Below are 43,274 nucleotides of genomic sequence, written 5' to 3' on the forward strand. Positions count from 1 at the left end.
ATAGCGTGGGTTTTTAACGCACTAAAAGGTAGAGTATAAAATAAATAACCAAATACAATACATGATAAAGCTTCCATATGTTGGAAGCTTTTTTTTGTTTTAAAAATGAAAATGTAAATGAAAAATTGTAGATTTAACTCTCTAAATATAAAGGCAACTCTTTCTATTTAAAAAGCAATATAATTTCATGGAGTTAGAGATACTCATTGAACAATTTCAAAATAAAGACGCCAAAGCTTTTGAATCGTTATATGAAATGTATAACGAAAGTATTTTTGGTGTGATAAATACGATTGTCAAAAATGATGATATTGCTGCAGAAGTACTACAAGATGTTTTTATAAAAGCATGGAATAAATCGGATGCGTATACCGCAAAGAAAGGTCGTTTTTTTACATGGTTGCTCAATATTGCCCGAAACGCTGCTATTGACAAAGTCCGTTCAAAATCATTTAAAAACGCACAACAAAACCAAGACATTGATTTCTTCGTACATAGTATTGAAAGCAATGATAATTTAGAGCAAAAAATCAACGCAATTGGCATTAAAAAATACATTGGGAAGCTTGCTGAAAAATGCAAGCAGCTCATTGATTTGATATATTTTAAAGGATTCACACAAAAGGAAACCGCAGAAACACTCGAAATCCCGTTAGGAACTGTTAAAACTAGAAATAGAAATTGCATAAGTGAACTTAGAAAAGCACTAGAAGTATAATGGATAGCAAGGAATACATAGCATCTGGAATATTAGAACTGTATGTAGCAGGCGCGCTTTCTGAACAAGAAAACGAGCAAGTGCATGCTATGATGCAACAGTATCCGGAAGTGAAGCAAGAAGTGCTTTCTATTGAAGCTGCTATTGTAGGTTTGACTGCGGCAACGGACCACAGAAAAACAACGATTCCTTTTAGTTCAATTCAAGAGAAATTACAACTTTCGGAGAATGATACGAAGGAAACACCTGTAATTCCAATCAAACCGAAACCATCGCTATTTAGTTATGTTGGTTGGGCAGCAGCGATTGTATTTGCGGCAGGCTTGGTATTTACTATGATGTTGAAAAACGATGTAGAATCGCAAATAGAAATTGTACGAGCTGAAAGAGAAGCTTTAAAAGAACAAATATATCAAGCAAATAGCGATTTAACAGCGGCAAACGAGTTGTTGAATGTATTACGAACCAAAGACATCATTTCGGTGCCACTTGGCGGACAAGCCGTTTCTCCAGATTCATACGCCAAAGTATATTGGGATAAAAGTGCGAACAATGTCTACTTAGATTTACAAGGATTGCCAGTACCACCGCCAGGAAAAGTATATCAAGTTTGGTCTTTAAAGTTAGATCCGCTAACGCCAACGAGTTTAGGTGTCATCGAAGATTTTACTACAGATACAGACAAAGTGTTTGATTTACAAAATGTGAACGAATCTGAAGCTTTCGGAATTACCCTTGAACCAGCAGGTGGAAGTGAATCACCAACAATGGAACAACTCTATACGCTTGGAGTTGTAGCTTCGAATCCATAAACAAAAAGATATAATTTACGGGAACAAAAAATCACGGTTAGAATTTGTTGTTCTAACCGTGACTTGAATTGTATTCATTAGAAAGATGATCTATCTAATCTGCGTTAGTTACAACAATTCGATTTACATGTACAGCAATCACAAGTACAATCCTCGTCTTGCATTCCTCCTTTAATGTCTTCTAAATTACAGACTGCTGTTTTGTTTAATTTCAATGTTTTAATACTGTTTTTTTTCATGGTATTTATATTTAAATGGTTAATAATACAATAAAGGTATGTCTTAAATTAAGAAAAGTATTACATTTATACCATACTATTTTACTCTTATTGTAAGTTAAATAATATAAAAATAAAGAATTAACCCTACTTTGAATATTGTTTAAACGTAAGATTTATCTTATTTTTAAGGTGTTACTGCTTTTTAATTTGTAAAATATAAAAAAGCGAACCACATATTGACAAGCTCAATGTGAAGTCCGCTTTTCCAAGGATATTTCCTTTTTCAGTATTACTAATTCTTTATCAACAATAGTCAGTTTCGCATAAAAAATCTGTATGACATTCAGGGACTTCCGAAAGATGACAATCAGGTTGTTCAGTATGATGTGGGCATCTGTGTGGTTCTAGAGAGTGACAATCTATGACACTAGGAGGGCAACCTCTTGTAAAATTTGGATCTGTTCCTCCGTAAATCTTTTTTCCGTTCAATATAGAAATTGTTTGTTTTCTAAAACGCAGACTCTTTAAGTTTGTTTTCATGATATAAAGTTTAAGTTGGACAATACTTTAAGGTAAAAAAACGAATTGAGAAGTTGTTACGTGAAAACCGTAATTATCAGATAATCAGTATGTTTTGGGCTTTTAGATATAAAAGAGAACTTCTACGGTTCACTTTTTGTTAGTTGTATATACAGCTCTTTAACAAACCCAAGAGCCTCTATTAAAGAAAGAGCTACAATAATCATTGCTACATCCTGTGAGCTGATTACTAGTGCTTGTGCCATCAATTTTTATATAATGTTAACGATTTAAAACTTCTTCTTTATCATGGTATAATTTTTGGTGAAACAATACCTAATATGTATTAAAAAGCAGCAGAAGCAGTAGTGATGTGCTTCAATACGAATATGAATAACCAACCAATTCCTTAAATGAAAAATATAAAACTTTTGTATGTATGGTTTCTTTTTGGCTTTCTTTTTACAGCATGTAATCAGACGCAAGTGAAAAGTGAAGTTCATCAGTCTAAATACTGTACGAATCAAATGAGTTTGTTTTCAGTTCCAGATTCGCTCAAAAAAATAACAATAGATTATCAATTGGAAGCGAAGCCTTTATTAAAATCTATTGAAGAAAAATTGGATACAAATGTATGCGGAGAACTTGTTGGTTTTGGATTAATTCTGGAAAATGAAGATGTAGTCAAAGTGAAGTATCGAAAAATGTGTGATGATGGAATGATAAGTTGTTATTTGGGACGGAAGGAAGCAAACGTAATTTTAAACTTAAAAGGTTTATTATTAATAGAACATGAAATTGTTCCGATGGATAGTGTCAAATTTTGGATGCGTAAAAATTTCTTGAAGAAGAAAGTTATAAAGTATAAACGAACTTCCGTTTTATGGGATGTGGAAACACCAAAAGATAGTATTGAAAAAGCATTTGCGGCGATTAGAGATGGTTATTTGTTAGTTTATGAAAACTTAGCGCAAGAATTGTTTTCTAAGAAAATCTGCGAGCTAAAGACTTCAGAAATAGATACCTTAAAAAAGCGATTGCCGTTTACAGTAGAATTAGATTTAAAAAGAACAATTTTGCTTCCGCCACCACCGCCGCCAATTGAAACGACTGAAGAAGAAGAATAACAAAAAAGACACTTCCTAAAAAGCGCCTTTTCATTAAAACTAATTGTGTTGAGTATACATGTTTTTAATCATCACAGATATTCCAAATACTTTCAGTATTACAACCTGGTACATACGAAAATTTACAAATGATTTGTCCATTTGGAAGTGGATACGATGTAAATACTGAACCGCCTTTTAGTGAGCTTGGATCAAAATTTGAAATCTCTGTTTTGTTTAATCTTAACGTTTTTAGATTCTTTTTTTTCATGGTAGTATGTTTTTGATTATACTATAAATCTACTGAAAGTCAACAGTTTTGTGTTACGGTATGACCATAAAACAAAAAGACACTTCCTAAAAAGTGCCTTTTCAATAAAAACCAATCGCCTAACAAAAAGTTAGTTCTTACAAATTATGGGGACTATAATCGTTCTATTTTTTGAGTCATTATTGGACCTAATTCAAAACTGCTTTCCAACAATTCAGATTTGATATCTTGTATGGTTGCGGTTTCTCCGTTTGCTTTTAAAATTTCTGCTACATGATACATGGCAACAGGTTCAAACGTTTTATCAATTATATGTGCTTTTACAATGTCGAGGGCTTTTGCAGCATCACCTTGTAAATGATATGTCCAAGCTAATAAATCGTACGCTTGCGGAGTTGGACGAAGTTCAATTTCCTGTTGCGCTATTTCTAAAGCCTTTTCTGTATTGTTCAATTCTTCCGAAAGAACAGAAATCGCATACGAAGTATACATAACTCCATATTTTTCATCTTCAATAGCTTTCATAAACGCTGCAATATTTTTTTCTTTTTCCGCATTTTCTCCCATGAATTCCGCAATCTCAGCCTTTAACAAGTAATAATCTGGAGCTTTGTGTTGTGACATGATGGTATTTAAAATTCGCAATGCTTCCGTTGGATTTTTTTCATGTGAAAATACAATCCAAGCAATTCCTTTTTTAGCATATGCGTCGTTTGGATCTAATTCCAAGGCTTTTAAATAATGTTCATACGCATCTTTAATGCTGCCGGCATGACCGTAAAAATCAGCCAAGTTTGTATATGACCATTGCTGTAGCGCAGTATTATTTGCTGCTTCGGCTTTCCACATTGCTTTTTCCATCATTTTGATGGCAGCCAGTAATTTTCCTTTATGATCGTACCATTTTGACAATCGGATCATGGCATCAAAACTGTTTTCATTCTTAAAAATGTTGAGGTAGGTTTCTGCTTCTTGTATATTTCCTAATTCTAAATGTACATCAAACAGCATCTTTTGTGTCGCTTGAAGGTTCTCGCCCAATACTTCTGCATTTTGCAATAACACCAAGGCTTCTTGAAAGCGATGTTGGGAAATATAATTGCGCGTCAAGCTTCTAATATATCCTGCATTTTGATACTTTGTACGTTCATTTACCAATTCTAAATGACGTGCAGCTTCCGCTAAATGTGTAATGTTTCCTGTGGCGTTAAATAACTGTGTTTCTGCCTTCGCAATTTTGCTATGATACGGATATTGATTTGGAGATTTCTCTAGTTTTTCTGACCAAAACTTATGAATTTCAGTAGCAGTTTGTGTTGTTCTGTTTTCAGCGATGTCTAAATATGTATTGTACGATTTTGACGCAGTAATTTTTTGTGATGGAGTAGATGTGCAGCTCATCATAAGCATGCATACTCCAAGAATTTGAAAGGCGATTTTGGTATTCATTAGTTTGACTTTTATAAAAGTTAAGCTAACTCCGTTGAAAAGCGGAGTCTTGTTTGTATAGTTACATATAATTTTAAAAGAGAGCACCTAGTTTGATCGTTCAACTAAAAAACACGTTAAATTGTGTGACTAAATGCTCTCGTAGCAAATCAGATAATTAAATTACCACGGTGTGGCTAAGTATGGAAATGAGGACAAAAAAGGTTTGTCATTGGCGTCAACATGATCATCCGAAAGATTTGGGTTTTCCATGAAATCTTCGCCGCCAAAAATTAATAGTAATTCTACCGTAATCACGTCATCTGCTAAAGCGCGACCTGTTAATACATTGGTTCCATCAAAGAAAGTAGTGGTTCCATCCAAAGAAACATTCAAGACATCCGTTGCTAATAAGCCTGTAAAAGCAGCTGCATCTTGTCCCAAAGCATTTTGATCACCAGGATTGGCAAACGCTGGACTTAAGGCTGTTAAATTGGTTTGAAACATACTTTGAAAAGCCGCATTCTGTTGTGACGGAATCGTCGTATTGAACGCATCTTTATTGGCAGAGGATACAAAAACGGTATTCACCGCAGGTCTTCCCATTTGGTCTTGTTGTGAAAATGTTCCTGAAAAATCAGGCATATTGTCAATAATAATTGTGTTATCGTCAGAAGAGCAACTTGTCAATAAAAACAGACTTAGTATTACTGTTCCGAATATAGATTGTATAGTTTTCATTTAAATATTTTTTATGTGTGAATGTTGATTGATTATTGTTTTCCTTTGGCTTCTGCCCAAACATTAATGGTTCCTGAACCACCAATTTGTGATTTTGGCACTTCTACTACAATTGATAGTACATTGCTTCCTGCAAACGTGTCAGTTCCCGGATCATTAAAACTGGTTGCGTTTCCAGCGATAATTTCCCCGTACTGTGCAAAATCCATAAAAAAAGGATCGTCTCTTGGACCTGCAAAAAATTGCATTCCATTATTCGTAGCAGTGATGGCGTTGCTTCCATATGGAGTAATATCTACTGAAGAAGCTGTTTCTACAGCTTCAATAACACTATTGAGTCCTGTGGCACTTGGCGCTACTGGTCCAAAAAAGTACATTTTGTCTCCTCTTGGAATTGCTTGAATCACTAAATCTTCCACACTGTCGCCCGTAGTGTCAATATTAATTTCAATCAATGTGTTTTCGTCAAAAGAAGCATTTCCTGTTGCTGTGGGACTTAATAATCCTTGTGTGTTTACAACAAAAGCGATATTGTTGTTGTCTGCTCCCTGAAAGGCGTAGAAATCGGTAATGTCAGAAGTTGTTCCCTGAACCGCAGGCGCATCAATATGATCAGCTGCAATCAAAAAGAAACTTCCCACCAATACAATACTGATTCCTAAAATGGCTGTTACTCGTTTCATAATTTTTAAGTTTAAATAGATTTTTACTGTTTGATCTTACTTACGAGAACAAGTACAATACGGTTTTTAAAAAGTGTATTTTTTTTAAAAAAGTTTTAGGGAGTATAGTTTTATTTAGCGTAAAAGGCTGTTTTTGAGACACTTGAAATTGCGTGAAGTTTTTGTTTTTTTTGAGAAAATATACTTTTAGAACGTATAAAAAAGTAAATAGGACGTAAAAAGTATTCTTTTTTAGCGGTCAATTCTAAGATGTGTACTTGTATATTTATTGCTTTCTTCAAGAGGAATGAAAACATTTGTCAAGTGAAATTGTATATATGTTACGGAGTAAATAAATTTTTAATACCTATTAAAGTTAAGTTTACTATGTATTAAAATAAATTTTACTAGGTAGTAAAATTATAAAACCTCTTGAGAATAATATTCATTTCTCAGGACAAAAGGAATAAAACTACTTGAAGATAGCATGATTTGGTCTTGAAAATTAATCTTTTTCAATCCATCATTTATATGTGCGAATGCTACGACAATTATGTATATTTGTGACGAAGTAATAAAATCAACGCATAATTATGTCAGACGATAAGAAAGTTATCTTTTCCATGAATAGGGTTTCTAAAACCTATCAAAGTACTAACAAACAAGTTTTAAAAGATATATACCTAAGTTTTTTCTACGGAGCTAAAATCGGGATTCTCGGTCTCAACGGTTCTGGTAAGTCTACCTTACTCAAAATCATTGCAGGTGTAGAGAAAAACTATCAAGGAGATGTTACGTTTTCACCAGGGTATAAAGTAGGCTATTTAGAACAAGAGCCACAACTTGATGAAACAAAAACGGTGATGGAAGTTGTAAAAGAAGGTGTTGCCGAAACGGTTGCCATCTTAGATGAATACAACAAAATCAACGATATGTTTGGTTTGGAAGAAGTATATTCAGATGCAGACAGAATGGAGAAGTTGATGGCGCAACAAGCAGATTTACAAGATAAAATCGATGCTAGTAACGCTTGGGAATTAGATACCAAGTTAGAAATTGCCATGGACGCTTTACGTACGCCAGAACCAGATAAATTAATTGGCGTACTTTCTGGAGGAGAACGTCGTCGTGTAGCTTTGTGTCGTTTGTTATTACAAGAACCAGAAATCTTATTACTTGATGAGCCTACCAACCACCTGGATGCAGAATCTGTACATTGGTTAGAGCATCATTTAGCACAATACAAAGGAACGGTTATTGCCGTAACGCACGATAGATATTTCTTAGATAATGTAGCAGGTTGGATTTTAGAATTGGATAGAGGAGAAGGAATTCCTTGGAAAGGAAATTATTCTTCTTGGTTAGATCAAAAATCGAAACGTATGGCGCAAGAAAGCAAAACAGCTTCCAAACGTCAAAAAACATTAGAACGAGAATTAGAATGGGTTCGTCAAGGAGCAAAAGGTCGTCAAACAAAGCAAAAAGCACGTTTGAAGAATTATGACAAATTGATGAGTCAAGACCAAAAACAAATGGACGCAAAACTGGAAATTTACATTCCAAATGGTCCACGTTTAGGAACCAACGTAATTGAAGCAACAGGTGTTTCTAAAGCATTTGGTGATAAATTATTATATGAAGATTTAAACTTCAACTTACCACAAGCGGGAATTGTAGGTGTTATTGGACCAAATGGAGCTGGTAAAACAACCATTTTCAAAATGATTATGGGAGAAGAAGCACCAGACAAAGGAAGCTTTACGGTAGGAGAAACGGCAAAAATCGCGTATGTAGATCAGTCTCACTCGAACATTGATCCGAATAAATCAATTTGGGCAAACTTCTCTGACGAGCAGGAATTAGTAATGATGGGCGGAAAGCAAGTAAACTCTAGAGCCTACTTAAGTCGATTTAATTTTGCAGGAAGTGAACAAAACAAAAAGGTTGATACACTTTCTGGTGGAGAACGAAATCGTCTGCATTTAGCGATGACGTTGAAAGAAGAAGGAAACGTATTATTACTGGATGAGCCTACGAACGACTTGGATGTAAATACATTACGAGCGTTGGAAGAAGGTTTGGAAAACTTTGCAGGTTGTGCGGTAGTCATTTCGCATGATAGATGGTTTTTAGATCGTATCTGTACACATATCTTGGCTTTTGAAGGAGATTCGCAAGTTTATTTCTTTGAAGGAAGCTTCTCAGATTATGAAGAAAACAAAAAGAAACGTTTAGGTGGCGACTTGATGCCGAAGCGTATTAAATATAAGAAGTTGATTCGTTAGACTTCGAAATAAAAAATGTCATTTCGAGCGCAGTCGAGAAACTTTCATTCAATTGCGTCTTGATTTCAATAATGCTCAATGTGGCATAAAAACTTAAAAACCTTTGCAATATGCGAAGGTTTTTATTTTTTAAAAATATCTCATTTTAGAGATACTTCATTACATTTACTACTTATTTAATTTCTTTTTCATAGAATTTAAAACAGTACTGCATGAATACGATTCCTAAATATCTTTTCTTGTTCCTTGTGGTAGTCTCCTTTTCGGGAACTATGCATGCTCAAAATGCTGTGGTAGATAGTCTACAGAATGAATTACGTCTTCATACACAAAAAGATACGATACGCGTAAATCTTCTATCTTCATTAATTCATCAAGTTTATGATTTGGATGTAGCGCAGGCAGAAACATTATTAAAAGAAGCCGAAGAAATATCTAACACATTACAGTATACAAAAGGAAAAGCCACTGTTAATTATTATAAAGGACATATTGAAATTATAAAATACAATTTTGAAAAGAGTATCCAACACTTTGATGAGGCCTATAAATTGTATGAAAATATCAATGATTTTAAGGGAATGGCCAGATGTTATGCCAGCAAAGGATATGCATACTATGATTCTGGTGATTATACAAAATCGTTAGTGTATTACAATAAATCCATTCCATTATACAAGAAAAGTAACAATATAAAAGGACTTGCAAGTACCTTAAATAATATCGCAGGTATTTATGCAGATCAAGGAAAATATTACGAAGCCATAAAAAAATATACGGAGTCTAAAGACATTAAAGAAAAGCTTCATAACTTATATGGTGTTGCAAAATTATACACAAATATTGGAGGTGTGTATGGGGAAATGAATAATTATACAAATGCACTTGAAAACTTAAAAAAGGCTGAAGATATTTATGATTCAATAGCTAAAAATAGAAAGTCGTGGATACTTTTATCAAATATTGGAATTATTTATAGCAAGCAAAAACAATATGATAAAGCCTTAGACTATTATAATAAGTCATTAGCAATTTGCGAGCAACAAGAAAATAAACTTGGCATTGCAGATAATTACAATAAAATAGGAAACATTTATAAAGCCCAATCAAAAAATGAAGAAGCATTGAACCTGTTTCATAAAGCATTGATTATTTGTAAAGATATATCAGACAAAAAAGGAATGCTAATTAGTTATACGGGCCTAGCTAATTGTTATTTTCTTCAGAGAAATTACAAAACCGCATTGGAGTACACATTAAAAATTCAGGCTACAGGAACAGAATTAAAAATGTTACCGTATCAGCAAGAAGCGCATAAACTATTGGCTGATATTTATGAAAATTTAGGAGAGCCTGAAAAATCATTAGCAAATTATAAAAAGTTCAAAACATTGAGTGATAGTTTGCTAAATAAAGAGATTAACAAAAAAATTATACAATTTGAATTTGATTATAAATACAAGCAAGAGTTAGAACAAGCAAATAAAAAAGTAGAAACAACCACAAAAGACCTGCAAAAATCAAAGTATAATTTCCTTTTAGGAATCATTATTTTTCTTGGCATTACGCTGGTTTTAGTGACCATCATCTTTTTCTTGAGATTGCGAAATGTAAACATCAAAAACCAAAACGTTTTAACAGAACAAAAACTCTTACGATCTCAGATGACGCCTCACTTTATCTTTAATGCATTGTCTGTGTTGCAAGGTATTATTTTGAATAAAGAAGAAGAAAAATCACTCACATATTTATCTAAATTTTCAAGACTACTTCGCATCACATTAGAAAATTCTAGAGATAAAATTGTATCGCTAGATCAAGAGTTAATAGCTGTCGAGAATTACTTAGCGCTACAAAATATTAAATCTAACTTTTCTTATGAGTATACGATCTTTTTGGATGATTCAATAGATAAAAACTTATTTGAAATTCCTCCCATGTTGATTCAGCCTTTTATAGAAAATGCTTTTGAACATGCCGTTGATAAACAGAAGAAAGAATTAAAAATTCAGATATCGTTGAAGTATTTAAATAATGAATTAATTTGCACTATTATAGATAATGGTTTAGGTATTAATTCACAAAAAGAAAATACAAAAAAGCACAAGAAATCATTGGCAACTACGATTACTTCTGAACGATTAACGATTTTATCTAAAAACTTAAAAACCAAAGGAGCAATCACCATAGAGGATAGAGAAAAATATAATGAACGAGGTACTATTGTTACGCTAATTATTCCTCATAAATTGAAAAGTTTATAATGAAATCACTCATCATAGAAGACGAAGAATATATTCGAAAAGGTCTGGTAAATTTGCTAGATAAGGTAGGTTCTAACGTGCAAGTTATTGGTGAATGCGGATCTATCAAAGAAGCAGTAATACTCACAAAAGCCTGCAAACCAGAATTGATTTTTTTAGATATCAATCTAATAGATGGAACTGCTTTTGATTTTTTAGAACAGTCAACATATAAAGACTTTAAAATTATTTTTATCACTGCTTTTGAAGAATATGCGCTCAAAGCTTTTAGATTGGGAGCCATTGATTATCTTTTAAAACCCATCGATATTGAAGAGTTAAGAACGGCTTTACAAAAAGTTGAAAAATTGCCATTACAACAACAAAAACAACAACTAAATATTGTAAAACAAGCCTTAGCTCATAAAAAGGATAAATTAATATTATCGCTAGAAGATAGCTTTCAAGTAGTGCATTTAGACCAACTTATGTTTTGTGAATCGGATAAAGGTTATACAACATTTTACTGTAGTGATGGAAAAAAATATATGGTTTCAAAAATACTCAAGGAATTTGAAGAACAATTGTCCAATACCGAATTTATACGCCCGCATCAATCCTTTATAGTCAATTTGAATTTCATAGATAAATACGATAAATCAGGAGTCATTTACTTGGAAAATGGAAAGAAGATTCCTGTGTCTTTAAGAAAGAGAGAATCTTTCTTAGCGGCTTTTTTAAATAAAAAGTAAGTTGATGTATGGATTCCATCACAAATTCAAATATTTGGTGTTAACTAGCGATTATTAATTCTGAATCAGCGCAAAATGGTTGATTGTTTCTTCCGCTACTCTTATCACATACTTTTGTTTTTCATAACCATAAAATGAAAACAAATGGAAATAAAATTATCTAAGACCATAAAAATTACAACACTCTTTTTTTTAATGGTATTTACCAGTAATGCAGCAGATTTAGTTGTAAGAGATGGTGGAGCAGGTGGAGCTTACGCAACAATTACATCAGCCATTGCAGCTGCTTCGGATGGAGACCGAATTATCATACGACCTAAGTCTTCCAATCTTCCATACATAGAAAGTGTGTCTGTCAACAAATCGCTCACATTTGTCACAGAAATACATGGAGTTAGATATGCAGTTCTTGGAAATTTTAATATTGAAGCAGCAGCAGGAAGAATCGTTACGGTACATGATTTAGAATTAGAAGGCACAAACAATGTTACAATGTCTAGTGATGTTACAGGTAATGATAGAATGCAAATTAACATATTAAACTCTAGAGTGAACAATGGTTTTGGAGATATAAATTTTCAAAAAAATAGTGTAACTGTCAATGTTGTTGGTTGTTCTTTTAGAAGTTTAAGAATGGTTCATGGGAAAGCAATTGCGAATGATTGTGAAAAAATTATAGTAGGACCAGATAATGGAACTGTATTAGCAAATGATGATATTTATATCATAGCAAATAAAATTTTTACGAGTGATCTTAATGTTGACCCGGTAGAAATATTCCAACCGCAGTATGCATTTCATGTTCTCAATAATTATATAAAATCCTTGTCGGGATCTAACTATGTTCTTATAACAAGCGCAAAAGAAAATACTACAAATTTTATCAATAATAATTATGTAGAAGGAACCACTAGTCAACGTATTAGAATAGATGGTAGCGGAACAGGAACAGGAACACATAATATTGTAATCAATAATAATATTTTAAGCGCAATTGATGTGAACAACTCTGATGCTTTTGTAGTGGCTACATATAATGTTACTACGAATACTGCATTTTCATTTTCAAGTGTAGATATTCAATCGAATAATACAACCAATGTTAATTTCACAACAAGTCCAACTGCAGATATCCTTGCTGTAGGAGACAATATTAATGCTGGTGATCCAAATTCGATATATACAGACATCGATTTAACTCGGAATGATATAGGAAGAGCAGGCGGATCTTTTTCTTGGAATAACTATTGGCCATTACAAGATCAACAACCTTATGTGTTTTTTCTAAATACACCAAGAATCATTTTTAATGGAATAACTACGTTTGATGCCAACGGATCTGGAACTACTAACTAAGAGATAGATATGAAAAATTATTACAGTTTATTGCTGTTCCTTGGTTGGTGTATGTTATCGTACGGACAAGTGAGTATTACAACAGCAGAATACTTTTGGGATACTGATCCGGGCGAAGGCAATGGAACTATATTTACGGTTGCAGATGGAAATTTCGATAATGCCTTAGAAGCTATTTTTGAAAGCGGAATTGTTGTTCCTGCTGCCAACGGATTGCATACATTTAATGTACGGATGCAAAACAGTAACAGTGTTTGGGGAAATGTATTTACGCAAGTCATTGATGTAAGTGATAATCCAGTAGGAACGAACGCAGCTGTAACACTAGCGGAAGCAGAATATTTTTGGAATACAGATCCTGGTGAAGGTAATGGAATTGCATTTACGGTGGCAGATGGTAGTTTTGACAATCCTTTGGAAGCTCTTTTAGAAATCGGAATTGCGGTTCCTTCAACAACTGGATTGCACACATTTAATGCGCGTATTAAAAACAGCAACAATACTTGGGGAAATGTATTTACGCAAATCATTGATGTAAGTGATGATTCAGTAGGAACAAATGCTGTGGTAACACTAACGGAAGCAGAATATTTTTGGGACACCGATCCTGGCGAAGGCAATGGAATTGCATTTACTGCGGCAGATGGAAACTTTGACAATGCTTTAGAACGTTTAGCTGTAGCATCTATTGATATTGTTAATCCAGTTGGATTACATGCGTTTAATGTGCGACTTAAAAATAGTGACAATACTTGGGGAAATGTATTTACGCAAGTAATAGATATAGAAACAACGCTAAGTATCGCTGAAAACTCTTTTGGTGAAGATTTAAAGTTAGTTCCCAATCCAAGTCGTACCTATACCAATGTACAATTAGGTGCTAAGCATACTAATGTAAATTTGGTTGTGATTGATATTATGGGAAAACAAGTTTTTTCAGCAAACTATAATAGTACAGACACGATAGAAGTAGATACTTCAAGATATACTTCCGGAATGTATATAATCAATATAACTTCAGAGAAGAAAAAAGCAAGTTTAAAGTTAATAGTAAAATAGTGAAAATAGGATTAATTGTGTTAAACTAAACCTATGTAATTATTAGTTAGTGCGAGTCTGACTCGCGCTAACTTTTAATTTTAGCTAGCGCGAGTTTATAACTCGTGCTAAAAACAAAAAACAAAAAACAAAAAACAATTTATAAATCGTTACAACTATATTTTCTACATTTTTTGTAATTTAGATACCACTACGCGTAGAATTATAAAACCTCACTAAAAACTCATACTCTAAAACACTTTTTATTTAGAATCATGAGTAGAAAATACAAATTTCATAATAAATCAGGCATTTATTTTATCAGTTTTGCTACTGTATATTGGGTTGATGTGTTTACACGACAAATCTATTATAATATACTTATCGATAGCATTAACTATTGTAGAAAACAAAAAGGTATGGAATTATATACGTATTGTTTTATGCCAAATCATATACATCTAATTTTTAGATCTGCGAAAGAAGATCCTTCTGGTCTACTTAGAGATTTTAAAAAGTATACTTCTAAGAAATTGATTGAAGCCATAAAAAATAATCGTCGAGAAAGTAGAAGAGAATGGCTTTTATCGATGTTTGAAAAAGCTGGAAAAGAAAAAAGTAATGTATCAACATATCAATTTTGGCAACAAAATAATCATCCCATTGAACTTTGGACCCAAAAAAGCATAAAACAAAAAATTACGTATATACATCAAAATCCCGTAAAAGCAGGTTTTGTGACTGATACAATTGATTGGAAATATTCTAGTGCTAGAAACTTTCAAGGCGATCATACTATTTTAGAAATAGATGATATGGGTTTCTTTGACTAATTAGGTTTTAATATTTTATATGTTTTGAGTTGTTTTTCAGCACGAGTTGCAAACTCGCACTAACTCGCGCTAGCTTTAATTTTTAGCTTGCTTAAAAACATGCGTTAACCAATCGTTTACAATACAATCTAAAATAATATGTATGCGTGGTTTGTCGCTGTTATTTCTAACTTCATGTTCTAGATGGAAATTACAATACCAACATTCACCTGCTTTCATATGAATAGGTTCATCTTCTACTAAAATTTCAACTTTATCATTGGTTTGTACAGGAATATGCAAGCGTACTTGTCCATATTCAAAACTGTATCCAGTGTCTCTGTGTTTCTGAATGCTTGCGCCAGGATCTAAGGTATGTACACGAAATGTTTCTACATTGCATTGAAACATCTCAAAAATAGAAAGCAAATACGGACACTTTTTGAGTGCATCATTTGGTAAGAAAACGGGTAAATTATCAGGTCCCATGATTGGTTCAATAAAATGCTTTAACCATAAAGTTTCCAATTCTACAGATGGATTATAGATATCTTGAAAGTCTTTTGATGAAAATTGAGCAAGCTCTTTTTTCATAATATCAGGAGCAAATTCGAAAGGTAGTTTGAGCGCATTCATATATCTAAATTAGAAATTATTTTGCAAACACTTCACTTTCATCAGAAAAAGCCTTGAATTCTAACGGATTTCCACTAAAATCAAAGACAAACATCGTTCGTTGTTCGCCTGCTTGACCTTCATAGCGAACTTGTGGTTTTACAACAAATTCAATATCATGAGTTTCAAAGATTTTCTGCAAAGCTTCAAATTGAGAAATAGTCAACAAGCAGCCAAAATGCGGAATAGGAACACGTATGCCATCTACTTTTCCACAATAATCTAAGTCAGGAATATCCGTACTGACATGTCCAGATAATTGATGTCCAAAAAAATCAAAATCTATCCAATGTTCGGTAGAGCGACCTTCTGTGCAGCCTAATAATTCCACATAAAATTTACGTGTAGATTCAATATCCTTTATTTTAAAAGCGTAGTGAAAAGCATTCATATCTTTATTATTACTTATATAAATTGGTACAGTACTCGCAAGTTGAAAACTCAAAGCTACAATAAAAAAGCAAATACCCTGAAAACGTTTTTTATAGAAATTTTTAAGTGGTTATTACCTTCTCTAACGATATAATTAAAAAAGGAAATAATAAGCATATAATGAACTCCAAGTTGATGCCCATTGTTCTTTCGGATCAATATAAAATCAAATTGCAGGGAATAATTTTTTGGAAAATATATTACTATAGTATTTTTTCGTATTTTAAGGGTGTTTTTAAAACTAAAATCTTTGAAAAACGTTATACCTACTACCATACTATTATGTCTATTGATGATGCTTTCCGCTCAAAGTCAAGAGATAGACAAAGAAAAGATTAGCGATAGTATTTATAAATATCTCAATACATCGACTCTCTATTTTTCAAAATACCAATACAAAGAAGCTATTGAAGCCTCTAATCGAGGAATTGTATATGCAAGTCAAATTGATGATTATTATCACTTGGCACTATTTTACAATGAATTGGGATTAGGGTATGAAGGAATTTCAGAATTTGAAAGATCTAAAAAAAACTATCTGACTGCTTTGCGTTTTGCCCAAAAAGGAGCCAATGATACACTTCAAGGTTGGGTTTACAATAATATTGGAAATGTATATTCGGAAGGTTTGAAAAATACAGATTCAGCTATTTATTATTATAAAGAATCCTTACGTTTTGCAGAAAAATTAAAAGATACTTCCGAAATTTTAACTCCAATCCTAAATATTGGATGGACGTATGCAGATCAAGGTGATTTTGACACTGCGTATCCATATTTGGTAAAATCAGAAAAAATGATTTTTACAGAACACGGAGATATCTCGGGAAAGGCTCAAATCAATTTTTTGTTAGGACGTTATTATATGTATAAGGAAAAGTTGGTATTGGCGGATAACTACTTTAAATCTTCCATTCAATATGCTAAAAGCGATGGTTTATTAGATGAATTGACTGAAATTTATGAGCAATATGCCATTTTAGCACAAAAACAAGGTAAATACGAACAAGCGTATGAATATTTACAAACGCATTTAAAATATCAGGATTCCCTATTTGATGAAACAAAAATTAAGGAGAATCAATTGGCATTGGCAAAGTTTTCTGTCGATGATGTTAAAAAAGATTTACAGCAAGTAAAGGAGAAGCAAAAGTCGCAAGAAACCATTATGAAAAAGTCACAGCAAATCTCGTATGTGTTGATGATTGCTGGTTTTATTTTGATTTTGTTGTTGATCAATATGTTCAAAAACTATAAGTTTAGAAACAAGGCTTTAGAAAAACTTCGCTTGAAAAATACGGAACTGCGAGAAGCTAAAATAGAAGCAGAAGCACAAGCGAATCTTAAGTCGCAATTCTTCTCAACAGTCAGTCACGAATTGCGAACGCCTTTGTACGGAGTTGTTGGTTTGACGTCATTATTATCTGAAGATTTTCCAAATTTAAAAAAGAATGAAAACTTTAAGTCGCTTAAGTTTTCGAGTAAATACTTATTGTCGCTCATCAACAATGTATTACAGATCAATAAAATTGAATCGCAAGGAGTGAAGCTGGAGAGTATTCCTTTTAATGTGAGGAATTTATTAAACGAAGTTGTGAATTCCTTCAGTTTCTCGGCGAATCAAAATAAAAACAAAGTACATCAAGAAATTGATCCTAAAATCCCAGAAATCCTGTTAGGAGATTCTGTTCGACTGTCACAAATTTTGATGAATCTTATAGGAAATGCGATCAAGTTTACGGAAGATGGAAATATTTGGATTCGATTAGAATCAGAAGGGAAAAAAGATAAAACACATACCATTAAATTTACGATTCAAGATGATGGAATTGGTATTCCAAAAGATAAACAAGTTTCCGTATTTGATAAGTTTGTCCAATTGCGTCCGATTGAGAAAAACTACCAAGGTACAGGCTTAGGTTTATCTATTGTAAAACGTTTGTTATTACTTTTTGAGAGTGATATTACGCTGAAAAGTGAAGAAAATAACGGAACCGAATTTTCGTTTTCCATTGCCCTCGAAGAAAGTTGCGAGCTTTCTATGAAAGACAAATCGGCACCCATAAAAACAATCAATACGATTGATAAAAATATTTTAATTGTTGATGATAACAAGATAAATCGTGTTGTAACGAAGCGAATTTTACAAAGTAAAGGTTATCAATGTGATACTGCAGAAGATGGATTGGAAGCCATTGATATTCTTAAAGTGAATACGTATGACTTGATTTTAATGGATATTAATATGCCAAGAATTGATGGTGTTGAAACGACAAAGCGCATTCGCGAAACGGATCAAAAAACGCCGATCATTGCATTAACTGCCGTAGAAGAAGATCAAATAAGAGATCGGATTTATGACGCAGGTATGAACGATTTTATCATCAAACCGTACGATTTGGCAGAGTTTCATCAAATTATTTTGAAAAATTTATACGTGAATATTATATAAAATACGAGCTTCCGTAAATATATACTGTACACAAAATCAATTCGCCAATAAAAATACTTACGGCAAAAACAATCGGATTAATCTTCATGGCGCCTGCAGTATAGCAAATCAAATCGGTAGGAACAAAAGGAAAAAATGCCCAAAATATGATAAACAGCGGACCATATTTTCCGGAAAGCTTCTCTTTAACCAAATTAGAAGCTTTTGTGTTTTTATCAAACAGTTTTGAAAAACCGAGTTTATCTGAAAAATAATATACAATCATCGAAGAAATCACGATGCCGATAACTGAAATTACAAGCACCATAAACAAGTCGTTCGGAAATAAAAAGACACCTGCAAAAATAAGTGCTGTACTTGGAAGCATAACAAAACCGCGCACTAAGTGACAAATAGCAAAAATAACCCAACCATAATTTCCATACGATTGAATTTTTGCAACAATACTCTCTCTCGAAAATGTTTCTGGAAAAATAATATTGTACAGGATAAAACCAACAATAAGGGCAATCCAAAAGCGTCTAAAAAACGTAATATAACTTTCTTTCATGAATGTGTAGTTCAATACCGAATACAAGACGTCAAAGCTACATAATTGTTACGAAGAAGTGCTGCTAATTATAAAAGTTTTATGGATCAAATTTCTCAAGATCATCAGAGTCAATTTTCGAACTTGTTGTCGCTCTGCTTCAGAGGTCACATCAAACTCGCTCTCAAATGTATGTACAGCAGAACGTATGGTTGTAGGTTCTTCCATACATGAGATTAGAAAATACTGGTATTCATTAATAGCTACTTCCAATACGTTGCTATTTGCAAAAAAGTCAAAACTTCCTGTTTGCAGAAAAGCCAAAAAGAAATGCTCCTCACTTTCAGATTGTGTCATATGTTCAAACTGATGCGTTAAATCATACATTCCATCAAATGTCCAATCTGCCGTTAGTTCATATATATTCAGCAATGGATTGATTACAAACGTTTCGTCATAAATCAATTCAATATCTCGAGACAAGAAAAGTTCTCGTTGCTTAAAAATGTCCAATTCAGATTTGAATATTTTTTCCATCTCGGAAGAACTAAGTCTAAGCGACTTTTTCTCATGTTCAATTCTATATATTTCTTTGAGCAGATTTCTTGAGTTTGCATCTAGATGTTGTTGATCACCAAGAAAATCTTGAAATGCAGCATCAGAATCTAAACAAGGAAATGAATTTGATGCATGCGTTAATACACCTTTTTCTTTTTGTGAAAAATTCATCAAGGCGATCGTTCTCCAGTAATCATTTTCGGTATTAGACATAATTATCAATTAACTTCATTACTTTGGCATGATACTCAGGATATTCTGTAAGCAATTGCATTTCCAATTCTCGGCAAGACGCGAACTTTGTTTTACCAGCGGCAAACAAATGCACAAATTTTTCATGGTGTTGATACTTTCGCATGAAATCTGTCAAATCCATTCGAATAGTTTCATTTTCTTTTATATAATGCTGAACTTTAATATTTTTCTCTCTAGCCATTGCACTATACAAGAATTGTTCATAAATAATCGCAAAACTTGAACCTACTATTGATACATCTATTTTTTGCTTATTGCTATCTATAAACCAAAACGCTTGATCTGCAAACTCTTTAAAAAAATCAACATTATTTCCTCCTATAATACCTGCGTTGCTTGCTTTTATGATCGGTTGTTCTTTTAAGTCTGTTTCAATCACTTTCGGTAAGGTTAGACCATGTTCTCTAAGCATTTGAATGCTAGATTTATAATTAGCTCCAGTATCAATATCGACATGTTGTCCTATCAGTTCAGCGTTTTCTATTTTAGAGTTAAAGCGTTCCCATATAAAGACATCACCATCTACATGTATAAAAGGTTCATCTTGCAGTGCATACGCATGTATCTTTCCTAGTGCCCATAAGTTTTTTGGATAGTGATTTAAAGCATCTAAGGTTACCTGAACGCTATCATAAGGCAATTGTAACTTGTCTACAAGAATTTCTTTTCCTTTGGCATCTGTGATTAATTCAATTGTATGGTAAACCTTTTTAAAAGTCAAACAACTCAACGTCCAACTCATTAAAAAATACTTCATATGTGGCCAACCTGCTATTGAGCTATTCTTACTTCTTGAAGATTGTAGTATAGGTTTCGACCAAAAACTGTGGACTATTTTCATTTATCGATTGATTGTTTGATGCTATAGAAACAGATTTTATAGATTTCGTTTGACTTTTTAATAGTGTTTGACAAAATTTAGAAAATAAGAGACCCTTGGAACACCAAGGGTCTGCAGAAATATAAAGTTGTCAAAAATTTTATATTGAAACTTTTAATTCCTAAATGGAGATTTAATCCAACGTACAGTTTTGGTCTTGCCAAATAGTAGTACAATTTTTAGTTGGGCAGAATGTTGGAAATTTAGAAGTACAGTTCCAATACGTGGCACCTCCAATAATTTTCTGTCCCATAGATTCATTTAATTCGGTAATTTTTGTCTTGTTTAAGCTTAAGCTTTGTTTTTTCTTTTTCATGATTTTGAAAATTTAAAGATTAATAATTACCTAAAATTAAAGGAGTTACTTGATAAATCATACCAATGAATGTCGTGATTTATAAATCCAGACTGATTTCATATTTTTTAAGATATAATTATGTAAAATTTTGGGTGTAAGCACTTTATAAAATACTCTTAATTTTCTATTTGTAACAAAATTCCAAGTTTCTAAAAGTCTAACAATCTAAGTAGTCTAACAATCTAACCAAATCTAACCAAGTCTAACAAAGTCTAAAAAAACAATTCCATTTTAATATTACTACGTTCATACGGACTTCCTTCTTCTACAGGAATTTCTTTAAAACCATACTTTTCGTAGATATAAATAGCATTTTCAAGTTTTCTATTAGAATATAGAATGAACTTTGTAAAACCTTGTTCCTTGGCAAAATCTAGACAATGCTGCATTAATTTTTGACCTATCTTTTTTCCTCTGAATGCAGGTGAGACAGCCATTTTGCTAAGCTCATAAATATTATCTTCTATTTTTATCAACGCGACAGTTCCTGCAATGCGTTCTCCATCTTTGGCAAAAAAGATATGTCCGCCTTTATCAACAATATAACTTTTAGCATTGCTCAAAACTTCTTTATCATGCGGTTCTACATAGAAAAAAGTTTCCAACCATTCCAAGTTTAAATTGTAAAACGCATCTGCATACTTTTCATCAAAAGATATAATTGTGATGTCTAAAGATTCTATGGATTTCATATTCTCAATCACACGTTCGCTCATACTTTTTTCAGAAAAAGCATCTTCCAATTTGCTCAAATGTGCCACCAAACTCTCGGAAGAAAAAGTCGTTAGGTTTTCGATGGTTTCATGAATTACATTCCAAATCGGAATCATTTTAATCAACAGTTTTTCACCTTTTAATGACAGCGAAACATTTTTTTTGCGTTTATCTGCTTCATTACTATCAGTCGTGATCAATTCTTTTTTTAAAAGCTTGTTTAAGGTCTGAGTAATAGCAGGTTGCGTAACATTTAGCAACTCTCTTATTTCTGTATTGGTCGTTTTGTTTTTTAATGAAATGATCTTAAAAGCAGGGAATAAATACGGATCAAAGTCAATTCCGTAATAGGTATATACTTTTTGCGTTTCCTTCATCATCACTTCACTCATACGATTCAATCTTGAACCCAAACTAATTTCTCTAAATTCGCGTAATGCATCCATTGTATAATTGTTTATATAAGTACTTATGTAAAAATATGTAGAATTTGAATATTTTCCAAATAAAGAAATCTTATTTACGGATAAAATCGGTAATTAAATAGCTGAGTAATTTGCCAACTATATACATTTCTCTCGGATCGTCGGCATTTGGCGCAGCTTCACACAAATGTAAATAGGCTGCGTTTTTTTGCTTTCCAAAGAAGGAAGCAAACATACGTGCTTCGTTGGCAGTAAAACCACTTGGAGTCATGGCACTACTTGGTACATTTTCAATAGAATCGCAGTCAATTTCAACACCAAAAGGACGATTGTTGATAAAGTCTAAAACAGTATTCAGCTGAAATGAAAATCCTTGTTCTTGTCGAATTTTAATACCTTCGAAGGTATTGTATTTAATACGATCTGCATATTGATCAATCGTTTTAAAGACTTTTTTGGAAGTATAATTTTCATGCAATCCAAACATAAAATATTTGTCCATAAAACATTTTTTAAACGCATAACTAAACCCATTTCCGCTGTGCCTGCCTTCCAAACTTCTAAAGTCTGTATGCGCGTCAAAATTAACCACATTGATCGCTTTGCTTTTTCCTAACGCAGTTCCTTTAATATTTCCATACGCGTTGTTATGTCCGCCACCAATAACAATCGGCGTTTTTCCAGCACTTACAATTTGAAACATTAAATAGCTAACTTCTTCATCGATTTTAGCAACTAATTCGCTTAATTTTTGATGATAATCATAAGCGCTTGCATACATTTTATCGGCAGTTTCCATGAATTCAGAAAAATCCAAATGTCCTAAGACTAAGACTCTTCTTCCTTTATTATATGCGTTATCTTGTGTATTTACGAGTGCTTTCAAAGCAGCATTCCACGCCGTAGTAGCGCCGGCTTTTCCATGATTGGCACGAATACCAATATCTTCAGGAATTCCAAAAAGCACATATTTTGCATCCGATTGCTGTAATTGTGCAACTAAATTTTCAGAAGATAAAAGCGTTTCTACTTTTTCTCCAAATTTAGTTTCCCCATCTCGTTTAGAAATCAGCGCGTTGAGGTTCGCGCGAGTGTACAAGTGTAACATGGTTATCAAATCAATTGCTATTGCTAATGTACATATTTCTCAATTAGCTCACGCGTTTTACGGATGTAAAATAACGAATCTACATTTTTCCCATAATCTTCGTACGTGTAATTCGGAATTGTTTTAGGAACGGCAGGTTCAATTTGTGTGCCTTCATGCCATTCATTAAACGATGTTATGGAAATATAATTAGGATTCAATTTGGCAGCACTTTCAAACATGTGTTCATAATAGCTACCTTGTTCGCGACTTTTGGTATTGTTTGCATTCCACGGGCGAATACGTGTGTCGATATATCCTGGACCAACCGAAGGAATAAATAGTAACTTATTTTTTTGTGCGAAATCGGCAAGTTGTTTCCAGTTTTTTGGTGTACTTCCGTAGACAAAACCTGTGCTGGCAAAATACGTGTAGAATCCGTCAAAACCACCAGTTGTAAAAAAATCACCTTCATTTTCATGTACCCACAAACCTATAAATGTTGCATCTAATTCCGTGTTTCGAATGCTTAGTTCACCATTCGGTTTCAACAGTTTTGCCCATTCTGAAGCATCTAATTTGTATGAATCGTACATATAATACAAAGGTTTCCCATTTGTTTTGTAGACTGCGGAATGCTTTCCATATTGTTCATGAATGTAATGTAATTGTGCTTTGAGTTCGGCTACAGATTTGTAAAAAGGTTCAATATGAAAGGCGAGTTGAATTCCGTATTTCGCTGCAATATCTAAATAGGTCGGAATCGATTTGTCTTCAAAACCATTTTTTCCCCACCACGACATCACACAAACGCCAATTCCTGCTTGCTGCATAAGTTTAAAATGTTCATTGATCACTTTTGGATCGTTAGAACTGTAATTTCCCAAGGCTGGATAATAGTTTGCACCAATATCATTGCCACCTTTAAAACTTCCTGCGTTGTTCCAAGTCGTATCTGACCAATGTGGTAAAATTTCATGATTCCAATGCAAATACTTTCCATCATATTCGGGCGAACCATACCAATTGTAATAAAACGTGTGGATTTTTTTAGAAACGCTGACTTTCTTTTCTAATTTTTCTTTGCAGGAAAAAGTCAAAATGAGCAAAAAACTTAGGATATAAAGTTGGTGGTTGGTTTTCATGAATCTTTGAAACGTGTTGTGTTCAAATATAAGGTTTATTAAGAGAAACTATTCTCTAGGGAAATGGAATTAATGCTTTTAAATTATATTTTTCAGATAATTCTTTGAACCAATTTTTGACATCAAAATCAACTTCTAATTGAATACCTAAAAGACTAATGAGCGGAATTCCAAGTTTCAGCTTTACATCTGTATGATCACTTTTTTGTAAATCTTGGTAAATACTTTTGAATTGTTCTTCAATTTGTGCTTCAAAACCACTGAAAATGCTTGCTAATTTGGTTGTAATTTCAGAAGAAATTTCCAATTGTTGTTCTTGATTGAGTTGAAAAATAGCTTTATGTAATTCTCCTTCCATATTGGGCTTACCTAATTTTTGATATAAGAATTCCGTATTAATATTTAATTTTTTAGTAATGATTTCTAGTTTTTCTATTATTTGATTCATTATGGCAGGAGAAATTTTCTCAACTTCTTTAATTGAAGAGATGCCGTCTAATAATTGACTTATCGTATATTCTTTTTTTGGATTATATGTTTTGAAAACGGATTCACCATCTTTTTCACGTTCTAATAATTCTTTATAATCAGCAAATCTTCTATCATTTGGTAATGGTATTTTCATTTCAGGAAAATTGCTTAATTTTTTATTGAACGAATCTATTACATATCTAATGATGGACATAAATTCGCGTTTTTGAGATTCCCCACTTACTATAATTCGTAAACTATTGCCATAAGTACTGATTAAGGCTTTACACTCTTCATGTTTAAGTACACAGCCAGTTCGCCAATTTGCAACCATAATTTCATGCGTTTCTACCATGATGTAGGGAATAATAGCTTTTGGTAAATATGCATATTCATACACAAATTGAATTGTATTTTCTTCATCACGTATGGGAACAGTCAATGCTTTTGGTTCTTTTGTATCAAGCAAATCAGGAAGAATAAAATGACATTCATCACGTAATATAAAGCTTAGCTTAAATTGTTGTAAAATATCAACCAAAAAACGCCTTTCATTATTAGAATAGTCGATTTTTTTATAAGATGAAGGACGATATACAGTTTCTTTGTCTTCTTCTTCATTTATTATAAATTCTAACTTATCCATGGCTATCTTTCCATTTTGCTCACTAGCAAATTTAGACGTAACAATTTGATAGATGCCGTAAGTAATCCAATAAGGGTCTAATACATAATACTCTGCTAGTTTGATATCTTCAAAGTGCAATACGATTCCTAAATCGTTTAAAAATCGGATAGCACTTTGTCGTTCTGATTTTTTTGTCAAACCATGTTTTTGACAGATTTCTATAAAACGAGTTTCATTAAGTTTGTCATTTTGTTTGGTTTCTTCTTGTAATTGTTCTTTAATCGGAATCCAACGTTCATCAATTTCGGTATTAAATAATTCAGATTGTGGAATGAGTTCAGCTAGTTTATCTTTTAATTCTTCAATTCCTTTATTGGTTTTACTGGAGGTTTTGATAAAGTGTTTAATTTGTGGAAATTCTTGCTGTAAATCATATTCATTTTCAAAACCAAATCCAGGATTTATATCAATTTTGTTACTAACAATTATGATTGAAGAATTACCACCAGTAGTTTTGATCTTATTGATCCATTGGCGAATTTGTTCAGAAGAATTGGTGTCTTTTCGAGATTCTAGAACCAGTACATAAACACAGCATTTTGTTAAGAAAAATTGATGTGTAGCGTTCATAATCTCTTGACCGCCAAAATCCCAAAAAAGCCCAGTTAATTTATGTAAAACTGTTTGTTTTTTAAAAGTTTCTAGTGTTCCAAATCTTAAACTTTCAATATTAATACCATCGGTTTGGACTTCTTTTTCATCAAATGTATTGTCTTTTAGTCTGCGCAAAAGAGATGTTTTCCCTGCTTCGGGATCACCTAGCAAAATAACTTTTATTTCATTAAGCTTTACTTTATTTGCTTCATACCAATCTAAAGTTGCTTGACTTCCTTGTTCTAATATTTCTAGTGGAGGTGATTGGATTGGATTTCCCCGAAATAGTAATATGTTTAATTCATTGCTATTAAGTGATTTGTTAATAATTTTGTTATTGTTGAATTGTTTGAAAATAGCTGAAGGAACATTTTTAATTTTGTTATTTATTAGACTTAAATATTTTAATTTTTTAAGATTTTCTAAAACTTTTATATCAGTTATATCATTATTACTTAAGATTAAAATCTCTAATTTATGAAGGTGTTCTAAAAAATTAATGTTATCAATACTACAGTTACCAATAAACAATCTCTTAAGATAATTCATTTTCCGTAATTTGTTAAAATCAAAATTACGATTACCATTTAAGTTAAGATTTTCTAATTTTTCTATTTTTTGAAGGAAATTGAAATTATCTAATTTAGTATGTCTAATTATTAGAGTTTTTAATTTTTTAAGACTACAAATTTTATCTGTATTTATTAGTTTGTTTTTTGATAAGTTTAAAAATGTAACTTTTGTTAAATTAGTTAGAAATTCACAGTTTGTTATATTACATTTTGAAAGAGATAAATATTCTAGTTTAATAAGATTTTTTAGATGGTTAGTATTAACATTATTATAATCAATATTTAAAAATTTTAAATTTGATAATATTTGTAAGTATTGATTATTATTAAATGGATTAAAACCTGCATTCAAATGTTCTAGATGTACTAAGTTTTTTAAAGCTTCTGCCTCAACAATTTCACATCTTGCTATATCCAGAAATTTTAGCTTTACTAGATATTTTAGGATTTTTATGTCTCGTATTGAATTTTCTGAAAGGACCAATTTTTCAAGATTCTTAAGATTTGAAAATTCTTTAGGAAGGAAATTTATGTCATTAATGGATCCTTTATTTACACTGTGACTATTTAAGTTTGTCGATTCTTTCCAAACTCCACTTAAAATAAGGGTTTTTAAGTGAATGCATTTAAATAATTCAGTAACCCTTAATAAACTCTTTAATCCACAATTCCCCAAATCTAAATATGGATTCTTTGTTTCTAAATTCTCTCTAATAAGTTTTCGTGCGTAGTTAATGTCGTGTACTTCTTCCATGAATTAGTTTGTTGAGTCAGCATATTAGTAACTAGAATTCAATAAAGTTACATTTTTCTTACGATTTTAAGTAAGTGTAATTGGTCAAAAAATATAAAAGGAGAAAAGTATAATGAGATTCCGCATCAAGTGTGCGGAATGACAGAATCGAAGAATTCTAATACTCTAAGAGAAAAGGAAATTTAACAAGTCTAAAAGCAAAGCGATTCTAAGAAGTCTAACCAGCTAGCGCAGCAATACATTCCTCACGAATCTTCCAGATTTCTTCAAAAGAATAGGAGAGTTGCTCGTCTACAATCCATTGTTTGAGATAGTTTTGATGAAAATCTACTTTATAATTGGCAATTTGATATGGAAGAATTTCTTGTTCTATAAGTAAACTGTCTTCAAAAGAAGTATCATTTTCGGTAGTTCGGGTGATATCTACCAAGTTTCCGTTGATTTTTAAGTACGTGTGTGCTTCTGGAATATAATTCAGTTGGTACGTATTTAAAACACTTCCGACACCTTTGGTATTGGCTTCGTTCATCTGGTAGATTCCGATGAATAATTGCACAGTTTCTTCCTGATTTTCTATAGCGAGTTGCTTTAAGAAAGCGTGTTTGGTAGCGCAAGTTCCTTTCTGTTCGGGAATGATCAATCGATAATCACTACGATCTGAGGTTCTTCCGTATGGCAATTGATTCACGTATGCAATCGCACTTTTGAAATCAGAGATGCCGTTTTCAATCATCAAGCTGGACAAGGAACCGTTCTGCGGAAGCGAGAAATTAAGCATAGAGATGCGTTTTTGTAAAGATATAGTATTTTCAATTTATAGATTTCTATAATATAATGATATACCAAACGTCAGCTCGAGTGATTTTCATAGAAAATTGTATCGAGAGCAGTTTTGATTTTCCAAGTAGTTCTCGATAGCTACGCTAGGTATTTTCAATCAAAATATATTTTTCTCAACGAGGAACAGACTGCCACGTCGCAAACTCCTCGCAGTGACGTACTATGAGAAGTCTACACTTCGAATCCGTTCAGTGTGATACAGTCTAAAAACTACAATTCGTCACTACGAACGATAGCGAAGTAATCTGTTTACTATATTACGTTATTGTTCTTTGGAGAAACAGATTGCTACGTCATGCTGCCTCGCAAAGACGTTTCTAATAAATCTAAAAATCCAAGAGCGAAGCAAGTCTAAATAACTTTTCCATTGATTAAAACCTGTTCAATATTGTTGTCACCAAACGCATACGGCAATACATGAAACGACGGAATTTCTTTGGTTATGATAATGTTGGCAGCTTTTCCTTTGGTAATGCTTCCGTGAGTTTCAGAAAGTCTCATAGCGTACGCACCGTTAATAGTTGCAGCATTGATTGCTTCTTCAGGCGTCATTTTCATTTTGATACACGCTGTACTTACTACAAAATTCATATTTCCAGAAGGCGTTGAACCAGGATTGTAATCGGTAGCCAATGCAACAGGTAAACCTGCGTCCATCAATTTACGAGCTGGCGTATACGGAATGCTTAAGAAATACGAACACGAAGGCAAGGCAACGGGCATGGTATTGCTTCCTTGCAAAGCAGTAATATCATCATCATTGAGTTCTTCTAAATGATCTACCGAAAGTGCATTGTACTGTACACCTAAAGCCACGCCACCAAATGCATTGAATTGATTTACGTGAATTTTTGGTGTTAAGTTGTATTGTTGCGCAGCTTTGAGCAAACGTTCTGTGTCTTCTAAGGTAAAATATCCTTTTTCGCAGAAAATATCTACGTATTCCGCTAAGTTTTGTTCCGCAACTTTTGGCAACATTTCATTAATGACCAAATCCATATAGCCATCTTGATTTCCTTTGTAATTTGCAGGAACCGCATGTGCGCCCAAAAATGTGGTTTTGATAGGAAAGTTGTAAGCTTCTTTCAACCGTTTTGCGACACGCAACATTTTGAGTTCGGCTTCTACGGTGAGTCCATAACCCGATTTTATTTCAATGGCGCCAGTTCCCATCTGCATAACTTCTTCCAAACGTTTTGCCGATTGTGCAAAGAGTTCATCTTCAGAAGTTTCTTGTAGTTTTTTGGCTGAATTTAAAATACCACCACCGCGATTGGCAATTTCTTCATAGCTTAAACCATTGATACGATCAACAAATTCTTGCGCTCGGTTTCCAGCATAAACTAAATGCGTATGACTATCGCACCAAGTTGGTAATACCACTTTATCTGTACAGTCAATGATAGTATCTGCGGAAGCGATTTCAATAGTTGCCATCAAACCAAAATCGGAAATGACATCATCAACAATATAGAGATATGCGTTTTCTAATATAGGAAGCGTTTTCATATCGGCTCCAGCAATTTTAGAAACATTTGTTTCTCGAACTTGGAGTAATTCTTTGATGTTGATGAGTAAGGTTGTCATGTGCTAAAATTATACTTACAAATGTAGAAGCAAAGCGAATAAATCCCTAATTTTAACAACATAAATTATCAATCATGCAAACTATTGGACTTATTGGCGGAATTACACCGCAATCGACGATACTATATTATCAAATTTTAAACGATTTAGCCGAAAAACATTCAGGAACTTCACATTCTGCAAAATGTATTATCAGTTCGGTTGATTTTGGAGAAATAAAAGCGTTACAGCACGATGGACGTTGGGATATTCTGAATGATATCATGTCTGAAGCTGGAAAAAATCTAGAAAAAGCAGGTGCAAGCTTGATTCTCATTACAGCAAATACCATGCATTTAACGATTGATGCTGTACGTAAAAGTGTGTCGGTTCCTGTAATTCATATTGCCGAAGCAACTTCTGAAAAAATTATAGCAAAAAACTTAAAAAAAGTGGCGCTTTTAGGTACAAAATACACGATGGAAATGGATTTCTATAAAGATGTATTGACGTCATTTGGTATTGATTTTGTGATTCCGAATGCAGAAGAACGTCAAGAAATTAATCGTGTGATTTATGAGGAATTACCGAAAGGAGAACTGAAAGAAAGTTCAAGAGCAGCATATGTAACTATTATTGAGCGTCTCAAAAATGAAGAAGGAGCAGAAGGTGTGATTTTGGGTTGTACAGAAATTCCATTATTGATCAAACAGAAAGATGTTTCCATTCCTGTGTTTGATACCACAAAGATTCATGCTACCAAAGCAATGGACTTGGCATTGAGTTAATTGTTGAGGCGATTTTTATAAATAGAAAATAGTTGTTACTTTTATAGAAAATTATATGATTACTGGCATAATTATGTAATATATAAAAGCTCCAAATGTACATTTGGAGCTTTTTAATTGGAGCGCATTCTTGATAGTTATTGGCGAATCATTTTGTGAATGCTGATTTTATCGCCTGATTGAATTTTTACAAAGTAAATTCCCTGTGTAATGTTTTGAATGTCTAATTGATTGTTGATAATATTAGCACTAGTCAACACCGTTTTTCCAGTCATATCTACAATCGTAGCGGTATCTAATGGTTGATTGTTTTTGGTGTCAAAATGCAATACGTTTCCTTTTACAGGATTTGGATATACCGTAATGTTTTTGGCTGCAAATTTGGAAACACTTAAGGTATAATAATCTTCTCCTAAATTTCCTTCACAAATATCTAAAAATGAGGTGATTTCGAATTCTACCCATGGAGAATGCTGATCGGTATAAAACAGTCTTACAGCGAGTTGATTTGCTTCCACATACGTAGTATTTTGTCCTAAATGTCCAAGACGATCAATTAAGACATCGTTGTGAAATAATCCCATAGCATCATTTCCGTCAAAATTTGTGATGACATCGTTCGTATCCATGACTAAGAAATCTTGAGGCACACAAGGTGTTGCTTGTGAATGTAGAATTCTAATTTTATCGAAGTGATTTAGAAATGTATTTGGAGGAAATGTATAGGTAATATCCCAAGTTGAGTTTCCATCATAGCTTAGTTTTAGTGTATACTCAGACATATCTACGATTTCACCAGTAGTATTCAAAACTTCAACGCCTTTATAGTCATTGTCTCCATTCATTACTCTTGAAATAAATACGGCATCAGGATCGTAAATAGTTCCCGGTGTAGGAGATACAAAAGAAGTATAGTCACTAAATGCAGATTCATTTCCAGAAGTATCACGAGCTAATATTCTAAACGAATATATTTCTTCATACACAATAGGACCTAGATGGTTTATGTTTACAAAATTTGTGTCATTTGGAAGATGAGTTACGGTCAATCTAAATGCATCATTTACATAAATATCGTATTCCATGACTTCGACATTGTCTGTAGAACTATCCCAATACAAATAATCTATAACATGGTCAATTATTAAATTGTCTGGAACTGTTGGCGCTTCTGTATCTTGTGAAAAAGAAGTATAGATACTAAAAAGTAAGAGTAGTGTTAGTGTAATTTTTTTCATAGCTGGTTTTAATTTGATATAAAGCTATAAAAAAAAGCGATACTATTTGTGTGAATAATACCGCTTTTTTTAGAATTTATTTTTTCTTACTGCCTGATTAATTTTTTGGTAGTCAGTTTGTTATCAGATTCTATTTGTAGAATGTATACACCTTGCTGCAATCCTTGAACATTAATTTCGTTTGAAACGTTTGTTTGTTGTAGTACTTGTTTTCCTGTAAGATCAAATACTTTTACAGCGGTAATTTCTACATTATTTTTTGTGTCGATGGTAACAATATCTCCATTGGTTGGGTTTGGGTAAATACTGAAAGAATTTTGAGTATTATCTTCTGTACTTAATACGATAAATTCGGTAGTTCCTATATAGTAATAACAAATAGATCCGAGAGGAGTTGCCAAGTCCATTTCTGTCCAAAAGTTAATATCAAAGTAATTTAATTCTATTGCACCTGTATTCACTGTATAAGCGGTATTGGCATTCATAATAACACTCGAATCACCGAGAGTTCCATATGACTGAATGAGTACATCATTTTTAAAAAATCCAATAACATCATTTCCATCAAAATCTGTAATTATATCATCAATTACATCGTATTCATCAGCACAAAAAGTTCCTGTAGACCTTCCAATTACAAAGGCATCCAAATCATTTAGTATATGCCCAGAAGGAAAGGTATATGTGTCCTGCCAAGTTGCATTTCCATCTCTACTTATTTTTATTGAATAGTTGTCTAAATTGGCATTAATATCAGTTAAATTAGAAATTTCGATAATTTTATTATTACTATCTCCATTCACAATTGCTGATAAATACAAATCGTCAGGAAATTGGTCACTTGTACTAGGATTACGATGAAAACAATCTGTATTACTTGTTTCAGAAGTATTTTGAGCAGCATCTCTTGCTACTACATAAAAACAATAACTTAAACCAAATAAACCTTCTATTAAAACATCTTGCTGTGATTGACCATCAAGATGTGGCACTGTGATATGAAAGTTGTCATTAACATAGATATCATATGCTGTTACAGCAACATTATCAGTAGCATTATTCCAATAGAGAATATTGGTGCCATTATCATTCTGGTAGAAGATAGCATTTAAGTTTGTTGGCGCAGTTGGAGCTTCGGTATCTTGAGAAAAAGAAATAAATGTGATAAAAACAAAGAGTAGTGTTAGTGTAATTTTTTTCATAGCTGGTTTTAATTATATATAAAGCTATAAAAAAAAAGCGACACTATTTGTATGAATAATATCGCTTTTTGATAAATCAGTTGTAAATACTTACTGTTTGATTAATTTTTTAGTAATGGTTTGATTTTCAGTTTCTAACTGTAAAATATACATTCCTTGCTGTAATGATTGAACATTAATTTCGTTTGAAACGTTTGTTTGTTGTAACACTTGTTTTCCTGTAAGATCAAATACTTTTACAGCGGTAATTTCTACATTATTTTTTGTGTCGATGGTAACAATATCTCCATTGGTTGGATTTGGATATATTTGAAACGAATTCAATTCTACATCTTCAGTACTTAACAAAACCATATTAGGAAATCCAAATAAGCCAGGACAACTTCCATTACTTACTTCCATATCCCATGTATTTATATTAAAAAGTGTATTAGGTATAGCGGCAAGATAAGCACCTCTTTTAATAAATTGATCAGTGTTTGTATGTGTTGCATTATTCCCTAATTCCCCAATCATATCATACAAAATATCATATTTAAATAAACCGATAGCATCGTTTCCATCTATATTGGTAAGGTTAGCGTTATAATCAACGTTGATTCCTAAGTTGGTAATTACATCTGTACAAATTGAAAAACTAGGATGCGCAATGATAAAACTTTCTAAAGGAGATATCATTGAATTCGCAGGGAATGTATACACAACATCCCATGTAGCATTACCATCGTAGCTTATTTTTATAGAATAATCTGATAAATCAATAGCACTAAACGTCATATTCGATACTTCAATTGCTTTTTCACTTCCTGAATAATTTACAAATCCTGATAGGTAAAGTTCTGCAGGTCCATTTTGATAAATAACATTCACAGTTTTACAAACTTGACCTGATATTGGGGAAGCATTCCCCGCTGCGTCTCTGGCTAGAATTGTTAAGCAGTACGAGCCATTAGGATAGTTTACAAAACTTGCATATTGAATAGCGCCAGTTCCATCATACGCTACAATTCTTGATAAAGTACCATTAATGTAAATTTCATACGTTTCTACACCAACGTTATCTGTCGAGTGTTCCCATTCTACAGATATGTCATCTGGTTGAACTATTGGATTGTCTATAAATTGAAAGTTTACTGGAGTAGTAGGCGCTTCTGTGTCTTGTGAAAAAGAAGTATACGTACTAAAAAGGATGAATAATATTAATGTAATTTTTTTCATAGCTGGTTTTAATTTGACTTAAAACTATAAAAAAAAGCGACACTATTCATACAAATAGTATCGCTTTTTATAAATCCCGAAGGATTTCTCTTATTGTTTCATTAGTTTTTTGCTAATTGTTTGGTTTCCTATTTCTAGTTGTAAAATATACATTCCTTGTTGCAATCCTTGAACGTTGATTTCGTTTGAAGTATTGATTTGATTGATGAGTTGCTTTCCAGTCATATCATACAGACGAACACGTGAGATTTCAGAATTATTTTGTGTGTTGATGTATACCACATTTCCATTGGTTGGATTTGGATAGATCACAAATTCCTCAGTATCAAACGTAGTGACACTTAAAGTTTGTGTATGCATTCCTAAATTGTCACAAGTATTAGAAGCAGAAGCATCCCATTCACCAATTGTAAAGGTTGCATTTGGACTGCTAATGCTAGGTTTTCTAACCAAAGTCGTATTTTGAGCATACGTGGCTCCATCACCTAAAGTTCCTAAAATATCGATCAACACATCGTTTTTAAATAAACCGATAGCATCGTTTCCATTAAATCCAGTAATATTATCATTCGAATCGTCTACAGCTCCTGTACAAACAGCCAAACCAGTATTTCCAATTACATATACATCACCATCTGTAATCATTGCGCCCATTGGAAAACTATAGGTTGAGTTCCAAGTAGCACTTCCGTTCGTAGATATTTTTAAAGTATATACATTTCCAACTTCATTCAAATCAACGGTACTTCCAGTATAATTTGCAATCTCTAATGCTTTGTTAAACGAACTTCCTTCCATATATTCTGAAAAGTACAAACTACTACCAGTTCCGCCTCCGCCACCGTTAGCGAGTGTCGTTCCATCGACTCCAGTAGATTGTGCAGATGTATTTCCTTGTGCATCTTTTGCCAATACGGTAAAGGTATATGTTGTAGAAGCAAGCAAACCACTTACTGTTGCGCTTGTTCCTGCTACTGTTTGTTCAAACACTCCATCTACATATACATCGTATCCAGTAACACCAACATTATCGGTAGAAGCTGTCCAAGAAACATCAATACTAGTAGAAGTTTCATTACTTACCATTAGATTCATTGGTACGGTTGGATCTTCTGTATCTGTTCCAAAAATTCCCCAACGATCTTCCGCTGGAGTTCCGCCCCAAATTTGAGTTGCCAAACGTGGATTGTCAATAAAAGGATTACGATTTCCTTGTGCAGTAGCATTAAAAATATCTTCATGGTATGCATTACGTGCATCTTCAAGTGGGGAAACAGGATCGGCAGCATTCCATTCTAACAACAAATCGATCATATTTGAATCGACACTATTCGTAGTTCCGTTTGCTACTAAATTTGGTGCACATTGATTTCCATAACGAATATACATGTACATTACAATTCTGGCAACATCACCACGCCAATCTGGTCCGCCTTGAGTAGCATCACCAGGATACCAAAAAGCACCAACAGTTCCAGAATTTCCTGAACCTGCAGAAAACAAACGACTTCCACGTTGTCCGTTTCGTTGTACATCGGTAGGACGTAAATTGTGCGCATCACTGTATGGAGGTCCGTTTGTAGTATTTGAATCTAAATCAGGACTCGCTAATGAATTTGCAAATGTGTGTTCTCTATTCCAGTCACCAACATTTCCACCATTTTCGTTTATACCTCTGTATAAATCATTGGTAACATCGCCATCACTTCCATTTTCCCATCCGTATAATAAGGTTACATTACTCGTATTATTTGGGTCTATATCAGTAATCATAATAGCATCCCAAATTTCAGAATATGATAATGAATTTGAGTGTGTGTTGATCACTTTTGTCGCCAATGCATCACGTAATTGTGTTCCAGTCAAAGTAAGATTAACATCATTATAATATGCTTGTTGTGCAACAGCAGAAAATGAGATCAATCCGATTAAAAAAAGTAGAGTTCTTTTCATTGTAATAATATATTGAAATAAATTTAGGGTTCTATTTTCGTTCTAACAAGGCCATATAAAAACCATCAAAGCCAGAAGCTGACGCCAATAGTTTTTTGTCTTCTACAAGTGTAAAATCATCATTGGAAGCTAAGAATTTCTCAACTTGTTCTTGATTTTCAGATGGTAAGATAGAACAGGTTGCATATACAAGTTTTCCACCCGATTTTACCATTCGCGAATAGCGTTGTAAAATGTCTTGTTGCGTGTCTTTAATTTTTTCTAAAAACTCAGGTTGAATTTTCCACTTTGCGTCTGGATTTCTACGTAAAACGCCCAATCCAGAACACGGAGCATCAATCAATACACGATCGGCTTTGTCATATAATTTTTTGATCACTTTCGTGGAAGTAATCACGCGAGTTTCAATATTATGAGCGCCATTTCGTCGTGCTCTACGCTTTAGTTCACGTAACTTTCCTTCGTAAATATCCAAAGAAATTAAGTTTCCTTTATTTTCCATCAATGCAGCTAAGTGCAATGATTTTCCGCCAGCACCAGCACAAGTATCAACAACTTTCATTCCTGGTTTTACATCTAAAAATTCAGAAACCAATTGAGAATTTGCGTCTTGTACTTCGAAGAAACCATTTTTGAAAGCATCATTTTTAAATATATTGGCACGCTCTTTTAAGCGTAATGCTACAGGATGATCCTTAATTTCTTCTGTTTCATGATCAAAAGTAGCCAATAATTCTTTCAGTTTATCTTTAGTAGTTCGCAACGTATTTGCGCGAAGAATAACGTCTGCTTGTTTGTTTAAGGCGTTAATTTCTTTAGTCCAAACTTCTTCACCTAATTCTGCAACACCCAATTCATCCAACCAATCAGGAATAGATTCCTTAATTTTTCGAATCTTAGATAGTTCATCAAAACGACCTTTAATTCTACGTGTTGGTGTACCAGCAAGCTGATTCCAATCTGGTAATTCAATACCTCGTAAAGTTGCCCAAACAGCAAAAATACGCCATAAATTTTCGCGGGAATAATTTTCTTTAATGTCAGCTATCTCAGCATACAAACGTTTCCAGCGTACAATTTCATACGTGGTTTCGGCAACAAACTTTCGATCTCGACTTCCCCAACGGGCATCTCGTTTCAGTAACTTTTCAACTACTTTATCGGCATAAGCTCCTTCATTAAATATCAAGTTTAATCCATCTATTACGGAAAAAACTAAATTTCTGTGTAATCGCATCTAATTCAAATTAAAGCGCAAAGGTATTGTTTTATGTTTATATTTTTTAGTTTATTTATGTAATCAAATAAAATCATTGAGCGAAACTACTTTTATAGCAGATTTACAAGCAGGAAAACGAGCAGCCTATAGTCGTCTTTTGGAGGAATATGAGCAGCGTGTTTTTCATACGTGTTTGTCCTTTGTGCCCAATAAAGAAGATGCAGAAGACATAGCTCAGGAAGTATTTGTAGAAGTATTTCGATCGATTCATAAGTTTCAAGGAAATTCAAAACTTTCCACTTGGATTTATAGAATTTCCACCAACAAATCTTTAGAATTTATTCGAAAAAAGAACACCAAAAAGCGTTTTGCGTTTATGCAATCTATTTTTGGAAACGAAATTCCGCTAGATAAAACCATGTATTTCACTGAAATGAATCATCCTGGAATTTTGTTAGAGAACAAAGAAAAAAGCGAAACTATTTTTAGAGCTATTCACCAATTGCCAGAAGCGCAACGTATTGTGTTTACCTTGCATAAAATTGATGGTTTGAGTTACAAGGAAGTAGGAGAGATTACGGAAAAAAGTGTTTCTTCTGTAGAGTCCTTAATGTTTCGTGCAAAGAAAAATTTACAGAAAATATTAGCAAATTTTTATAAAAATTCAAGATAGCGCAAGTTTTTTAAAAAGTTCGCATCTAAAAGAGAGTTATGAAGATACCAAAAGACATACAGGAGAATATTGACACTACATTTGACGTTATAGATACGATCAATGAAGTAAAAGTTTCGCCGTTTTTCAGAGATAAAACCATGCAACGTTTATTTTCGGAAAAGGAAGAAGCAGTTTCAACGGGATTCGGTTGGTTGAGTCCAAAATTGCAATTGGCAACATTCGTTTGTGTGTTACTGATCAATATTTTTGGAATATATCAATTGAACAAAACGGAATATGACAATAATATTTCAGATTTCGCAACGATGTACGAATTGGGAGCAGAAGAAAGTCCATCATTATTTAACTAAACTTGCAGAAGCAGATGAAAAAAAATACTTTATTATATATTTTAGTGGCTTTTCTGGTAGTGATGAATGGCTTTTTTATGTTCAAAATTTTTGGAGATAAACCGCCAAAAGGACCAAATCCTGGGAAATTTATCGCCAAGGAATTACAATTTGATGCAACGCAAATGGCTCAGTTTTCAGAAATGAATGATGCGCATCATGAAGAAATGATGGGAATTTCCCGCGAAATCAAAGAACTGAAAGATCAATTATTCGCTGAGATTTCTTCAACTACCGTAAATGAAGCAAAAATTGATGATATTACCCGACGTATTGGTGATAGAGAACGTGAAAAAGACTTAAAAACTTTCTATCATTTCAAAGAAGTTCAAAAAATTTGTACCGATGAACAACGTACACGTTTCAATACAATAGTACAAGAGTCTTTAAAACGCCACGGAAGACGTGGAAAGGGAAGATCGGGAAAATAACGAAAATCAAAGACTCTAAATTTGATATAAAATTAAAGAAATAAAAATAATTTAATTCTCTGCACAAGTTTTTCTAAAAGAACACATCTAACTACAAAACAACAAGATGAAACTCTTTTAGTATGAACTATAAAATCACTCCTATTTTTTTGTTGATTGCCTGTATGACACTCGCACAGGAAACAGTTATGAACACTTTTTCGGTAACCGATGGTTATGAATGTACTGAAATGGTAAAGTACAAAAGTGAAGTTGCTATCACAAAACAAGGAAAATACCGAGTTATCAAATCAAATGCGATTCCACAACATGCTACAGGAAGTTTTCCTAATGCAGGAAATCCGAATCGTATTTCGCCTCAAAATAAAACCTATAAAGTTGCTTTACGACCAAAAAAGAATAAAAAACTAACGTCTGTCTATAGTGAAGGATTGTTAGGGCAGGGAAGGCCTGAATACGTTTTTGGTGTTGCTATTAATGGCGTAAAGATGGAACCAACGGCAATGGAGTTTTTTGTGAATCCGAATACGCGCGAAATGAACATGGCTTGGTCAAAAGAAGCTTTGAGTACTAATGTAGATTTAGGAGACGATTGTAACAATGCACACGTACAACCAACGGGCGAATATCACTATCACGGAACACCTTGGGGAATTATACAACAAGCCAAAGAAAACAGTATGTTTTTAATTGGTTGGGCAGCAGATGGTTTTCCAATTTATTACAAATATGGCTACGCTTCGGAGGATAGTAATGAGTTGATCGAATTGACTTCAAGTTATAAATTAAGACAAGGAAATCGTCCAGGCGATGGGATTTCTGCACCAAATGGCGCTTATGACGGAACGTATGTGCGTGATTTTGAATATATAGAAGGTCATGGAGATTTGGATGAAGCAAATGGTCGATTTGGAAAAACTCCTGAATTCCCTGATGGCAGCTATTATTATATAATAACGGATAGCTTTCCTTCATTACCACGATTTTTTGTAGGAACACCAAATAAGAGTTTTAAAGTAGAAGGTGGAATGCGTGGTGGACCGAATGGTTTTCCTGGAAGAGAAGGCAGAAGAAATAACAGAGAACGTCCAAGCGCAGCACAAATCTTAGAGCATATGGATGAAAATGGTGATGGAAAACTAAGCAAAAAAGAAGTCAGAGGTCCATTGCAACGCGATTTTGCAAAAGTAGATACAAATGATGATGGTTTCATCACTGAAAAAGAACTGGAAAACGCACCAAAACCTAAAGGAAGACAAGGTGGACAGCGCGGACAAAGAGGACAACGCGGACGACAGTAAATTTGCTAGTTGTTGGTAAAAGTTCTACAAACGAAATAAAAACAAAAGATAAATACACACCTAACAAACAAGAAAAACATGAACAGAAAAGCAATAATACTTTCTTTATTAGTCATAGCTTCAACGGTATTTATAATATCGTGTGGAAGTGACGATGATGCAACTACTACAACACCTACAACTGGCGGTGGAGACACCGCCACATTACATGATGCTTTTAGTGAGTTTGACAAGAATAATGTAACTATCATGCTCAATGGAACTGATGTAGAAATAGAAACCAATGGAAGACCAAATCATACATCTCCATATTGGTCAAGTACCAATGCAAGAACAGGAACTCCTGCAGTTGCAACAGATCATCCGTTATTTGTAGCGCCAACGGTAACATCGTATCAAAATATGGCACCAGGTAATATTGATGACTTTAACGGTTCGTTTTTGTTAACCGTTTCTGCGAATCCAAGTTTGGCTTCAAGTTCAAGTGCTACAGGTTTAGGTCCTATTGGAGTTGCCGTTTCTGGAGCGGTAATTTACAACGATCAAGAAGGACCAAATGTTCCTATTGACAATGCGTTGCCTTCGTTAGATTATTCTGCGGCACATACAGGCCCGCAAAGTTACCATTACCATTTAGAGCCAAAAGCATGGTCGGATGATGATGATAAATTGATTGGAATTATTGCAGATGGTTTTTTCTTATACGGACGTAAATGCAATGCTACGGGAGATTATCCAACGGATTTAGATGCTTCTGGTGGACATTCAAGTACCACGCAACACACTACCGAAGCAGAATATCACTATCACATACAAAATGAACTTTATTTGAATGCATATTATATATTATTTCCAGGCAGTTATCAGGGAACTGCGAGTAACATCCAGTAATATAGCAATGCTTCTTATCATGATACTTTCAATAGTTTCATGTACAGAAATTGCAACTCTTAAAAAAGAAACGAATACCGAAGTAAGTTCCCCAAGTGCTTCGGTAGTAGTTTCTAAAGATGCACTTACACTAAAGCCAAATTTAGGATTGGTGTATTATCAGAATGTACCATTTTCAGGAATTTCTGAAGAACAATATCCGCATGGAACAGTCGCAGAAACGATTCAATATGTAGATGGAAAGAAACATGGTGAACGAAAAAAATGGTTTCAAAATGGGACACTTAGCTATGAAGCAATGTATGTGGATGGAAAACAACACGGAATTTCTAAAACATGGTGGAGCAACGGAAACTTACGTTCTATATCCAATCATGAGCATGGAATTGTGAACGGAATTCAAGAACAATGGTATAAAACTGGAGAAAAATTCAAACGCAGAACCATTGTCAATGGAAAAGAAGAAGGATTGCAGCAAGCATGGCGAAAAAATGGAAAGCTATTTAATAATTATGAAGCTAAAAATGGGCGGTTTTTTGGCTTAAAACGATCAGGATTGTGTTATGAATTACAAAACGAAATTGTACAGACCAAGTAAATATTTCTTGTTGTTTCTAACTTCTTTACTAGTGTTTAATTGTAAAGATGGAAAGAAAAAACTAGACAGTCGTGTAGCGAGTTTACCGTATTATCAAGAAGCATCTTTTACGCCATTTTGGTTTGAAAAAGGAACAGAAGCACAAAAAACATTTCATCAAATTCCAGCTTTTAGCTTCACAAATCAAGAGGGAAAAACGATTACAGAAGAAACATTTAAAGATAAAATCTACATCACAGATTTCTTTTTTACAACCTGTCCCGGAATTTGTCCAAAAATGACTGCTAATATGGACATTTTACAACAAGAATTTAAAAATGATGACGAAATTTTATTGCTATCACATTCAGTAACTCCAGAAATGGATTCAGTTCCCGTGCTAAAAGCGTATGCTGAAAATAAAGGAATTGACAGTAAAAAATGGCATTTAGTTACTGGCGATCGTTCTCAAATATATGACTTAGGTCGAAACCACTATTTTGTAGAAGAAGATTTGGGAGAAACAAAAACTGAGGACGATTTTTTACATACAGAAAACTTTGTACTCATTGATAAAAACAGACAAATAAGAGGAATTTACAATGGTCTGAACAAAACTGCTGTACAACAACTCATTGCAGATATAAAGACATTACAAAAAGAATGAAGTTTGGTTTACATCATTTGTAAAAGGCTTCGCAGACTAGTTTGTGGAGCTTTTTTTTGATTGAAAGTATCAAATGTCAATTCGAGCGCAGTCGAGAATACTTTGAATGCGAAGGGATTTTAAATTTCTTGAATTGAACAAAGCAAATCCAAAAGCAAAAGCGCGTCTAAGAGCGCGAGCAAGTCTAACAATCCAAAAGCAAAGCGCGTCTAACATCACACATTTCTCGATACAATTTTTTACAAAAATCACTCAAAAAGACGTTTTGAGTTTATAATTTTATTGAATAAATCCAAGAACAAAACAAATCCAAAAGCAAAAGCGCGTCTAAGAGCGTGAGCAAGTCTAACAATCTAAAAGCAAAGCGCGTCTAACATCACACATTTCTCGATACAATTTTTTACAAAAATCACTCGAAAAGATGTTTTGAGTTTATAATTTTATTGAATAAATCCAAGAACAAAGCTAATCAATCCAAAAGCAAAAGCGCGTCTAAGAGCGCGAGCAAGTCTAACAATCCAAAAGCAAAGCGCGTCTAACATCACACATTTCTCGATACAATTTTTTACAAAAATCACTCGAAAAGACGTTTTGAGTTTATAATTTTATTGAATAAATCCAAGAACAAAGCAAGTCCAAAAGCAAAAGCGCTTCTAAGAGCGTGAGCAAGTCTAACAATCTTAAAGCAAAAGCGCGTCTAACATCACACATTTCTCGATACAATTTTTTACAAAAATCACTCGAAAAGACGTTTTGAGTTTATAA

42 protein-coding genes (1 of these 42 only partly in view) are annotated in these 43,274 nt (G+C 33.3%); 19 read left to right on the top strand and 23 right to left on the bottom strand.

From position 1 onward, the window contains the following. From Q0845_RS22330 to Q0845_RS22340, 3 genes are all read left to right on the top strand, one after another. Positions 1 to 39, top strand: the final stretch of a protein-coding gene (locus Q0845_RS22330) for a CAL67264 family membrane protein (RefSeq protein ID WP_298518361.1). 138 nt of this gene lie to the left of the window's left edge; 39 of the gene's 177 nt are visible here — the last part of the coding sequence; its start codon lies off the left edge, out of view; its stop codon occupies positions 37 to 39. Positions 40 to 187: 148 nt separating this feature from the next. Beyond that, positions 188 to 718: an RNA polymerase sigma factor gene (locus Q0845_RS22335; RefSeq protein ID WP_298518183.1), complete on the top strand. Its 531-nt coding sequence runs from the start codon at positions 188 to 190 to the stop codon at positions 716 to 718. Further along, the gene (locus tag Q0845_RS22340; protein WP_298518186.1) at positions 718 to 1,530 is read left to right on the top strand and encodes an anti-sigma factor; all 813 of its coding nucleotides are present in this window, start codon (positions 718 to 720) and stop codon (positions 1,528 to 1,530) included. Before Q0845_RS22335 ends, Q0845_RS22340 begins: the two co-directional genes overlap by 1 nt. Positions 1,531 to 1,634: 104 nt before the next feature. On the opposite strand, the gene Q0845_RS22345 is transcribed toward Q0845_RS22340, so the two are convergent. Beyond that, a complete protein-coding gene (locus Q0845_RS22345; RefSeq protein WP_298518188.1) occupies positions 1,635 to 1,769 on the bottom strand; it encodes a hypothetical protein in 135 nt (44 codons plus the stop codon). Between the two features lie 285 nt (positions 1,770 to 2,054). Then, positions 2,055 to 2,291, bottom strand: coding sequence for a hypothetical protein (locus tag Q0845_RS22350; protein ID WP_298518190.1), 237 nt, complete (start codon positions 2,289 to 2,291; stop codon positions 2,055 to 2,057). Between the two features lie 392 nt (positions 2,292 to 2,683). Between Q0845_RS22350 and Q0845_RS22355 the strand changes: the two genes are divergently transcribed. Next, entirely contained in the window at positions 2,684 to 3,397 is a 714-nt protein-coding gene (locus Q0845_RS22355) for a hypothetical protein (RefSeq protein WP_298518192.1), read from the top strand. Positions 3,398 to 3,461: 64 nt separating this feature from the next. Here Q0845_RS22355 and Q0845_RS22360 read toward each other — a convergent pair whose 3' ends face one another. From Q0845_RS22360 to Q0845_RS22375, 4 genes are all read right to left on the bottom strand, one after another. After that, positions 3,462 to 3,647, bottom strand: coding sequence for a hypothetical protein (locus Q0845_RS22360; RefSeq protein ID WP_298518194.1), 186 nt, complete (start codon positions 3,645 to 3,647; stop codon positions 3,462 to 3,464). A gap of 153 nt (positions 3,648 to 3,800) precedes the next feature. Then, on the bottom strand, positions 3,801 to 5,096 hold the full coding sequence (locus tag Q0845_RS22365) for a tetratricopeptide repeat protein (protein WP_298518196.1): 1,296 nt from the start codon (positions 5,094 to 5,096) through the stop codon (positions 3,801 to 3,803). A gap of 162 nt (positions 5,097 to 5,258) precedes the next feature. Continuing rightward, on the bottom strand, positions 5,259 to 5,816 hold the full coding sequence (locus Q0845_RS22370) for a DUF4331 family protein (RefSeq protein ID WP_298518199.1): 558 nt from the start codon (positions 5,814 to 5,816) through the stop codon (positions 5,259 to 5,261). Positions 5,817 to 5,848: 32 nt separating this feature from the next. Beyond that, a complete protein-coding gene (locus Q0845_RS22375; protein WP_298518201.1) occupies positions 5,849 to 6,499 on the bottom strand; it encodes a DUF4331 family protein in 651 nt (216 codons plus the stop codon). A 572-nt stretch (positions 6,500 to 7,071) separates the two neighbouring features. Here Q0845_RS22375 and ettA point away from each other — a divergent pair. The 6 genes from ettA to Q0845_RS22405 all read left to right on the top strand — a co-directional run bounded on the left by ettA (position 7,072) and on the right by Q0845_RS22405 (position 14,985). Next, the gene (gene ettA / locus Q0845_RS22380) at positions 7,072 to 8,763 is read left to right on the top strand and encodes an energy-dependent translational throttle protein EttA (protein ID WP_298518203.1); all 1,692 of its coding nucleotides are present in this window, start codon (positions 7,072 to 7,074) and stop codon (positions 8,761 to 8,763) included. 212 nt (positions 8,764 to 8,975) lie between these two features. Continuing rightward, a complete protein-coding gene (locus Q0845_RS22385; protein WP_298518205.1) occupies positions 8,976 to 11,027 on the top strand; it encodes a tetratricopeptide repeat protein in 2,052 nt (683 codons plus the stop codon). Next, positions 11,027 to 11,758 (top strand): LytTR family DNA-binding domain-containing protein, encoded by a 732-nt coding sequence (locus Q0845_RS22390; protein ID WP_298518207.1) that lies wholly within the window; start codon positions 11,027 to 11,029, stop codon positions 11,756 to 11,758. The genes Q0845_RS22385 and Q0845_RS22390 overlap by 1 nt, the downstream gene beginning before the upstream one ends. A gap of 144 nt (positions 11,759 to 11,902) precedes the next feature. After that, complete coding sequence (locus tag Q0845_RS22395) at positions 11,903 to 13,114, top strand: hypothetical protein (RefSeq protein WP_298518209.1); 1,212 nt, start codon at positions 11,903 to 11,905, stop codon at positions 13,112 to 13,114. A 9-nt stretch (positions 13,115 to 13,123) separates the two neighbouring features. Continuing rightward, the gene (locus tag Q0845_RS22400; RefSeq protein ID WP_298518212.1) at positions 13,124 to 14,173 is read left to right on the top strand and encodes a T9SS type A sorting domain-containing protein; all 1,050 of its coding nucleotides are present in this window, start codon (positions 13,124 to 13,126) and stop codon (positions 14,171 to 14,173) included. 254 nt (positions 14,174 to 14,427) lie between these two features. Further along, positions 14,428 to 14,985 carry a transposase gene (locus Q0845_RS22405; protein ID WP_298518214.1) on the top strand — a complete coding sequence of 186 codons (558 nt, stop codon included), beginning with the start codon at positions 14,428 to 14,430 and terminating at the stop codon, positions 14,983 to 14,985. Positions 14,986 to 15,060: 75 nt separating this feature from the next. Here Q0845_RS22405 and Q0845_RS22410 read toward each other — a convergent pair whose 3' ends face one another. Then, a complete protein-coding gene (locus Q0845_RS22410; protein WP_298518216.1) occupies positions 15,061 to 15,600 on the bottom strand; it encodes an aspartyl/asparaginyl beta-hydroxylase domain-containing protein in 540 nt (179 codons plus the stop codon). 16 nt (positions 15,601 to 15,616) lie between these two features. Further along, a complete protein-coding gene (locus Q0845_RS22415) occupies positions 15,617 to 16,030 on the bottom strand; it encodes a dioxygenase (RefSeq protein WP_298518219.1) in 414 nt (137 codons plus the stop codon). Positions 16,031 to 16,321: 291 nt separating this feature from the next. Here Q0845_RS22415 and Q0845_RS22420 point away from each other — a divergent pair, with 291 nt between their 5' ends. Next, positions 16,322 to 18,523 (top strand): response regulator, encoded by a 2,202-nt coding sequence (locus Q0845_RS22420; protein ID WP_298518222.1) that lies wholly within the window; start codon positions 16,322 to 16,324, stop codon positions 18,521 to 18,523. Here Q0845_RS22420 and Q0845_RS22425 read toward each other — a convergent pair. The 10 genes from Q0845_RS22425 to hutI all read right to left on the bottom strand — a co-directional run bounded on the left by Q0845_RS22425 (position 18,516) and on the right by hutI (position 29,980). After that, positions 18,516 to 19,073 carry a VTT domain-containing protein gene (locus Q0845_RS22425; protein WP_298518237.1) on the bottom strand — a complete coding sequence of 186 codons (558 nt, stop codon included), beginning with the start codon at positions 19,071 to 19,073 and terminating at the stop codon, positions 18,516 to 18,518. The two genes, Q0845_RS22420 and Q0845_RS22425, sit on opposite strands and share 8 nt — an antisense overlap. 48 nt (positions 19,074 to 19,121) lie before the next feature. Continuing rightward, positions 19,122 to 19,823: a hypothetical protein gene (locus tag Q0845_RS22430; RefSeq protein ID WP_298518243.1), complete on the bottom strand. Its 702-nt coding sequence runs from the start codon at positions 19,821 to 19,823 to the stop codon at positions 19,122 to 19,124. Continuing rightward, positions 19,816 to 20,706, bottom strand: a complete 891-nt coding sequence (locus Q0845_RS22435; RefSeq protein ID WP_298518244.1) for a DUF6734 family protein — start codon at positions 20,704 to 20,706, stop codon at positions 19,816 to 19,818. The genes Q0845_RS22430 and Q0845_RS22435 overlap by 8 nt, the downstream gene beginning before the upstream one ends. A 172-nt stretch (positions 20,707 to 20,878) precedes the next feature. Next, positions 20,879 to 21,061: a class I lanthipeptide gene (locus Q0845_RS22440; protein WP_298518245.1), complete on the bottom strand. Its 183-nt coding sequence runs from the start codon at positions 21,059 to 21,061 to the stop codon at positions 20,879 to 20,881. A 254-nt stretch (positions 21,062 to 21,315) separates the two neighbouring features. Further along, the gene (locus Q0845_RS22445) at positions 21,316 to 22,263 is read right to left on the bottom strand and encodes a helix-turn-helix domain-containing GNAT family N-acetyltransferase (protein WP_298518250.1); all 948 of its coding nucleotides are present in this window, start codon (positions 22,261 to 22,263) and stop codon (positions 21,316 to 21,318) included. Positions 22,264 to 22,333: 70 nt separating this feature from the next. After that, positions 22,334 to 23,350 (bottom strand): formimidoylglutamase, encoded by a 1,017-nt coding sequence (locus Q0845_RS22450; protein ID WP_298518253.1) that lies wholly within the window; start codon positions 23,348 to 23,350, stop codon positions 22,334 to 22,336. Positions 23,351 to 23,373: 23 nt separating this feature from the next. Next, entirely contained in the window at positions 23,374 to 24,474 is a 1,101-nt protein-coding gene (locus tag Q0845_RS22455; RefSeq protein ID WP_298518255.1) for a glycoside hydrolase family 99 protein, read from the bottom strand. A gap of 55 nt (positions 24,475 to 24,529) precedes the next feature. Further along, positions 24,530 to 27,553, bottom strand: a complete 3,024-nt coding sequence (locus tag Q0845_RS22460) for a COR domain-containing protein (protein WP_298518261.1) — start codon at positions 27,551 to 27,553, stop codon at positions 24,530 to 24,532. 217 nt (positions 27,554 to 27,770) lie between these two features. Then, the gene (locus tag Q0845_RS22465) at positions 27,771 to 28,331 is read right to left on the bottom strand and encodes a hypothetical protein (protein ID WP_298518264.1); all 561 of its coding nucleotides are present in this window, start codon (positions 28,329 to 28,331) and stop codon (positions 27,771 to 27,773) included. A 413-nt stretch (positions 28,332 to 28,744) separates the two neighbouring features. After that, entirely contained in the window at positions 28,745 to 29,980 is a 1,236-nt protein-coding gene (gene hutI / locus Q0845_RS22470) for an imidazolonepropionase (RefSeq protein ID WP_298518266.1), read from the bottom strand. 74 nt (positions 29,981 to 30,054) lie between these two features. On the opposite strand from hutI, the gene Q0845_RS22475 reads away from it, so the two are divergent. Next, entirely contained in the window at positions 30,055 to 30,747 is a 693-nt protein-coding gene (locus tag Q0845_RS22475; RefSeq protein WP_298518290.1) for an aspartate/glutamate racemase family protein, read from the top strand. A gap of 137 nt (positions 30,748 to 30,884) precedes the next feature. On the opposite strand, the gene Q0845_RS22480 is transcribed toward Q0845_RS22475, so the two are convergent. From Q0845_RS22480 to Q0845_RS22500, 5 genes are all read right to left on the bottom strand, one after another. Further along, complete coding sequence (locus tag Q0845_RS22480) at positions 30,885 to 31,985, bottom strand: T9SS type A sorting domain-containing protein (RefSeq protein WP_298518293.1); 1,101 nt, start codon at positions 31,983 to 31,985, stop codon at positions 30,885 to 30,887. A gap of 86 nt (positions 31,986 to 32,071) precedes the next feature. Beyond that, positions 32,072 to 33,187: a T9SS type A sorting domain-containing protein gene (locus Q0845_RS22485; protein ID WP_298518336.1), complete on the bottom strand. Its 1,116-nt coding sequence runs from the start codon at positions 33,185 to 33,187 to the stop codon at positions 32,072 to 32,074. A gap of 90 nt (positions 33,188 to 33,277) precedes the next feature. Next, positions 33,278 to 34,405, bottom strand: a complete 1,128-nt coding sequence (locus Q0845_RS22490) for a T9SS type A sorting domain-containing protein (protein ID WP_298518337.1) — start codon at positions 34,403 to 34,405, stop codon at positions 33,278 to 33,280. 90 nt (positions 34,406 to 34,495) lie between these two features. Then, a complete protein-coding gene (locus Q0845_RS22495; RefSeq protein WP_298518339.1) occupies positions 34,496 to 36,358 on the bottom strand; it encodes an endonuclease in 1,863 nt (620 codons plus the stop codon). Between the two features lie 31 nt (positions 36,359 to 36,389). After that, on the bottom strand, positions 36,390 to 37,595 hold the full coding sequence (locus Q0845_RS22500; protein ID WP_298518341.1) for a methyltransferase domain-containing protein: 1,206 nt from the start codon (positions 37,593 to 37,595) through the stop codon (positions 36,390 to 36,392). 76 nt (positions 37,596 to 37,671) lie between these two features. Between Q0845_RS22500 and Q0845_RS22505 the strand changes: the two genes are divergently transcribed. The 7 genes from Q0845_RS22505 (at position 37,672) to Q0845_RS22535 (ending at position 42,509) form a co-directional block, all read left to right on the top strand. Further along, complete coding sequence (locus Q0845_RS22505) at positions 37,672 to 38,250, top strand: RNA polymerase sigma factor (RefSeq protein ID WP_298518343.1); 579 nt, start codon at positions 37,672 to 37,674, stop codon at positions 38,248 to 38,250. Positions 38,251 to 38,288: 38 nt separating this feature from the next. Then, the gene (locus Q0845_RS22510; protein ID WP_298518345.1) at positions 38,289 to 38,603 is read left to right on the top strand and encodes a hypothetical protein; all 315 of its coding nucleotides are present in this window, start codon (positions 38,289 to 38,291) and stop codon (positions 38,601 to 38,603) included. Between the two features lie 14 nt (positions 38,604 to 38,617). After that, the gene (locus Q0845_RS22515) at positions 38,618 to 39,073 is read left to right on the top strand and encodes a periplasmic heavy metal sensor (RefSeq protein WP_298518348.1); all 456 of its coding nucleotides are present in this window, start codon (positions 38,618 to 38,620) and stop codon (positions 39,071 to 39,073) included. 122 nt (positions 39,074 to 39,195) lie between these two features. Beyond that, the gene (locus Q0845_RS22520) at positions 39,196 to 40,374 is read left to right on the top strand and encodes a YHYH protein (protein ID WP_298518350.1); all 1,179 of its coding nucleotides are present in this window, start codon (positions 39,196 to 39,198) and stop codon (positions 40,372 to 40,374) included. A 78-nt stretch (positions 40,375 to 40,452) separates the two neighbouring features. Next, a complete protein-coding gene (locus Q0845_RS22525; protein WP_298518352.1) occupies positions 40,453 to 41,265 on the top strand; it encodes a YHYH protein in 813 nt (270 codons plus the stop codon). 19 nt (positions 41,266 to 41,284) lie between these two features. Next, positions 41,285 to 41,863, top strand: coding sequence for a toxin-antitoxin system YwqK family antitoxin (locus tag Q0845_RS22530; protein ID WP_298518354.1), 579 nt, complete (start codon positions 41,285 to 41,287; stop codon positions 41,861 to 41,863). Beyond that, positions 41,829 to 42,509: an SCO family protein gene (locus Q0845_RS22535; RefSeq protein ID WP_298518356.1), complete on the top strand. Its 681-nt coding sequence runs from the start codon at positions 41,829 to 41,831 to the stop codon at positions 42,507 to 42,509. The genes Q0845_RS22530 and Q0845_RS22535 overlap by 35 nt, the downstream gene beginning before the upstream one ends. Positions 42,510 to 43,274 lie beyond the last annotated feature (765 nt).

The sequence above is a fragment of the uncultured Kordia sp. genome, assembly GCF_947489565.1.
Classification (GTDB): domain Bacteria; phylum Bacteroidota; class Bacteroidia; order Flavobacteriales; family Flavobacteriaceae; genus Kordia.

What these genes read in the sequence shown, in the direction of transcription:
- Q0845_RS22455 (WP_298518255.1), bottom strand. Translation starts at nt 24,474, where the DNA reads ATGAAAACCAACCACCAACTTTATATCCTAAGTTTTTTGCTCATTTTG.
- Q0845_RS22375 (WP_298518201.1), bottom strand. Translation starts at nt 6,499, where the DNA reads ATGAAACGAGTAACAGCCATTTTAGGAATCAGTATTGTATTGGTGGGA.
- Q0845_RS22395 (WP_298518209.1), top strand. Translation starts at nt 11,903, where the DNA reads ATGGAAATAAAATTATCTAAGACCATAAAAATTACAACACTCTTTTTT.
- hutI (WP_298518266.1), bottom strand. Translation starts at nt 29,980, where the DNA reads ATGACAACCTTACTCATCAACATCAAAGAATTACTCCAAGTTCGAGAA.
- Q0845_RS22435 (WP_298518244.1), bottom strand. Translation starts at nt 20,706, where the DNA reads ATGAAAATAGTCCACAGTTTTTGGTCGAAACCTATACTACAATCTTCA.
- Q0845_RS22510 (WP_298518345.1), top strand. Translation starts at nt 38,289, where the DNA reads ATGAAGATACCAAAAGACATACAGGAGAATATTGACACTACATTTGAC.
- Q0845_RS22405 (WP_298518214.1), top strand. Translation starts at nt 14,428, where the DNA reads ATGAGTAGAAAATACAAATTTCATAATAAATCAGGCATTTATTTTATC.
- ettA (WP_298518203.1), top strand. Translation starts at nt 7,072, where the DNA reads ATGTCAGACGATAAGAAAGTTATCTTTTCCATGAATAGGGTTTCTAAA.
- Q0845_RS22515 (WP_298518348.1), top strand. Translation starts at nt 38,618, where the DNA reads ATGAAAAAAAATACTTTATTATATATTTTAGTGGCTTTTCTGGTAGTG.
- Q0845_RS22500 (WP_298518341.1), bottom strand. Translation starts at nt 37,595, where the DNA reads ATGCGATTACACAGAAATTTAGTTTTTTCCGTAATAGATGGATTAAAC.
- Q0845_RS22400 (WP_298518212.1), top strand. Translation starts at nt 13,124, where the DNA reads ATGAAAAATTATTACAGTTTATTGCTGTTCCTTGGTTGGTGTATGTTA.
- Q0845_RS22445 (WP_298518250.1), bottom strand. Translation starts at nt 22,263, where the DNA reads ATGGATGCATTACGCGAATTTAGAGAAATTAGTTTGGGTTCAAGATTG.
- Q0845_RS22495 (WP_298518339.1), bottom strand. Translation starts at nt 36,358, where the DNA reads ATGAAAAGAACTCTACTTTTTTTAATCGGATTGATCTCATTTTCTGCT.
- Q0845_RS22415 (WP_298518219.1), bottom strand. Translation starts at nt 16,030, where the DNA reads ATGAATGCTTTTCACTACGCTTTTAAAATAAAGGATATTGAATCTACA.
- Q0845_RS22410 (WP_298518216.1), bottom strand. Translation starts at nt 15,600, where the DNA reads ATGAATGCGCTCAAACTACCTTTCGAATTTGCTCCTGATATTATGAAA.
- Q0845_RS22520 (WP_298518350.1), top strand. Translation starts at nt 39,196, where the DNA reads ATGAACTATAAAATCACTCCTATTTTTTTGTTGATTGCCTGTATGACA.
- Q0845_RS22460 (WP_298518261.1), bottom strand. Translation starts at nt 27,553, where the DNA reads ATGGAAGAAGTACACGACATTAACTACGCACGAAAACTTATTAGAGAG.
- Q0845_RS22345 (WP_298518188.1), bottom strand. Translation starts at nt 1,769, where the DNA reads ATGAAAAAAAACAGTATTAAAACATTGAAATTAAACAAAACAGCAGTC.
- Q0845_RS22485 (WP_298518336.1), bottom strand. Translation starts at nt 33,187, where the DNA reads ATGAAAAAAATTACACTAACACTACTCTTTGTTTTTATCACATTTATT.
- Q0845_RS22425 (WP_298518237.1), bottom strand. Translation starts at nt 19,073, where the DNA reads ATGAAAGAAAGTTATATTACGTTTTTTAGACGCTTTTGGATTGCCCTT.
- Q0845_RS22480 (WP_298518293.1), bottom strand. Translation starts at nt 31,985, where the DNA reads ATGAAAAAAATTACACTAACACTACTCTTACTTTTTAGTATCTATACT.
- Q0845_RS22350 (WP_298518190.1), bottom strand. Translation starts at nt 2,291, where the DNA reads ATGAAAACAAACTTAAAGAGTCTGCGTTTTAGAAAACAAACAATTTCT.
- Q0845_RS22365 (WP_298518196.1), bottom strand. Translation starts at nt 5,096, where the DNA reads ATGAATACCAAAATCGCCTTTCAAATTCTTGGAGTATGCATGCTTATG.
- Q0845_RS22475 (WP_298518290.1), top strand. Translation starts at nt 30,055, where the DNA reads ATGCAAACTATTGGACTTATTGGCGGAATTACACCGCAATCGACGATA.
- Q0845_RS22335 (WP_298518183.1), top strand. Translation starts at nt 188, where the DNA reads ATGGAGTTAGAGATACTCATTGAACAATTTCAAAATAAAGACGCCAAA.
- Q0845_RS22340 (WP_298518186.1), top strand. Translation starts at nt 718, where the DNA reads ATGGATAGCAAGGAATACATAGCATCTGGAATATTAGAACTGTATGTA.
- Q0845_RS22390 (WP_298518207.1), top strand. Translation starts at nt 11,027, where the DNA reads ATGAAATCACTCATCATAGAAGACGAAGAATATATTCGAAAAGGTCTG.
- Q0845_RS22355 (WP_298518192.1), top strand. Translation starts at nt 2,684, where the DNA reads ATGAAAAATATAAAACTTTTGTATGTATGGTTTCTTTTTGGCTTTCTT.
- Q0845_RS22370 (WP_298518199.1), bottom strand. Translation starts at nt 5,816, where the DNA reads ATGAAAACTATACAATCTATATTCGGAACAGTAATACTAAGTCTGTTT.
- Q0845_RS22535 (WP_298518356.1), top strand. Translation starts at nt 41,829, where the DNA reads ATGAATTACAAAACGAAATTGTACAGACCAAGTAAATATTTCTTGTTG.
- Q0845_RS22430 (WP_298518243.1), bottom strand. Translation starts at nt 19,823, where the DNA reads ATGTCTAATACCGAAAATGATTACTGGAGAACGATCGCCTTGATGAAT.
- Q0845_RS22525 (WP_298518352.1), top strand. Translation starts at nt 40,453, where the DNA reads ATGAACAGAAAAGCAATAATACTTTCTTTATTAGTCATAGCTTCAACG.
- Q0845_RS22360 (WP_298518194.1), bottom strand. Translation starts at nt 3,647, where the DNA reads ATGAAAAAAAAGAATCTAAAAACGTTAAGATTAAACAAAACAGAGATT.
- Q0845_RS22490 (WP_298518337.1), bottom strand. Translation starts at nt 34,405, where the DNA reads ATGAAAAAAATTACATTAATATTATTCATCCTTTTTAGTACGTATACT.
- Q0845_RS22450 (WP_298518253.1), bottom strand. Translation starts at nt 23,350, where the DNA reads ATGTTACACTTGTACACTCGCGCGAACCTCAACGCGCTGATTTCTAAA.
- Q0845_RS22465 (WP_298518264.1), bottom strand. Translation starts at nt 28,331, where the DNA reads ATGCTTAATTTCTCGCTTCCGCAGAACGGTTCCTTGTCCAGCTTGATG.
- Q0845_RS22440 (WP_298518245.1), bottom strand. Translation starts at nt 21,061, where the DNA reads ATGAAAAAGAAAAAACAAAGCTTAAGCTTAAACAAGACAAAAATTACC.
- Q0845_RS22385 (WP_298518205.1), top strand. Translation starts at nt 8,976, where the DNA reads ATGAATACGATTCCTAAATATCTTTTCTTGTTCCTTGTGGTAGTCTCC.
- Q0845_RS22530 (WP_298518354.1), top strand. Translation starts at nt 41,285, where the DNA reads ATGATACTTTCAATAGTTTCATGTACAGAAATTGCAACTCTTAAAAAA.